Source organism: Streptomyces sp. NPDC005799 (assembly GCF_040630525.1).
GTDB lineage: Bacteria > Actinomycetota > Actinomycetes > Streptomycetales > Streptomycetaceae > Streptomyces > Streptomyces griseorubiginosus_B.
The window spans coordinates 52,627-109,224 of the sequence record NZ_JBEXXQ010000018.1; the positions used below are offsets into that span (position 1 = coordinate 52,627).

At 73.2% G+C, this 56,598-nt stretch carries 49 protein-coding genes and 2 pseudogenes (1 of these 51 only partly in view); 19 read left to right on the forward strand and 32 right to left on the reverse strand.

The window, feature by feature from the left end; genetic code table 11:
- Window positions 1-113: 113 nt before the first annotated feature.
- The gene (locus tag ABZ453_RS19265; RefSeq protein WP_359016139.1) at window positions 114-1,103 is read right to left on the reverse strand and encodes a DUF4349 domain-containing protein; all 990 of its coding nucleotides are present in this window, start codon (window positions 1,101-1,103) and stop codon (window positions 114-116) included.
- Window positions 1,104-1,264: 161 nt separating this feature from the next.
- On the opposite strand from ABZ453_RS19265, the gene hemG reads away from it, so the two are divergent.
- Together hemG and hemQ are read left to right on the forward strand one after the other, a co-directional pair.
- Window positions 1,265-2,719, forward strand: a complete 1,455-nt coding sequence (hemG, locus tag ABZ453_RS19270) for a protoporphyrinogen oxidase (RefSeq protein WP_359016140.1) — start codon at window positions 1,265-1,267, stop codon at window positions 2,717-2,719.
- Window positions 2,720-2,724: 5 nt separating this feature from the next.
- A complete protein-coding gene (gene hemQ, locus ABZ453_RS19275; RefSeq protein WP_356761918.1) occupies window positions 2,725-3,456 on the forward strand; it encodes a hydrogen peroxide-dependent heme synthase in 732 nt (243 codons plus the stop codon).
- Here the strand turns inward: hemQ and ABZ453_RS19280 are convergent, their stop codons facing one another.
- From ABZ453_RS19280 to zapE, 18 genes and pseudogenes are all read right to left on the reverse strand, one after another.
- Window positions 3,457-5,076: an alpha/beta hydrolase gene (locus ABZ453_RS19280; RefSeq protein WP_359016141.1), complete on the reverse strand. Its 1,620-nt coding sequence runs from the start codon at window positions 5,074-5,076 to the stop codon at window positions 3,457-3,459. It lies immediately after the preceding gene.
- Between the two features lie 148 nt (window positions 5,077-5,224).
- Complete coding sequence (locus tag ABZ453_RS19285) at window positions 5,225-5,986, reverse strand: TIGR04222 domain-containing membrane protein (RefSeq protein ID WP_359016142.1); 762 nt, start codon at window positions 5,984-5,986, stop codon at window positions 5,225-5,227.
- Between the two features lie 100 nt (window positions 5,987-6,086).
- On the reverse strand, window positions 6,087-6,860 hold the full coding sequence (locus tag ABZ453_RS19290; protein WP_359016143.1) for a DUF4142 domain-containing protein: 774 nt from the start codon (window positions 6,858-6,860) through the stop codon (window positions 6,087-6,089).
- A 112-nt stretch (window positions 6,861-6,972) separates the two neighbouring features.
- On the reverse strand, window positions 6,973-8,376 hold the full coding sequence (locus ABZ453_RS19295; protein ID WP_359016144.1) for a DUF692 domain-containing protein: 1,404 nt from the start codon (window positions 8,374-8,376) through the stop codon (window positions 6,973-6,975).
- Between the two features lie 123 nt (window positions 8,377-8,499).
- Complete coding sequence (locus ABZ453_RS19300) at window positions 8,500-9,285, reverse strand: DUF4142 domain-containing protein (protein WP_359016145.1); 786 nt, start codon at window positions 9,283-9,285, stop codon at window positions 8,500-8,502.
- 149 nt (window positions 9,286-9,434) lie between these two features.
- A complete protein-coding gene (locus ABZ453_RS19305; protein WP_359016146.1) occupies window positions 9,435-10,043 on the reverse strand; it encodes a TIGR03086 family metal-binding protein in 609 nt (202 codons plus the stop codon).
- A 32-nt stretch (window positions 10,044-10,075) separates the two neighbouring features.
- Entirely contained in the window at window positions 10,076-10,726 is a 651-nt protein-coding gene (locus ABZ453_RS19310; protein WP_359016147.1) for a TetR/AcrR family transcriptional regulator, read from the reverse strand.
- Window positions 10,723-11,439, reverse strand: coding sequence for an aminoacyl-tRNA hydrolase (locus ABZ453_RS19315; RefSeq protein ID WP_359016148.1), 717 nt, complete (start codon window positions 11,437-11,439; stop codon window positions 10,723-10,725). Before ABZ453_RS19315 ends, ABZ453_RS19310 begins: the two co-directional genes overlap by 4 nt.
- 23 nt (window positions 11,440-11,462) lie before the next feature.
- Window positions 11,463-11,678 (reverse strand): annotated as a pseudogene (locus ABZ453_RS19320) (hypothetical protein).
- Window positions 11,679-11,709: 31 nt separating this feature from the next.
- Complete coding sequence (locus ABZ453_RS19325) at window positions 11,710-12,552, reverse strand: polysaccharide deacetylase family protein (protein WP_359016149.1); 843 nt, start codon at window positions 12,550-12,552, stop codon at window positions 11,710-11,712.
- Window positions 12,553-12,636: 84 nt separating this feature from the next.
- A complete protein-coding gene (locus ABZ453_RS19330; RefSeq protein WP_359016150.1) occupies window positions 12,637-14,157 on the reverse strand; it encodes an FAD-dependent oxidoreductase in 1,521 nt (506 codons plus the stop codon).
- Window positions 14,158-14,185: 28 nt separating this feature from the next.
- Window positions 14,186-15,043 carry a PPK2 family polyphosphate kinase gene (locus ABZ453_RS19335; RefSeq protein WP_359016151.1) on the reverse strand — a complete coding sequence of 286 codons (858 nt, stop codon included), beginning with the start codon at window positions 15,041-15,043 and terminating at the stop codon, window positions 14,186-14,188.
- 17 nt (window positions 15,044-15,060) lie between these two features.
- Complete coding sequence (locus ABZ453_RS19340) at window positions 15,061-15,615, reverse strand: YbhB/YbcL family Raf kinase inhibitor-like protein (protein ID WP_359016152.1); 555 nt, start codon at window positions 15,613-15,615, stop codon at window positions 15,061-15,063.
- 45 nt (window positions 15,616-15,660) lie between these two features.
- Complete coding sequence (locus ABZ453_RS19345) at window positions 15,661-16,449, reverse strand: slipin family protein (RefSeq protein WP_359016153.1); 789 nt, start codon at window positions 16,447-16,449, stop codon at window positions 15,661-15,663.
- A 100-nt stretch (window positions 16,450-16,549) separates the two neighbouring features.
- Entirely contained in the window at window positions 16,550-18,019 is a 1,470-nt protein-coding gene (locus ABZ453_RS19350) for a SulP family inorganic anion transporter (protein ID WP_359016154.1), read from the reverse strand.
- An 8-nt stretch (window positions 18,020-18,027) separates the two neighbouring features.
- Complete coding sequence (locus ABZ453_RS19355) at window positions 18,028-18,606, reverse strand: carbonic anhydrase (protein ID WP_133041546.1); 579 nt, start codon at window positions 18,604-18,606, stop codon at window positions 18,028-18,030.
- A gap of 89 nt (window positions 18,607-18,695) precedes the next feature.
- Window positions 18,696-19,088 (reverse strand): hypothetical protein, encoded by a 393-nt coding sequence (locus ABZ453_RS19360; protein ID WP_359016155.1) that lies wholly within the window; start codon window positions 19,086-19,088, stop codon window positions 18,696-18,698.
- Between the two features lie 154 nt (window positions 19,089-19,242).
- Window positions 19,243-20,349, reverse strand: a complete 1,107-nt coding sequence (gene zapE / locus ABZ453_RS19365) for a cell division protein ZapE (protein ID WP_359016156.1) — start codon at window positions 20,347-20,349, stop codon at window positions 19,243-19,245.
- Between the two features lie 37 nt (window positions 20,350-20,386).
- Between zapE and ABZ453_RS19370 the strand changes: the two genes are divergently transcribed.
- The 4 genes from ABZ453_RS19370 to msrB all read left to right on the forward strand — a co-directional run bounded on the left by ABZ453_RS19370 (window position 20,387) and on the right by msrB (window position 23,975).
- Window positions 20,387-21,193: a pyrimidine reductase family protein gene (locus ABZ453_RS19370; RefSeq protein WP_359016157.1), complete on the forward strand. Its 807-nt coding sequence runs from the start codon at window positions 20,387-20,389 to the stop codon at window positions 21,191-21,193.
- Between the two features lie 133 nt (window positions 21,194-21,326).
- On the forward strand, window positions 21,327-21,800 hold the full coding sequence (locus ABZ453_RS19375) for an indole-3-glycerol phosphate synthase (protein ID WP_207929648.1): 474 nt from the start codon (window positions 21,327-21,329) through the stop codon (window positions 21,798-21,800).
- A gap of 362 nt (window positions 21,801-22,162) precedes the next feature.
- Window positions 22,163-23,554 (forward strand): UDP-N-acetylmuramate--L-alanine ligase, encoded by a 1,392-nt coding sequence (murC, locus tag ABZ453_RS19380; protein WP_359016158.1) that lies wholly within the window; start codon window positions 22,163-22,165, stop codon window positions 23,552-23,554.
- Between the two features lie 13 nt (window positions 23,555-23,567).
- Window positions 23,568-23,975: a peptide-methionine (R)-S-oxide reductase MsrB gene (msrB, locus tag ABZ453_RS19385; RefSeq protein WP_359016159.1), complete on the forward strand. Its 408-nt coding sequence runs from the start codon at window positions 23,568-23,570 to the stop codon at window positions 23,973-23,975.
- A 20-nt stretch (window positions 23,976-23,995) separates the two neighbouring features.
- Here msrB and ABZ453_RS19390 read toward each other — a convergent pair whose 3' ends face one another.
- The gene (locus ABZ453_RS19390) at window positions 23,996-24,289 is read right to left on the reverse strand and encodes a trypco2 family protein (RefSeq protein ID WP_208785691.1); all 294 of its coding nucleotides are present in this window, start codon (window positions 24,287-24,289) and stop codon (window positions 23,996-23,998) included.
- Between the two features lie 90 nt (window positions 24,290-24,379).
- Between ABZ453_RS19390 and ABZ453_RS19395 the strand changes: the two genes are divergently transcribed.
- From ABZ453_RS19395 to ABZ453_RS19420, 6 genes are read left to right on the forward strand one after another with little or no spacing between them, the layout of a single operon-like run.
- A complete protein-coding gene (locus ABZ453_RS19395) occupies window positions 24,380-25,702 on the forward strand; it encodes a serine protease (RefSeq protein ID WP_359016160.1) in 1,323 nt (440 codons plus the stop codon).
- Between the two features lie 43 nt (window positions 25,703-25,745).
- Window positions 25,746-28,034 (forward strand): tetratricopeptide repeat protein, encoded by a 2,289-nt coding sequence (locus ABZ453_RS19400; protein ID WP_359016161.1) that lies wholly within the window; start codon window positions 25,746-25,748, stop codon window positions 28,032-28,034.
- A gap of 55 nt (window positions 28,035-28,089) precedes the next feature.
- On the forward strand, window positions 28,090-29,490 hold the full coding sequence (locus ABZ453_RS19405; protein ID WP_359016162.1) for a hypothetical protein: 1,401 nt from the start codon (window positions 28,090-28,092) through the stop codon (window positions 29,488-29,490).
- Entirely contained in the window at window positions 29,487-30,548 is a 1,062-nt protein-coding gene (locus tag ABZ453_RS19410) for a hypothetical protein (protein ID WP_359016163.1), read from the forward strand. The genes ABZ453_RS19405 and ABZ453_RS19410 overlap by 4 nt, the downstream gene beginning before the upstream one ends.
- A complete protein-coding gene (locus tag ABZ453_RS19415) occupies window positions 30,545-31,792 on the forward strand; it encodes an ABC transporter substrate-binding protein (protein ID WP_359016164.1) in 1,248 nt (415 codons plus the stop codon). Before ABZ453_RS19410 ends, ABZ453_RS19415 begins: the two co-directional genes overlap by 4 nt.
- A 34-nt stretch (window positions 31,793-31,826) precedes the next feature.
- A complete protein-coding gene (locus tag ABZ453_RS19420) occupies window positions 31,827-32,576 on the forward strand; it encodes a DUF2071 domain-containing protein (protein ID WP_359016165.1) in 750 nt (249 codons plus the stop codon).
- A gap of 36 nt (window positions 32,577-32,612) precedes the next feature.
- On the opposite strand, the gene ABZ453_RS19425 is transcribed toward ABZ453_RS19420, so the two are convergent.
- Complete coding sequence (locus ABZ453_RS19425; protein ID WP_359016166.1) at window positions 32,613-33,776, reverse strand: lysylphosphatidylglycerol synthase domain-containing protein; 1,164 nt, start codon at window positions 33,774-33,776, stop codon at window positions 32,613-32,615.
- A gap of 364 nt (window positions 33,777-34,140) precedes the next feature.
- Between ABZ453_RS19425 and ABZ453_RS19430 the strand changes: the two genes are divergently transcribed.
- Window positions 34,141-35,634: a glycoside hydrolase family 3 N-terminal domain-containing protein gene (locus ABZ453_RS19430; RefSeq protein ID WP_359016167.1), complete on the forward strand. Its 1,494-nt coding sequence runs from the start codon at window positions 34,141-34,143 to the stop codon at window positions 35,632-35,634.
- 80 nt (window positions 35,635-35,714) lie between these two features.
- On the opposite strand, the gene ABZ453_RS19435 is transcribed toward ABZ453_RS19430, so the two are convergent.
- The gene (locus tag ABZ453_RS19435; protein ID WP_359016168.1) at window positions 35,715-37,022 is read right to left on the reverse strand and encodes a glycosyl hydrolase; all 1,308 of its coding nucleotides are present in this window, start codon (window positions 37,020-37,022) and stop codon (window positions 35,715-35,717) included.
- A 20-nt stretch (window positions 37,023-37,042) separates the two neighbouring features.
- On the opposite strand from ABZ453_RS19435, the gene ABZ453_RS19440 reads away from it, so the two are divergent.
- Both ABZ453_RS19440 and ABZ453_RS19445 read left to right on the forward strand, forming a co-directional pair.
- Window positions 37,043-38,092 (forward strand): BadF/BadG/BcrA/BcrD ATPase family protein, encoded by a 1,050-nt coding sequence (locus ABZ453_RS19440; protein ID WP_359016169.1) that lies wholly within the window; start codon window positions 37,043-37,045, stop codon window positions 38,090-38,092.
- Between the two features lie 34 nt (window positions 38,093-38,126).
- The gene (locus ABZ453_RS19445; protein ID WP_359016170.1) at window positions 38,127-40,391 is read left to right on the forward strand and encodes a glycoside hydrolase family 3 N-terminal domain-containing protein; all 2,265 of its coding nucleotides are present in this window, start codon (window positions 38,127-38,129) and stop codon (window positions 40,389-40,391) included.
- Here ABZ453_RS19445 and ABZ453_RS19450 read toward each other — a convergent pair.
- The 6 genes from ABZ453_RS19450 to ABZ453_RS19475 form a co-directional block, all read right to left on the reverse strand.
- On the reverse strand, window positions 40,355-41,233 hold the full coding sequence (locus ABZ453_RS19450; protein ID WP_133041562.1) for a carbohydrate ABC transporter permease: 879 nt from the start codon (window positions 41,231-41,233) through the stop codon (window positions 40,355-40,357). The two genes, ABZ453_RS19445 and ABZ453_RS19450, sit on opposite strands and share 37 nt — an antisense overlap.
- A complete protein-coding gene (locus tag ABZ453_RS19455) occupies window positions 41,230-42,249 on the reverse strand; it encodes a sugar ABC transporter permease (protein ID WP_359016225.1) in 1,020 nt (339 codons plus the stop codon). Before ABZ453_RS19455 ends, ABZ453_RS19450 begins: the two co-directional genes overlap by 4 nt.
- Window positions 42,250-42,251: 2 nt before the next feature.
- Complete coding sequence (locus ABZ453_RS19460) at window positions 42,252-43,625, reverse strand: extracellular solute-binding protein (RefSeq protein WP_359016171.1); 1,374 nt, start codon at window positions 43,623-43,625, stop codon at window positions 42,252-42,254.
- 130 nt (window positions 43,626-43,755) lie between these two features.
- Window positions 43,756-44,418: a peptidyl-prolyl cis-trans isomerase gene (locus ABZ453_RS19465; protein WP_359016172.1), complete on the reverse strand. Its 663-nt coding sequence runs from the start codon at window positions 44,416-44,418 to the stop codon at window positions 43,756-43,758.
- Window positions 44,415-48,635 carry an NEW3 domain-containing protein gene (locus ABZ453_RS19470; protein ID WP_359016173.1) on the reverse strand — a complete coding sequence of 1,407 codons (4,221 nt, stop codon included), beginning with the start codon at window positions 48,633-48,635 and terminating at the stop codon, window positions 44,415-44,417. The genes ABZ453_RS19465 and ABZ453_RS19470 overlap by 4 nt, the downstream gene beginning before the upstream one ends.
- Window positions 48,636-48,769: 134 nt before the next feature.
- On the reverse strand, window positions 48,770-49,654 hold the full coding sequence (locus tag ABZ453_RS19475) for a MurR/RpiR family transcriptional regulator (protein WP_359016174.1): 885 nt from the start codon (window positions 49,652-49,654) through the stop codon (window positions 48,770-48,772).
- Between the two features lie 171 nt (window positions 49,655-49,825).
- Between ABZ453_RS19475 and ABZ453_RS19480 the strand changes: the two genes are divergently transcribed.
- Window positions 49,826-50,590, forward strand: a complete 765-nt coding sequence (locus tag ABZ453_RS19480; protein WP_359016175.1) for an SIS domain-containing protein — start codon at window positions 49,826-49,828, stop codon at window positions 50,588-50,590.
- A 118-nt stretch (window positions 50,591-50,708) separates the two neighbouring features.
- Here the strand turns inward: ABZ453_RS19480 and ABZ453_RS19485 are convergent, their stop codons facing one another.
- On the reverse strand, window positions 50,709-52,025 hold the full coding sequence (locus ABZ453_RS19485) for a hypothetical protein (protein WP_359016176.1): 1,317 nt from the start codon (window positions 52,023-52,025) through the stop codon (window positions 50,709-50,711).
- Between the two features lie 114 nt (window positions 52,026-52,139).
- Here ABZ453_RS19485 and ABZ453_RS19490 point away from each other — a divergent pair, with 114 nt between their 5' ends.
- Both ABZ453_RS19490 and ABZ453_RS19495 read left to right on the forward strand, forming a co-directional pair.
- Window positions 52,140-53,360: a molybdopterin-dependent oxidoreductase gene (locus tag ABZ453_RS19490; protein WP_359016177.1), complete on the forward strand. Its 1,221-nt coding sequence runs from the start codon at window positions 52,140-52,142 to the stop codon at window positions 53,358-53,360.
- Window positions 53,360-53,764, forward strand: a pseudogene (locus ABZ453_RS19495) (hypothetical protein); the annotation flags it as partial. The gene ABZ453_RS19490 and the pseudogene ABZ453_RS19495, both read left to right, overlap by 1 nt.
- Here the strand turns inward: ABZ453_RS19495 and ABZ453_RS19500 are convergent.
- From ABZ453_RS19500 to ABZ453_RS19510, 3 genes are read right to left on the reverse strand one after another with little or no spacing between them, the layout of a single operon-like run.
- A complete protein-coding gene (locus tag ABZ453_RS19500; protein ID WP_359016178.1) occupies window positions 53,695-54,450 on the reverse strand; it encodes a class I SAM-dependent methyltransferase in 756 nt (251 codons plus the stop codon). The pseudogene ABZ453_RS19495 and the gene ABZ453_RS19500 sit on opposite strands and share 70 nt — an antisense overlap.
- Window positions 54,447-55,124, reverse strand: a complete 678-nt coding sequence (locus ABZ453_RS19505; RefSeq protein WP_359016179.1) for a DUF2064 domain-containing protein — start codon at window positions 55,122-55,124, stop codon at window positions 54,447-54,449. The genes ABZ453_RS19500 and ABZ453_RS19505 overlap by 4 nt, the downstream gene beginning before the upstream one ends.
- The gene (locus ABZ453_RS19510) at window positions 55,121-55,831 is read right to left on the reverse strand and encodes a glycosyltransferase family 2 protein (RefSeq protein ID WP_359016180.1); all 711 of its coding nucleotides are present in this window, start codon (window positions 55,829-55,831) and stop codon (window positions 55,121-55,123) included. The genes ABZ453_RS19505 and ABZ453_RS19510 overlap by 4 nt, the downstream gene beginning before the upstream one ends.
- Before the next feature lie 103 nt (window positions 55,832-55,934).
- Between ABZ453_RS19510 and ABZ453_RS19515 the strand changes: the two genes are divergently transcribed.
- On the forward strand, window positions 55,935-56,598 hold the 5' portion of the coding sequence (locus tag ABZ453_RS19515) for a response regulator transcription factor (protein WP_359016181.1). 50 nt of this gene lie beyond the right edge of the window; only the first 664 of its 714 coding nucleotides appear in the window; its start codon is at window positions 55,935-55,937; its stop codon lies beyond the right edge, outside the window.

Sequence of the window (56,598 nt, forward strand, 5' to 3'; positions counted from 1 at the left end):
GCGGTGCGGGAGCCGGGGCCGCACCAGCCGCAGCCAGGCCAGGGCGAGCAGGACGGCCACCGCGGCGAACGGCAGCACCGCGCCGAAGGCCACCGCTACGGGCGCAGGGAATTTCAGTCCTGTCGGCCCTCCTCGCGCGGACTTGTGGCCTCCGGGGCCGGACGGGTCGTCGGAAGTGGGCCGAGGGCGCTCGTCGTGGGTGCGGTGGCCGGGCGGTGCGGGAGCCGGGGCCGCACCAGCCGCAGCCAGGCCAGGGCGAGCAGGACGGCCACCGCGGCGAACGGCAGCACCGCGCCGAAGGCCACCGCCAGCCACCGCAGCATCGTCACGAAGGCGTGCCAGCCGCCCGCCAGCGCGTCCAGGAAGCCGGGGTCGTCGTCCTTCGCGGCCGCCTTCACCGGCGTCTCGGACAGGGACAGCGTGATGGTGGCCATGCTCGTGCGGTCCTTCAGCGACGCCTGCTGGGCCAGCAGCGCCTCCAGATCGGCCTCCCGGCTGCTCAACTCGCCTTCCAGGGCGACGACATCGCTCAGCCTGGTGGCCCGGTCCATCAGCTCGCGGACCCGGGCGACGCTGACCCGCTGCGACTTCACGCGGCTGTCGACGTCGACGACCTGGTCGGTGACGTCCTCGGCCTTCGCCGTCCGGTCGATCAGCTTGCCCGTGCCCTGGAGGTCGGCGAGCACCTGGTCGTAGCGGTCCACGGGCACCCGCAGCACCACACGTGTGTGCTCGCGGCCCTCCGGGTCCCGGCTGGTGGTCTCGTCGCCGACGTAGCCGCCCGCGCTCTCGGTGGTGGTCCGCGCCCTGTCGAGGGCCTTCGGTACGTCCTTGACCTGGACGGTCAGGGAGGCGGTGCGGATGATGCTGCTCGCGGTGAGCTTCGGCGCCCGGGGCCTGGTGCCGCTCGTCGCCTCCGCCCCGCCCGCGTCCTTCGCGCCGCCCGGAGCGGCCGCCTTCGCGTCGCCCCGGGCGGCGGCACCCTTGTCGGAGGCGGAGCTGCCCGAGTCGCTCGCGGAACTGCATCCGGTCAGGGCGAGTGCCGCGGCCAGCAGGAGTCCGGCCAGGGCCTGGACAGGTCGTACGGAACGTCGTGCGCGCATGTGGGTGTACCCCCCCGAGGGTCGTGACGACTGACGCTCCTTCGACGCCGGAAGGGCGCGGGACGTTGGGCTCCGGTGGTCCCGATGCGGTCACGGTCGGGACTCGGTGGGGCCACATGGGCCCTGGCACGACTGTCAGTTGCGTCTGAGACAGTGGAGCCATGAACGGATCACGTGCCGGCACCCGGGTGGTCGTCGTCGGAGCCGGTGTCGCCGGACTGGCCGCGGCCCACCGGCTGCTGCGGCGGGGCGCCGGTGTGACGGTGCTGGAGGCGTCGGACCGCGTCGGCGGCAAGCTGCTGCCCGGGGAGATCGCCGGTGTGCGCGTCGACCTCGGCGCCGAGTCGATGCTGGCCCGCAGACCGGAGGCGGTCGGGCTGGCCGGCGAGGTGGGGCTCACGGACCGCCTCCAGCCACCGGTCACCGCGTCGGCCTCGCTGTGGACCCGCGGCGCCCTGCGCCCCATGCCCAAGGGCCATGTGATGGGCGTACCGGGCACCGCGGACTCGCTCGCGGGCGTCCTCTCCGACGAGGGCCTGGCCCGCATCGGGCGCGACGCCGACCTGCCGCGCACAGAGGTCGGCGACGACGTGGCCGTCGGGGAGTTCGTGGCGGCGCGGCTCGGCCGCGAGGTCGTCGACCGTCTCGTGGAGCCGCTGCTGGGCGGTGTGTACGCGGGCGACGCGTACCGCATCTCGATGCGCTCGGCGGTGCCGCAGCTCTTCCAGGTCGCGCGGACGCACACCTCGCTGACCGAGGGCGTCCGCGAGATCCAGGCGAAGGCGGCGGCCGGTCAGCAGGCCGGGCCCGTGTTCATGGGCATCGAGGGCGGTATCGGATCCCTCCCGCTCGCCGTCGCCGAGTCGGTGCGCGCGCGGGGCGGCGAGATCGTCACCGGTGCCCCGGTGACGGAGCTGCGCCGTGACGCGTCCGGCGGCTGGCGGGTGGTCGCGGGCGACCGCGTCCTGCACGCCGACGCCGTGATCGTCGCCGTCCCCGCCCCGGCCGCGGCCGGCCTGCTGCGCGGCGAGGCCCCCGAGGCCGCCGCCGAGCTGGCCGCCGTCGAGTACGCCTCCATGGCCCTGGTCACCCTGGCCTACCGCCGCTCAGACACCGCCCTCCCGGCAGGCAGCAGCGGCTTCCTCGTGCCGCCGGTCGACGGCCGCACCATCAAGGCGTCCACCTTCGCCTCCCAGAAGTGGGGCTGGATCGCCGAGGAGGACCCGGACGTCCTGGTCCTGCGCACCTCCGTCGGCCGGTACGGGGAGACGGAGATCCTTCAGCGCGACGACGCCGGTCTGGTGGACGTCTCCCGCCACGACCTCAGGGCCGCCACCGGCCTGGACGCCACCCCGCTCGAAACCCGCGTCACCCGCTGGACCGACGGCCTGCCCCAGTACCCCGTCGGCCACCACGCGCGCGTGGCCCGCATCCGCGAGCACATCGCCAAGCTCCCCGGCCTCGCCGTCTGCGGCGCGCAGTACGACGGCGTCGGCATCCCGGCCTGCGTCGCCAGTGCGTACGCGGCCGTGGATCAGCTGGAAGGCGACCTCACCGGTGTGCAGCAGCTCACCGCCAACCCGGTGCAGTCGCTGCACGGCGGAGCAGGAGAATGAGGGACATGAGTGACGACGCCCCCACCACCGAGGCCGCCAGGATCCCCAACAAGGGCAAGCTGGCCAAGGACCTCAACGAGGTCATCCGCTACACCCTGTGGTCCGTCTTCAAGTTGAAGGACGTGCTGCCCGAGGACCGCGCGGGCTACGCCGACGAGGTCCAGGAGCTGTTCGACCAGCTCGCCGCCAAGGACGTGACCGTCCGCGGCACCTACGACGTCTCGGGGCTGCGCGCCGACGCCGACCTCATGATCTGGTGGCACGCGGAGACCAGCGACCAGCTGCAGGAGGCGTACAACCTCTTCCGCCGCACCAGGCTGGGCCGCGCCCTGGAGCCGGTCTGGTCGAACATGGCGCTGCACCGCCCCGCCGAGTTCAACCGCTCGCACATCCCCGCGTTCCTCGCCGACGAGACGCCCCGCAACTACGTCAGCGTCTACCCCTTCGTGCGCTCCTACGACTGGTACCTGCTGCCGGACGAGGACCGCCGCCGTATGCTCGCCGACCACGGCAAGATGGCCCGCGGCTTCCCCGACGTCCGCGCCAACACGGTCGCGTCGTTCTCCCTCGGCGACTACGAGTGGATCCTCGCCTTCGAGGCCGACGAGCTGCACCGCATCGTCGACCTCATGCGCCACCTGCGCGGCTCCGAGGCCCGCCGGCACGTCCGCGAGGAGATCCCGTTCTACACGGGCCGCCGCAAGGACGTCGCCGAGCTGATCGCCGGCCTCGCCTGATCAGCGTCCCACCGCGGGCCGGGCCGTCGCGGAGCGGCTGTCCGGCCTCGTCGGCTCGGGGGCGGCGTGCGGGGCGCAGGCCGCGTGCCGTCGCGGCAGCCGCCCCTGAAGCAGGTAGGCGTCCAGATAGGCGTTGACGCACCGGTTCGGTCCGCCCGCGATGCCGTGCGTCCCCGCGTCCCGCTCCGTCACCAGCACCGCCCCCGACAGCCTCCGCTGCAACTCCAGCGCCCCCTGGTAGGGCGCCGCCGCGTCCCGCTCCGCGGCCAGGATCAGCGTCGCCGGCACCTCACCGGGACCCGTCCGCACATCGACCGGCCGCTGCCGCGGCGCGGGCCAGTACGCGCAGGGCAGGTTGGTCCACACGTTGTCCCACGTCTCGAACGGCGCCACCCGCGCGAGCCGTGTATTGTCCCGGTCCCAGACCCGGAAGTCCGTCGGCCAGGGCGCGTCGTTGCACTCCACGGCCGTGTAGACCGCGTTGGTGTTCTCCACCTCGGCCGCCGCCTCCACCACCGGGGACGCCTGCTCGATCAGCGGTTTCGGGTCGCCCTTCAGGTACCGCGACAGCGCCTCGGCCCGCTGCGGCCAGAAGTCGTCGTAGTAGCCCGCCGTCAGGAACGCGCCCTGCAGCTGCCCCGGCCCCACCTTGCCGCCCGCCGGTTCGGCCGCCAGCCGCGCGCTCGCCCGGTCGTAGCTGAGCCGCACCGCCTCGGCCGTGCCGCCGAGCCCGTACACGTCGTCGTGCTCGGCGATCCACTCCCGGAAGTCCGCCCAGCGCTCCTCGAACGCGGCCGACTGGTCGAGGTTGTTGCGGTACCAGACCTGCTCCGGATCGGGGTTCACCGCCGCGTCGAACACCATCCGGCGCACATGGGAGGGGAACAGCGTGGCGTACAGCGCGCCCAGGTAGGTGCCGTACGACGACCCCATGAACGTCAGCCGTTCCTCGCCCAGCGCCGCCCGCAGCACGTCCAGGTCGCGGGCGTTGTCGAGCGAGGTGTAGTGGCCGAGCGCCGTACCGGCCCGCCGCGCGCACCCGCGCGCGTACGCCTTGGCCCGCGCGACGCGTTCCCTCTTGTACGACTGCGAGGGGTGCGTCGGCGCCAGGGACGGCCCCTTGAAGAAGCGCTTGGGGTCCCCGCAGGACAGGGGCGCCGAACGGCCCACGCCGCGCGGGGAGTAGCCGACGAGGTCGTAGGCGCCGGCGATGCCCTTCCACGGCGGCAGCAGGCCGACGAGCGGGAAGTACAGTCCGTCGCCGCCGGGCCCGCCGGGGTTGTAGACCAGGGCGCCCTGCCCGGGCACCCGGCGCTTGCTGTTGTGCGGGTCGCGGTGTGTGGCCCGCACCCGGCTGACGGTCAGCTTGATCTGCCGCCCGCCCGGGTCCGCGTAATCCAGCGGGACGGAGACCGTGCCGCACTCCAGGCTGCCCGGCATGTCCTGCGCGTTCGAGCACGCGCCGAAGTCGACACCGGCGGCCCGGGCCCGCGCGGCGGCCACCGCCGTGCCGCGCAGCTCGGCCGTGCCCGGGGTACCGGGGGCGCCGTCGGCCGGGGCCGTGGCGAGGGCGGTCAGGAGCAAGGATCCGGCGGCCGAGTAGAGGGCGGCTGCTCTCATCGAGTATCCCTTCGGTGCACGGCGGCGACAAAAGGGAAGTCTCGTTCGCCCCCCGCCGAAGGCAAGCACCGTCCGGCGGTGTCGCCCCAATGCCCCCCGTGCGCCCCCGGCACACGGCTCACACCCGAAAGACCGTCCTGGGGCAGCCCTAGACCCGGTCGCGATGTGCGAAGGCGGCGCGCAGGTCCGGTTCGCCGACCGCGTGGACTCCGCGGACGGCGACACAGGTGAGGTACGTTCGGTCGTCGCCGTCCGAGGGGCGCCGGGCCAGGGTGCCCAGCAGGCGCTGACCGGCCGGGGAGGCCCAGCGGGAGTAGGGATGCGCCTCGACGCGGGCTATGGCCAGACAGCTCAGGCTCAGGGCGAGCGGCAGCGCGAACCACAGGGCGACCAGACCCCGCGACATGGCCGGCTGGGCCGGGGCCAGCAGCGCGGTCGCGCCCAGGGCCAGGACCGCCGGCACGGCGAGCCGCACCTGGCGCACCGCGGCCGCGACGGTGGTCCGGGCGCCGGCCGGCACGGCCAGTCCCGCGCGGACGAGACGGTCGCCCAGGCTGCCCACCGCGTCCGCGGCGGCCGCCGCGGCACGGACCGGGGCGATGCGGTTCTGCCCCTCGGGCCCGATGGCTCCGATGACCGATTGCTCGATCTCGTCCCGTCCCCGCGGGTCGACCACCGTCGCCCAGCCGGTGTGGGCGAGCAGCAGCCGGCGCTGCCGGGCCATGGAGACCATGGTCAGATCGGCGACCCGGCGCGGACCGCCGGAGAGGAACGCGGCCTCGTAGAGCGTCAGCTCACGCTGGACCGGGTCCGTGTCGACGGCCGCCGCGCGTACGGCGGCCAGGCACAGCCGCGTACACGCCGTGCCGGCGACGGCCCAGGCCAGCAGCAGGAGGAGGACCCAGAACATGCCGCGTTTCTATGCCAAAGGCCCTCTCGGGCGCCATGCCTTGTTCACAATCCGGACGGAGCGTTGTCTGCCTGTGACGTTCCGCTTGTCCTGAACGGGACTACTGCGGAGGCGGGCTGGAGGCGGCCGGCGGCAGCGAGTAGGTCGCGGACGGCGTGGGGGCGACCGGGACGGCCGGGCTCGGGTCCGTCGTGGGGCCGGGCGGGGCGGGGGAGTTGACCAGCGGGGGAGTGCTCGCGGCGGCCATGTTCCGTGCCAGGGCGTCCCAGTCGACGTCGCCCGTCGCCTCCAGGACCCTGATGTGGTCCAGCACGGTCGTGTTGGCGTCGTCCGCGAGGGCGCGCACCAGCGAGTTACGGGTGGTCGCGCGGACCTGGGCGACCAGCGAGAACACCTTGCCGTGCGCCAGCCGCGCGATGTTCACGAAGTCGTGGTCGTACTCCACGCCCTGCGCCCCGTTCAGGGTGGTGAGCCACTGCCGCTGCTGGCCGGTGGGCTCGTTGGGCAGCTCGATGCCGAGCTTGGCGGCGACGTCCCGGACCCGCTGGTCGAGGAAGGTGTGGCCCTGGACGAGGTGCTGCCCCGCCGTCCGTACGGCCTGGGTGGTGCCCTTCTGCTCGGCCTCCTGGCCGGCGGGCAGTTCCCACAGGCCGGCCTGGCGGACCCTGGTGAGGAAGTCGCGGTCGAGGCCCGACAGGGGGCCGTAGTTGGTGGCGACGGTCTGGGCGTTCAGCACGCTCACACCGGTTCCCGACCGGTCGGCGTAGGACCAGATCGGGAAGATCAGTGCGAGCAGGGTCGCGAGCAGACCGGTGACGATGACGCCGGTTCCACTGACGATGCCCCGGCCCTTGATGGGGGGTCTCGGTCGCATGGTGCCTCCTGCCTGCGGCACCGCACGCTGGTCGGTTGTGAGTGCGGGACTGGCATGTTACTGCGTGGTGCGGGCACCGATGCCGCGAGGAGGCGTATCCCACACTCGCCGCTCAGCGGTGCGACAGCACCCGCCGCGCCACCCGGGCCACCCGCCCCCGCCCGGACCGGGGCGGCACCGGCCCCGACCGCTCCAGCCACCAGCCGCGCAGCTCCCGCTGCACCCGCCCCTCCGCGAGCCGCCCCGACAGCAGCAGATGCTCGGCGAAGTCCAACGCGTCCCGGCGGTAGCCGCCGGTCATGGGGTGGCCGTGCGCGTACGCGAGAAATGCCGCCCGGTACGCCTCGCCGAGAATCCCCGGCAACTCGGGCGCGACCTTCCCCACCACATCGGCCCGCTTCCCGGCAAGCGCCCGCGCCTGCACCCCGAGCCGCCCCCGGTCGAACCCCTCGGGCACGGGCGTCCCGGCGACGAGCGCGGACAGCAGCGCGGCCTGAGCGAGCGCGAGCCGCTGCCGGGCGCCGTCGGCGCCACCCGAGGGGGCGGCGGGAGGCGGAGTCGGAGCGGCGGCAACGGGGGAGGGGGCGGCGGTCGGGGGTTCCTCGGTGGTTGCCGCTGTCACTGTCCCGGTGCCCGCCGCGGTCGCCGCCACCTCCCTTCGCACCGCCCGCGCCGGCTCGCCGCCCGCCGCCCGTCCTTTCTCCACGGCCGCCCGGATCGCGGCCAGCTCCCCCTCCAGCACTCCCGGCTCGGGGAAGTTCTCGTCCCGCTCCAGCAGCACGCCCGCCGGGCGCACCCGGGACGCGAGGTCGGTCAGGACGTCCAGGACCGCCTCCGGCACCGGGTGGGCGTGGCTGTCGTGCCAGACCCCGTCGCGTTCGAAGCCGCCCGCGACGTGGACGTACGCGATGGCCTCCACGGGGAGCTCGGCGAGGGCCTTGGCCGGGTCCTCGCCCCGGTTGACCTGGTTGGTGTGCAGGTTGGCCACGTCGATGAGGAGCCGCACCCCGGTCCGGTCGACGAGGTCGTAGAGGAACTGCCCCTCCGTCATCTCCTCGCCCGGCCAGCAGATCAGCGCGGCGATGTTCTCCACGGCGAGCGGCACGGGCAGCGCGTCCTGCGCGACGCGGACGTTCTCGCACAGCACGTCGAGGGCGTCCCGGGTGCGCGGGACGGGCAGCAGATGCCCGGCCTCCAGCGACGGGGACGCCGTGAGCGGTCCGCCAGCCCGGACGAAGGCGATGTGTTCCGTGACCAGCGGCGACCGAAGCGCCTCCGCCCGCTCGGCGAGCGCGGTCAGCCGGCCCGCGTCGGGACGGTCGGCCCCGCCCAGGCCGAGGGAGACACCGTGCGGGACCACCGTCACGCCACGCTCCCGCAGCCGCTGGAGCGCTTCCGGGAGGTGCCCCGGGCACATGTTCTCGGCCACGACCTCGACCCAGTCGATGCCCGGCATCCGCTCCACGGCGTCGGCGATCTCCGGCCGCCACCCGATGCCCGTGCCCAGTCGCTCCATGGTCGTCCCCTCCCTGCCGTCTCCCCGAAGAACGTGACGGGGGTATGGCCCCGGCATCCCGCCCCGAACCGCGCGCCCCACACCTTCAGAGCAACATTTGAGGTTCCTCGCGTCCCGCCCGGCTCACCCGAGGACGCCCGCCGTGTCCACCGGGTCCGGCCGCCCGGTGTTGACCGTGCCGGGCGCGCCCGGCGAGGGGCTGGACGTCGTCGGCAGGTTCGCGCCGCCCTCGGCGGCGGGCGCCGAGGGCGCGACCTGGCCGGGCACGGGGGCCGCGGGTCCCGTCGGGCTGGCGGTCGTCCCGGCCACCGCGTCGTTGGCGATGGCGTCGAAGTCGACCTTGCCGGTCTTCTCCAGGATCGTGATGTGGTCGAGCACGGTCTGGTTGGCGTCCGAGGCCAGCTGCCGTACGAGGGTGTTGCGGGTGGTGTTCCGGACCGTGCCGATCGCCGGGAAGATCTTGCCGTGAGCGGACCGCAGCAGGTTCACGAACTTGTACTCGTACTCCGCGCCGCTCGCCGCCGACATCTCCTGCAGCCAGCCCTGCTGCTGTTCGTTCGGCTGGTTCGGCAGGGCGACGCCCAGCTGGGCCGCGACGATCCGGACCCGCTTGTCGAGGTCGGTGTGGCCGACGATGAGATGGTCGCCGGCCTCCTTGATGGCCTGGCTCGGCGCGCGCTCCAGGGCCTGCTGCCCGGCCGGCAGCTCCCACAGACCGGCCAGCCGCACCCGCACGATCAGATCGCGGTCGGCGGCGGTGAGCGGGCCCCACTGGGTGTTCACGGTCCCCGCCGCCACGTTCGCCTGACCGGTGCCCGACCGGTCGGCGTACGACCACACGGGGAACGCGATCGCTCCGACGGTGGCGACGAGGGCCGCGACGAGGAAGGCCGTGCCATTGATCCGCATGCGCTGCAAAGGTCCCTCCCGGGTGAAACCAACTGGTCCACGGCGCGGGGAAGTTGACCGGGCGCCGGTGACAGGAGGTACGCGGGGGTGGCCCCGGTTGTTCAAGCGACGGCCAAATAACTAAACGACTGGTAAAGCGATACGGCCGCTCAGTCCCGTTTCGTCCACACCTCCGGCGTCCGCCCCAGCAACCGCAGCGTCTCCTCCAGCGGCCCCGCTCCCTCCGGCCCCCGGACCACCGGCGCGAACGCGAACCCCGGTCCTCGTCGCGCCGGATCGGTGGGCACGCGCCGGGCGACGGCGAGCGCGGCGCCGAGCACCTCGTCGGGCAGTTCCACGGCCGCGCCGAGCGCGGCCGCGACATCCCAGGCGTGCACCACGTAGTCGACGAAGTGGAAGCCGACCGCGATCCGTCCGGGGAAGCTTCCGCCGAGCTCGGGAAGCACGAACTCCCGCTGCTCCACGCCCGGTTCGCCGAACGCGCCGAGCACGTCCGCCGCGGCCGCCCGGTGCGCTCCCGCCGGATCGTCCATGTCCGCCGGCTCCCGCCGGCGCTCGGCCTCCTGCCCCGCACCCCGCGCGGCGGCCGCGAACCCGTGGTGCTGCGCGGCCATGTGCGCCACGAGCCGCCGCAGGGTCCAGCCCGCGCACGGGGTGTCCCGCCCCCAGTCCGCGTCCCCCGCCAGATCCACCACCCGGACCGCCTCGCGCACGGCGATCCGGTCCAGCTCGACGATGTCCGCTCCGGTGACAGTCATGAGCCGAGCCTAAAACCAAGCGAACGGTCGTGCTACTTGTTTTCACCGTCGGCTTCCGGAATCTTCCCCGGCGCGACGGCCGCCGCCCTCAGCCGCGCCGCGATCCCCACCCGGGCCCGGCGATAGGCGGTCTCCTCGGCCCGCAGTACCGCGATCCCGTTCGCGGTCTCCATCAACGCCACCAGCTCGAAGGCGAGTTGCGGCACATCGGTGTCCTCGCGCAGCTCGCCGGCGTCCCGGGCGCCGGCGACCGTGCGCTCCACGTACGCCGTCCAGTCCCGCTGCGCCCGCGCCACCGCCTCGTGCACGGGCCCCGAGCGGGCGTCGAACTCGGCGATCACCTCGTAGAAGAAGCACCCGCCCGGAAAGACGCGGCCACGCGAGTACTCCAGCCATGCCTCGCACAGCCGCCACACCCGTCCGACCCCCGCGGGCTGCTCCTCGGCCACCCGGACCACCCGCTCGGCGAAGATCCGTCCCGCCTCCCGGACCGTGGCGAGCTGCAGCTCCTCCTTCGACCCGAAGAGCGCGAACACCCCGCTCTTGCTGAGCCCCAGCTCCGTCGCCAACCGCCCGACGGACAGCGCCTCCAGCCCCTCCACGGAAGCGATCTCCACGGTCCGCGCCAGCACCGACCGCCGCGTCCGGTTCCCCCGCTCGACCCGCCCGTCCAGCCGTGTCATCGCAAGGCCGGATGATCGGCGACGACGGTGCACGAGCCGGGCGCGATCTCGGTGAACCCGGCGTCCCGCACCAACGGCAGCCCGCCGCCGGTCAGTTCGGCCCAGCGCCCCCGCTCGGCGGTCCGTACCGCCAGGGGGAACCCGGCGTCCCGCCACGCCGCGCGTTCCTCGTCCGACAGTTCCCACCAGGCGAGTTGGGCGCCGTGGCCCACCTGGGCCATCGCCTTGCCCGCGGACATGTCCAGCTCCGGGTTCAGCCACAGCACGGGCTGCGCGGTGTCGGCCTCCGCCGGTGCCTCCGGATCGTCGAGGTCGGTGCCGGACACCTGCAGCCGGGCCAGGTCCTTCGGCCACCCGTCGAGCGGTACCGGCGGGAAGACCCGCACCTCGGCGGACTTCCCGGTGACGGTGATCCCGTCCAGCCCCTCCGCCCGCCGCCACTCGGCCCCACGGGCCCGCCGTACGACCTTCCGGATCCGCGCGTCCTGCCACTCCCGCATCGCCTGGGCCCACGCACCGTCCCCCAGGGACCGCTCATCGCTGAGCATGACGAGCACGGCCCGGGCAGCGGTCTCCAGGGCGTCGGTACGGGCGGGCGGCGCCGCCTTCTCGATCCGCACGACGAGTGGCAGCACGAACTGCGGGGCCTCGTCGCGGGCGTTGCGCTCGGACCGGAAGGGACTGTCACCGGTTGCTGTCGAATCAGGGCTCACACCAGGCAACTCTAAAGGGCCGCTCACCCTGAGCAGGCGCCGCGCTGGGCCTCCTGCCACGCGCAGACGGGGCACATGGTGATGCCCTTGTACGACTCCGGGTACTCCGTCGGCTCCCGGCACAGCACGCTCCCCCACTCTCAACTTCGTTCGAGCGGGGGGACCCCCATCGCGTACGGCGGCCCGTCGGCCTTCGGCGGCTTGGCGGCGTCGGCGATCGTGCAGTACTCGTCGCTCATGACTCCAGCGTAAGTCGCTCGCGGACGTCGCTCACCGACGTGCCTTCGCGTCCCCGACCAGCTCCGAGACCTTCACGAACCGGTACCCCCGCGCACGCAGCTCCGGCACGATCGTCCGGACCGCGCGCTCGGTCACCGGGGCCGCGCTGCGGGTGCAGTGCATGACCACCACCGAGCCGGGGCGCACGCCGTCCAGGACCTGCCGGGCCACCGCGTCCGCGTCCGTCGCGAACGCGTCGCCGCTCACCACGTCCCACTGCACGGCGGTGACGCCTACGGGGGCCAGCGCCTTGAGGGCCCGCTGGTCGTAACAGCCGCCGGGGAAGCGGAAGTACGGCATCGCGTCCCTCACCCCGGCCCGGCGGAACGCCGTGTACGCCCGCTCCACGTCCGTCCGCATCCGGTCCGCGGTGACGGTCGGCAGGCCGTAGCAGTCGCCGGTGAAGGCGTAGTGGCTGTAGGAGTGGTTGGCGATCTCGAAGAGCGGGTCGCGGTCGATGGACCGCGCCTGCACCGGGTACTCGTCGGCCCATCGCCCGGTCATGAAGACGGTCGCCGGCACCTTCAGCGCCCGGAGCGTCGCGACGAGCTGCGGATTGTCGAACCGCTCGCCCGCCGCGGCCCGCTTGCCCTCGTCGGCGGTCATGTCGGCGTCGAAGGTGAGCGCGACGATCTTCCCGTCGGTGCGGGGGCCGTTCTTGAAGACCGGCGTCAGGCCGCCCGGGCCGGGGGCCAGGGTCGGCGGCCGGGAGGGCGCGGCGGAGCCGGCGGACGGGGCCGGGTGGGCGGCGTGCGGGGCCTTGACGGTGCCGCAGGCGGTCAGGGCGGTGCCGAGGGCGCAGAGGGCGGCGGCACGTCGTACGGGAGCGATCACCGTACGAACGTAGAGCTGATTGTCTTATGTGTGCGGTTATGGCAGTGGTGTTCGGGGCCGGCGTCACTCGGTCAGGTCACCCGGTCAGATGTCCCGGCGCTCCAGCGGCCTGGTCGCCGGACCCTGGATCACCTTGCCGTCCTTGTCGAAGCGGGAGCCGTGGCAGGGGCACTCCCAGGCGCGTTCGGCGGAGTTGAAGGAGACCAGGCACCCGAGGTGGGTGCAGCGCGGGGAGACGGCGTGCAGGCTGCCGTCGTCGTCCCGGTACACCGCGACCCGGTCGTGTCCGGCGCGGACCACGGCGCCCTCGCCCGGCGGCAGCGACTCCAGCGGCGGTACCGGACGCAGCCGGTCGCCGACGAAGTGCCGGGCCACCTCGGCCTGCGTCTTGAGGAACGTCGGCGCCTCGCGCACCGCCGTGCGCAGCCGCCGCGGGTCGTACAGCTCGCTCCACGCGCACGGCTCGCCCAGGATCTGCGCGCTCAGCAGCCGGCCCGCCATGATGCCGCCGCTCAGGCCCCAGCCGCCGAAGCCGGTGGCGACATAGGCGTGCCGGGCGCCCGGGTGCAGCAGGCCGACCATGGGCACCGTGTCCGTGGGGTCGTTGTCCTGGGTGGCCCAGCGGTGGGTGAGGTCGGCGTCCGGGAAGTGGTCGCGGGCCCAGGCCGTCAGGCGCTCGAAGCGGGTCCGGGTGTCTCCGGTGCCGGGCGTGAAGTGCTCGCCGGTGACGACCAGGAACCGCCGGCCGTCCTCGCCGTGCGGTGCCGTCCGCACGGACCGGGTGCCCTCGTCCGGCGTGATGTACATGCCCTCCGGGTCCCGGTCGACGGGGAGCGGCCCGGCGACGACCAGCTCGCGGCGCGGGGAGAGACGGGTGAAGAGCAGGGCGCGGTCGAAGATCGGGTAGTGCGTGGCGACCACGACGTCCCGGGCGGTCACCGTCGCACCGGACGCGGTCGCCACGCGGCACGGCTCGCCCTCGTCGAGGCCCGTGACCGTGGTGTGCTCGTGGATGCGCCCGCCCCGGCGGACCAGGTCCTCGGCGAGCGCCAGCAGGTACTTGCGCGGGTGGAACTGCGCCTGTCCGGTCACCTTCACCGCGCCCGCCACCGGGAACGGCAGCCCCGTGTCCGTCGTGAACGAGGCCGGCAGCCCCGCCTCGCTCGCGGCGGCCGCCTCGGCCCGCAGCTCCTCCACCCGGCCCGCGTCGCAGACATAGGTGTAGGCGTCGCGGCGCTCCCACTCGCAGTCCACGCCGAGTTCCCCGGCGACCTCGGCGGCGTGCTCGACGGCCTCGCTCTGCGAGCGGGCGTACAGCCGGGCGCCCTCGGGGCCGCGGGTGCGGCGCAGCTTGTCGTAGATCAGCGTGTGCAGCGCGGTGAGCTTGGCGGTGGTGTGGCCGGTGACACCGGCCGCGACCCGGTCGGCCTCCAGCAGCGCCACCGACCTGCCGGCCCGCGCCAGCTCCCACGCGGTGCTCAGTCCGGCGATCCCGGCGCCGATCACGGCCACGTCGACCGTGAGGTCCTCGGTGAGCGGCGGATGGTCGGGGCCTGGGGCGGTCTCGAGCCAGTACGAGCCGTTGACGTGCTGGTCGTCGTTCATGGCGGCCGGGTACCCAGCCCGGCAGGGATCAGTGTTCCAGGAGCCGTTTGCGGCACTCGGCCGGGTCGAACCCCGGTTTCGGGTACTGCGGATCCAGCGCCTGGAGATGCTCCAGGAGCAGCCGTGCCACGGTCCAGTCGCGGTACCACCTGCGGTCGGCCGGGATCACGTACCAGGGGGCGTGCGGGGCGGAGCAGCGGTGCAGGGCGATCTCGTACGCCTCCTGATAGGCGGGCCACAGGGCGCGGTCGTCGATGTCGCTGGGGCTGAACTTCCAGCGCTTGTCGGGGCGGTCCAGGCGCCTGAGGAGACGGCGGCGCTGCTCCTCGAAGGAGATGTGCAGGAAGCACTTGACGAGGGTGACCCGGTCGTCGGCCAGGCGCTGTTCGAAGCGGTTGATCTCGTCGTAGCGGCGCTCGATCTCGTCGCGCGGGGTGAGGGCGCGGACGCGGGGGACCAGGACGTCCTCGTAGTGTGAGCGGTCGAAGGCGCCGATCTCGCCGGGGCGGGGGAGTTCCCTCTCGATGCGCCAGAGGAAGTCGTGCTCGCGTTCCTCGGCGGTGGGTGCCTTGAAGCCCACGACATGGCAGCCGGCCGGGTTGAACATCCCGACGACGTGCTTGATCGTGCCGCCCTTGCCGCTGGTGTCCATGCCCTGCAGCACCAGCGGCACCCGGCGCCGGTCGCCCGCGGTGCCGGCCGCCCAGAGCCGCTCCTGGAGCTTGGCCAGCCGCTTTCCGGTGCGGGCGGTCTCCGCGCGCCCCGCGGCCTTGTCCTTCGGGCCCGCCGGCCCGTGCCGGGTGTCGTACTCGGCCAGGTCGAGATGTTCACCGCCGGGCACGCGCAGCAGCGTGCGCAGATCCTGGTTCCTTCCGTCCTTGGCCACGGGAGTGCCCCTTCCAGTCAGCGGCCGTAACGGCCGGTCAGGGTGCCCGAGGCCAGTGTGTGGCCGGCGAGTGCGCGCCCCAGGTCGTCGGGCGAGGCGTCGGAGGGCAGATGGAGGGTGCGGTCGACGGCGTAGACCGTGAAGACGTAGTGGTGCGGCTCGTCTCCCCTGGGCGGGCAGGGGCCGCCGTAGCCGGTCCGCTGGAAGCCGTTGCGGCCCTGGACCGTTCCTCGCGGGACCTGGCCGGCGGGCCAGCTGGTCCGGTCCGGGGGCGCGTTCCACAGCAGCCAGTGGGTGAAGGTGCCGTGCGGGGCGTCGGGGTCCTCGACCAGGAGGGCCAGGGTGACGGTGGCCGGGGGCAGGCCGGAGAAGGCGAGCGGCGGGGAGACGTCCTCGCCGTCACAGGTGTGGCGCCGCGGGATCGTGCCGCCCTCGGCGAAGGCGGGGCTGGAGACGGTGAGGTGCCGGCCCGTGGCGGGCGAGGGCGCGGAGGAACCCGCGGCGCCGTCCCCGCAGCCCTGGACGAGCCCCACCGCCACCGCCACACCGACGATCACCACCGTGCGCCGCATGCACGGAACGCTAGCCCCGCGATCCGCGGCCCGCCAGCGGCGTGGTCACTTCTCCAGGTGGTGGTCCTGTGGGTGTTCCTGGGCCCTTTCCAGGAAGCGGAGCAGCTCCACCGGGAAGGGGAGCACCAGGGTCGAGTTCTTCTCGGCGGCGACCGCGACGATCGTCTGCAGCAGCCGCAGCTGGAGCGCGGCCGGGGTGTCCTCCATCTGCTGGGCGGCCTCGGCCAGCTTCTTGGAGGCCTGCAGTTCGGCGTCGGCGTTGATGATGCGGGCGCGGCGCTCACGGTCTGCCTCGGCCTGGCGGGCCATGGAACGCTTCATCGACTCCGGCAGCGAGACGTCCTTGATCTCCACCCGGTCGATCTGCACGCCCCACCCGATGGCCGGGCTGTCGATCATCAGCTCCAGCCCCTGGTTGAGCTTCTCGCGGTTGGAGAGCAGGTCGTCGAGGTCGCTCTTGCCGATGATCGAACGCAGGGAGGTCTGCGCCATCTGGGAGACGGCGAACTTGTAGTCCTCGACGTTGACCAGCGCGGCCGACGCGTCGACCACCTTGAAGTAGACGACGGCGTCCACCCGCACCGTCACGTTGTCCCGCGTGATGCCCTCCTGGGCCGGGATCGGCAGCGTGACGATCTGCATGTTGACCTTCGCCAGCCGGTCCACGAACGGGACGATCATCGTGAACCCGGGACTGCGCACCTCACCGCCGAGCCGCCCGAGCCGGAAGAGCACCCCGCGCTCGTACTGCTTCACGACACGCGCCGCGGCGGCGGCATAGACGGTCGCGGCCGCTCCGGCCGCGACCACGGCTGTCACCAGCTCAGGGACCATCACGACCTCCTCTGGGAGAGGTCTTTCTGTCTGCTTCTGTAACGATATGCCCGGTGGCCGGTCCCGGGCCACGAGGATCCGGGACCGGCCACCGGGGTGCTTATGCGGCCGTCGTCACCCGCACCGGTTCGGAGCCGGCCGCGCTGTGCCGCTCGGCCCAGTTCTCCAGTGCCGTACGGCAGGCGTGGTCCAGGTGGTGCAGTCCGGACAGGTCCAGCTCCACCGGGCGGTCCTGGGGCAGCGCCTCCAGGCTGTCGAGGATCTTCGGGAGCCTGAGGAAGGTCGCGTTGCCCGTCAGATGGACCTGGATGGGACCGGCGCCCTTGTCGACGATCTCGGTCCTGAGGTGCGAGGCCTCCCAGGCGGTCTTGACCACGGACAGGCCCAGACCGATGAGCACGCCCTCGAACATGTTGACCGCGACGATCGAGACGGCCGTGACCACGAGGATCAGCGCCTCGCCCCGGTGGCTGCGCCACAGCGCCGAGATCTGCCGGAACGGGATCAGCTTCCAGCCCGCGTGCACCAGGATGCCGGCCAGGGCGGGGATCGGGACCAGTGCCAGGGCGGACGGCAGCGCGGCGGCGAACAGCAGCAGCCAGGCGCCGTGCAGCACCCGCGAGGCCTTGGTCCGCGCGCCCGCGCTGACGTTGGCGGAGCTGCGCACGATCACCGCGGTCATCGGCAGCGCGCCGAGCAGACCGCACACCGTGTTGCCCACGCCCTGGGCGACCATCTCCTTGTCGTACTCGGTGCGCGGACCGTCGTGCAGCCGGTCCACGGCCGCCGCGCTGAACAGGCTCTCCGCCGAGGCGATCAGCGTGAACGCCACGATCGTGCCCCAGATGGCCGGGGTGGCCAGCTCACCGAAGGCGTCGCCCCCCGGCATCTGGACGACACCGAACAGGCCCTCCACCGTGACGGTGGCGACCGGCAGGCCGAAGGCCTGGGTGGCGACCGTGGCCAGGACCACCGCGGCGAGGGCGCCCGGCACCGACCGCAGCGCCTTCGGTATCCTCTTCCACAGCACGATGACGGCGATGGTGCCCGCGCCGATCGCGAGCGAGGCCAGCGCCTCGGTGCTGCCGAGCGCGTCGGCGAAGGCCCCGGGCAGGCCCGCGATCTTGCCGAGGCCGGTCTCCGGCGCCTTCAGGCCCGCCGCCGCGTAGATCTGCCCGGCGATGATCACCAGGCCGATGCCGCAGAGCATGCCCTCGACGACGGAGACGGATATCGCCCGGAACCAGCGGCCTATCTTGAAAAAGCCCATCGCGAGCTGCAGCAGACCGGCCATCAGCACGATCACACCGAGCGTGCCCACGCCGAACTCGCTGACGGCCTCGAAGACCAGCACGGTCAGACCGGCGGCCGGCCCCGAGACCTGCAGGCTGCTGCCGGGCAGGAACCCGGTGACGAGGCCGCCCACGATGCCGGTGACCAGGCCCAGTTCCGCCGGGACGCCGGAGGCGACGGCCACGCCGACGCACAGCGGCACCGCGACCAGGAAGACGACTATGGAGGCGAGGAAGTCCTGCCGCAGATGGGGGAACTTCGAGGTCAGGGTCGTCATCGCCGCGCTCACAGGGCCTTGAAGACGTCGGCGGCCGGGTCGTGCGCCTGCACGGCGCCGGTGTGGACCTCGTAGAACCAGGCGTGCAGGGTCAGTTGACCGTCCTTCAGCTTCTTGTCGATGTACGGGTACGAGCGCAGCCTGAGCAGCTGCGTCAGGACGTGGCTCTGCACGCCCTCGGCCACGGTCGGGTCCTCCACCGTCCCCGTCGGGCGCGGGGTGGCGTGCGCGAGCCAGTCGCGCACGGCCGGTACGGCGTCCAGGTCGTCGCCGCGCACCAGGGCGCCGACGGCGCCGCAGTGCGAGTGCCCGCAGACCACGATGTCGGAGACGCCGAGCACCTCCACGGCGTACTCGATGGTGCAGGCCTCGCTGGTGGGGTGCTCGGAGGCGTACGGCGGCACGATGTTGCCCGCGGTGCGCAGCTCGAAGAGCTCGCCCGGGCGGGCGCCGGTGATCAGGGCCGGCACGACCCTGGAGTCGGAGCAGGTGATGAACAGCACCTGCGGGGACTGGCCTTCGGCGAGTTTGGCGAACTCCTCAGGGCGCTGTCCGAACGTACGGGCGTTGTCGATGAGGGGCTGCATGATGTGGTGACTCCTCCTGACGCGCCGTGGGGGCACGTCGGTGTGGGCAGGAACAGGGTGGGGGAACTGCTCTGTTCTGCTCGGCTCTCTCAGCAGCGGAAGACCTGAAGTGCCGCCGGGGAGCGGGATGTCGAGGGTCTCGACGGATGCGGGGCGCGGGGCGCCGCCGGTTCGCGGGCGGACGCCGGGTCCTCGCCCAGCAGGGGGCGCTCGGGGTCCTCGGGTGTGCACCCGGTGTTCACATGACGGTCGCGGGTGCGCAGGGGGCCGGTCGGGTCCCCGGAGAGACCGCAGTCGCCGTGCGTCGCGGACTCGTCACGCAGCGCCTTGCCGGAGGGTTTCGTTCCGGGCAGGTCCTTGGCCACGGCGTGACGGGCCGTGTGCGCGGCTGCGAAGGATGCGTTCGGAGCGAAGAGCTGGAGGGCGAGCAGGGCGGTGGCGAGGAGGGCCAGGACGGCCCTGGCCGTCGTACCTCGGAACATGCGCCCCCCTCCGTGCTCTCCGTGTCTCTGGCCTCGACCAAAGAATGGTCAACGACTGGTCAAGAGTCACGGTAACCCGGTGATCCGGTTTGCAGGGTTAACTTTACGTTTCGAGTTGAAGAGGGCCTGAATGGCGCCGGTGGCTTGGCGTGATCTAGTCGGCGGCGACGAGCGACTTGCCGTCCCGGGCCAGCGCGGTGAGCCGGGATATCGCTCGGAAGTACTTCTTGCGGTAGCCGCCGTTCAGCATCTCCTCGCTGAACAGCCGGTCGAAGGGCAACCCCGAGGCCACGACCGGGACTTCACGGTCGTAGAGCCGGTCCGCGAGCACCACCAGACGCAGCGCCGTCGCCTGGTCCGGCACCGGCTGGACGTCGGTGAGGCAGACCGCCCGAACGCCGTCGGTGAGCGCGCCGTAGCGGCTGGGGTGCACCTTGGCGAGGTGGTCGAGGAGGGACGGGAAGCCGTCGAGCGAGGCGCCCTGCGTGGCGTGCGCCGCGCTGGTCACCTGCTCGTCCGAGAACGGCGCCGGCGCCTCGGGCAGACCCCGGTGGCGGTAGTCCTCGCCGTCGATGCGCAGCGGACGGAAGTGGGCGGACAGGCCCTGGATCTCGCGCAGGAAGTCCGCCGCCGCGAAGCGGCCCTCGCCCAGCTTGCCGGGCAGGGTGTTGGAGGTGGCGGCGAGCGCGACCCCCGCCTCGACCAGCCGGCCGAGCAGGGTCGACACCAGCACGGTGTCGCCGGGGTCGTCCAGCTCGAACTCGTCGATGCACAGCAGACGGTGGCCGGAGAGCGTCCTCACCGTCTGCTGGAAGCCCAGGGCGCCGACCAGGTTGGTCAGCTCCACGAAGGTGCCGAACGCCTTCAGCGCGGGCTCCGCCGGGGTGGCGTGCCACAGGGAGGCGAGCAGATGGGTCTTGCCGACGCCGTAACCGCCGTCGAGATAGACGCCGCGGGGACCGGCCGGGGTCTTCGGTGCCCTGGCCCTCCCGAAGCCGAGGAAGCCGCGCTTGCCGCCGCCCGCCTGGTGCGCCCCGCCGAGACCGGCCGCGAAGCCCTCCAGGACCCTTACCGCCTCGGTCTGGCTGGGCTGGTTCGGGTCCGGTATGTAGGTGCTGAAGCGGACCGAGTCGAAGCGCGGCGGGGGCACCATCTCGGCCACCAGCCGTTCCGCGGGGACGTGCGGCGCGCGGGCGCACAGGGACAGCGGGGCCGCGTCGGTCGAGGGACGCAGGCCGGGAGCGGAAGGCGAGGACGACACGGTTACCCATGCTAAGCGTCGTGGAACACTGCACGGCATGCGACGCCTGTTCCCTGTGACCGACCAGACAGTGCCGACCGCCTCCGGCGAGGGGCCCGGTGGGCCGGACGGCGGTGAGTGGAGCCCCGCCGAGCTCGCCGCCGCCTACGCCTACCCGGAGCCCCCCGCCGGGGGCCGGCCGGTGCCCTGGCTGCGCGCCAACATGGTCGCCACGCTGGACGGGGCCGCGCAGCACGACGGGAAGTCGCAGCCCATCTCCAACGCCACCGACATGCGGATCTTCGGCACCCTGCGGGCGCTGGCGGACGTGGTGGTCGTCGGTGCCGAAACGGTACGGCAGGAGGGGTACCGGCCCGCCCGGGTGCGCGCGGAGTTCGCGGCGGCGCGGGCGGCGGCCGGGCAGACGCCGGTGCCGGCGATCGCGGTCGTCACCGCCGGTCTCGAGCTGGACTTCTCGCTGCCCCTGTTCACCTCGCCCGAGGTGCCGACGCTGATCCTCACCGGTGCCGCGGCGGCCCCGGACCGGGTGCTGGCCGCGGAGAAGGCGGGCGCCCGGGTGGTGGTCGCCGGGGACGGCGTCGGTGTGGAGCCCGCCCGTGCCGTACAAGCCCTCGGTGAGCTCGGTCACACACGGCTGCTGACCGAGGGTGGCCCGCGGCTGCTGGGGCAGTTGGTGGCGGCGGGGGTGCTGGACGAGCTGTGTCTGACCGTCGCCCCGATGCTCACCGCCGGGGACGCCCAGCGGATCGCCGGGGGGCCGTCGGTCGCGGTTCCGAGGCGGTTCGCGCTGGCGTCCCTGCTGGAGGAGGAGGGGTTTCTGTTCAGCCGCTACCAGCGGACCTGACAATCGTTCAGCGGTACCGCCGGTCCCGAAATCGGCAGAATCTACCGTTCCGCTTGCCTTGCGGCGGGCACACTGAATCTCGCAGTCCCCGTGAGATCACGGGGCAGGATGGTTTCCGCAGAAGGGGCGCCCGGTGTTCACAAGCGTACTGATGATCGAGAAGGCCCTGACGTCCGCAGACGTGGAGTTCGTCACCGGCCTGCACGGGGAGGAGGAGGTCTCCTTCCACGTACTGCTCCAGCCCCGCGGCGACCAGGCCGACCGACTGCTGCGGGCCATCGACGACGTCGCCCTCGGCGAACTCGACGAGGCCACGCGCGAGGGGCTGACCCCGGAGGGGGAGGAGGCGAAGAGCTTCGGCGAGCGGGCGCTGGCGGTGTCCCTGCAGGCGCTGACGGCGGCCGGCAGCGCGGCGGAGGGCAGACTGATCGAGGACCATCCGCTGGACGCGCTGAAGTCCCTCGTGGAGGAGATCGGCGCGGACGAGGTGATCGTGCTGACCGACCCCCACTACGTGGAGGAGTTCTTCCACCGGGACTGGGCGTCCCGGGCCCGCCACAAGGTGGGCGTCCCGGTGTTGAAGCTGTTCTCCCACAGCAAGGCGTAGCCGCCGGGGCCGGGCCGTTGTCCCCGCGGCGGCGCGGTGCGTCGTCCGGACGCTGATTCGCCCCGGCCGCCCGCGCCCGCGCGGCGTAGCCGCCGCATGCCGCAGCAGCCCCTCGCCCCCTGCGGCGCCGCCCGGCCCGGCCCGCGGGGGCGCCGGGTGTCCGACGGCACGCAGCTCCGGGCTTTTGCCGTGACGGCCGTGCGTTCCTTCTGGTGCCGGGTGCCCGACGCTGTGCAGGCTCCGCCCCTTTGCGGTATCGGCCGTGCGCCCCTTGCGTGGTGCCGGGTGTCCGACGGCATAGTCTGGGGCGGGTTCCGTAGAAGGACGCCCGACCCTCGCACCGCATCTTGGGAGACACACGCATGGCACCCGGCACCCTTCCCCCCGCCATGGACCGACCGCACTTCATCGGCATCGGCGGTGCCGGGATGTCGGGCATCGCGAAGATCCTCGCCCAGCGCGGAGCCAAGGTGGCCGGCAGTGACGCGAAGGAATCCGCGACCGCCGAGGCGCTGCGGGCCCTGGGTGTCACGGTGCACATCGGACATGCCGCGGAGCACCTCGCCGACGACGCCAGCTGTGTCGTCGTCTCCTCGGCGATCCGGAAGGACAACCCCGAGCTGGCCCGCGCCGCGGAGCTGGGCGTCCCGGTCGTCCACCGCTCCGACGCCCTCGCCGCCCTGATGGACGGCCTGCGGCCGATCGCCGTGGCCGGTACCCACGGCAAGACGACCACCACCTCCATGCTGGCCGTCTCCCTGTCCGCGCTGGGCCTCGGCCCTTCGTACGCGATCGGCGGCGACCTGGACGCGCCCGGCTCCAACGCCCTGCACGGCGAGGGGGAGATCTTCGTCGCGGAGGCGGACGAATCGGACCGCAGCTTCCACACGTACGCCCCCGAGGTGGCGATCGTGCTGAACGTGGAGCTCGACCACCACGCCAACTACGCGTCCATGGACGAGATCTACGAGTCCTTCGAGACCTTCGCCGGAAAGATCGTGCCCGGCGGCACCCTGGTGATCTCCGCCGACCACGAGGGCGCCCGTGAGCTGACCCGCCGGCTGGCCGGTTCGGTCCGGACGGTGACGTACGGCGAGGCCGAGGACGCCGACGTGCGCGTCCTCTCCGTCGTGGCCCAGGGCCTGAAGAGCGAGGTCACCGTCGAACTGGACGGCGCGCCGCTCACCTTCGCCGTCTCCGTGCCCGGAAGGCACTACGCCCACAACGCCGTCGCCGCCCTCGCCGCCGGTGTCGCGCTGGGTGTCCCCGCCGCGGAGCTGGCGCCCGCCCTGGCCGCGTACACCGGGGTCAAGCGGCGGCTGCAGCTCAAGGGCGAGGCGGCCGGCGTGCAGGTGATCGACTCCTACGCCCATCACCCGACGGAGATGACGGCCGACCTGGAGGCGATGCGCGCCGCGGCGGGCGAGGCCCGGATCCTGGTCGTCTTCCAGCCGCACCTGTTCTCCCGGACGCAGGAGCTCGGCAAGGAGATGGGACAGTCGCTCGCGCTCGCGGACGCCTCCGTGGTCCTCGACATCTACCCGGCCCGCGAGGACCCGATCCCCGGTGTGACGAGCGAGCTGATCGTCGAGGCCGCGCGGGCCGCGGGCGCCGACGTGACGGCGGTGCACGACAAGGCAGAGGTGCCGGACGCGGTCGCGGGAATGGCGAGGGCCGGTGATCTCGTTCTCACCATGGGCGCTGGCGACGTCACCGACCTCGGCCCGCGCATCCTGGACCGTCTCGCGAACTAAGGGGCTGAGCTTCATGTCGTACGACGTCGACAAGCCGGACGAGCAGTGGCGTGCGGAGCTGACGCCGGCCGAGTACGCGGTCCTTCGGCAGGCCGCCACGGAGCCGGCCTTCACCGGTGAGTACACCGACACCAAGACCAAGGGCGTCTACTCCTGCCGCGCCTGCGGCGCCGAACTGTTCACCTCCACCACCAAGTTCGAGTCCCACTGCGGCTGGCCGTCCTTCTACGACCCGAGGGACACCGACGCGGTGGAGCTGATCGAGGACCGCTCGCACGGGATGGTGCGCACCGAGGTCCGGTGCGCCCGCTGCGGGTCGCACCTCGGGCACGTGTTCGAGGGTGAGGGGTATCCGACCCCGACCGACCAGCGGTACTGCATCAACAGCATCTCGCTGCGGCTCACGCCCGACGAGACCTGAGCCGGGACCCCGCCGACGGCCTAGCGGCCCACCTCGTGGTGTCGGCCGTCGGCGCGGGGCAGGGGCTTGAGGTCGACCTGGATGCGGTGCGTGGAGTCATGGCTCACCGAGCCGCCGAGCCGTGCCTCCACCACGCCGAGGCGCAGTCCCGCGCCACCCTCGCCGACCCGGTGGAACTGCACCGCGAACTCGAGGCTCACCTGCTCCACACTGAACCGCCAGTCGCTGGCGGCGCCCTCGGCCTGCGCCCGGGCCAGCTCCGCACGGACCGTGCCGATGGCCTCCGCGAGACCGACCGGTTCCGTCTCCCCCATGCCAACTCACCGCCGACTTCCGTTGATTGGCCGATCCCACCTCGTCACAAGTCTAGGGACGCACCAGCCCCGCGCGTAGGGTGAACCGGTATGGGGGAGCTACGTGCGGACTGGAGGCTCAGGCTGCGCCGCGGGGACGCTCGCGGTCCCGTCCGCGGTGCCGGGGTGCTCGTCGATCAGTACACGGCGCTGACCTGCGCCCACGTGGTGGGCGACCCGGACGCGGTCGTGTGGGTGGAGTTCGCCGAGAACCGCGAGCTCGAGGGTGTGGGCGCGCGGGTGATGCCGGGCGGCTGGCTGCCGGAGGGCGAGGGCGGCGAGGACGTCGCCGTGCTGCGCCTGGACAGCCCGCGCCCGCAGGCGCGGCCCGCACCGCTGGACGGCGTGCCGGGCGGCGGCACGGAGGTCTTCGCGACCGGCTACGCGGAGGGCTTCGACGACGGCATGACCCTGTGGGGCCGGATCAGCGGGGTCCACGGTGAGCGGGTGCAACTCGACGCCGTCACCAGGGCGGAGGTGGTGCGCCGCGGCTTCAGCGGCGCCGCCGTGTGCACCCGGCCGTACGAAGGGCACCCCACGCGCGTGGTGGGCCTCGTCGTCAGCTGGCGCGGCGACATGGACGAACTGCTGCCCGAGAACAACCGGCTCGCCTTCTCGTACCTGATCCCCGTCGAGCGGATCGCCGAACTCTCCCCGCTCGTCAAGGAGCTGAGCAGTCCGCACGCCTGGGACCACGGCTTCGAGGAGCGGTTGGCGCGCTGGTTCGAGGATCCCGACGAGGACCCCGTGAAGATCACCGTGGTGCCGCCGGACAGCGGCAAGGACCGCTCCTTACGGCACCTGCTGCACCGCGCCCACCTCGTCCACCACGGCGGTGTCTCCAGCCGGCCCGACCTCGCCGACCACGCCCTGGAGCACATCGGCTTCCCGGCCGGCGCGTACCTCGCGTACTGGGACTGGCTGCTGGGCACCAGACGCCGCCCCACACCGCCGCCCCTGCTCACCCGGCCCGCCACGGTCCTCGTCGACGGACTCGACGACGAAGTCGAGCCGGGGCCCCTGATCGAACTGCTCGCCCGGCTGCGGGAGTGCGGCTTCCGGCTGCTGCTCGTCTTCCGGCACGAGGGCGGCACCGGCTGGACCGCCGCCCGCGACAGCCTCCTGCGGCCCGCGCTGCTCGACCACGCCGACGCGCTGCTCGCCCGGCTGCGGCGCGTGGAGTTCGGCCGCTCGGTCCAGTTCGGTGTCGTCGACCGGGAGTCGCTCGCCACCGCCACCGAGACCGCCGACCGGCGCCGGACGGAACGCCTGCGGATCGACACGCTGACCGACCCGTCCCGGCAGCTCGCCCGGCTGCGCGAGCTGATCGCCGTCCTCCGCGAGGACCTGCGCCACCACGGAGGCCGGGCATGAGGGGTCCCGTCCGGCGCGGGGAGGGAAGGGGGGCGCCACGAGGATGACGACCTGCCCGCACCGGCGCTTCACCGGAGCCCCCTGCGGCGGCTCCGTCCTGCCCACCGGCTACTGCGCCGAGTGCGGCCGCCACGGGAACGCCCCCGGGCTGCCCCCGCTGCCGAAGGACCCCGCCGACCTCGGGCCCCGCGAACTCCTCGCCCTCCCGCGACGCGAGCCGCGTCCCGCCGAGGAGCGCCTGATCCACCCCGAGGCACCGCTGCGCATCCGCATGGGCTGCTCCTCCTGCGGCATCACCTTCGCCCCGCCCTACACCGAGGGCCCGGTGCCCCTGGAGGGCCACTGCCCGAACTGCGGCGAGCGCTACTCCTACCGGCCCGAACTCGCCCAGGACGAGAAGCTGCGCGAGCAGTACCGGATCCTCGGGCCCATCGCCCACGGCGGCCAGGGCTGGGTCTACCTCGCCGAGGACACCCACCTCGGCGACGTCGTCGCCGTCAAGGGACTGCTCAACCGCTACGAACGGGACGGCGCCCGGCTCGCCGACGTCGAACGCCGCAACCTCGTCGCCATCCGCCACCCCCGGATCGTGCAGATCCGTGACTTCGTCGCCCGGCGCGAGGACGGCGACCGGGTCACCGGCGGCTACGTCGTCATGGACGACGTCGGCGACGGCACCCTGGAGAAGGTCGTCGAGGAGACCCGGCGCGGACAGTTCGTCCTCGACATCGAGCACGTCGCCGCCTACGGCTGCCAGATCCTGGAGGCCCTCGGCCATCTGCACACCGGCGGCGAACGGGTCTTCCTGTACGGCGACATGAAGCCCTCCAACGTCGTGCACCACCGCGACGGCGTCAAGGTCATCGACCTCGGCGGCATGCGCGAACAGGGCCAGACCGAACCGCCCGCCCATGTCACACCCGGCTACATGGCACCCGAGACCGAGGCCTCGGGCCTGCCTACCGTCGCCCACGACCTGCACACCGTCGGCGCCACCCTGCGCGATCTCGCCCGCTGGGCCGTGGACCGGGTGCCCGGCCTCGGCGCCGCCTCCTTCTGGTGGGTCCTGGAGCGCGCCACCAGAACCGACCCGGACCTGCGCTTCGCCGACGCCCAGGACATGGCGGGCCAACTCCGCGGCGCCCTGCGGGAGATCCGCGCCCTGCGCGGCAAGAGCGACCCGCCCGAGCCCTCCCGCCACTTCCGTCCCTCCGCACGGCTGCTCGGCGCCCGGCTCGGCACGGTGCCGGACATCGGGCACTGGCTGCGGCGCCCGCGCCGCGACCGCTACGAACCGCCCCGCGCGCCCGCCCTCGCCCTCGGCGCGCCCACCCCCACGGAGATCGCCCGCTGTCTGCCGGTGCCCCGCCGCTACCCGGACGACCCGCAGACCGCCCGGTTCGAGGTCAGCAGCGGCTACGACCCCGGCCATCTCCTCGGCCAGGACGGCGAGAAGCCCACCTCGGTGGAGATCTGCCTGCACAACGTGCGCGTCCTGCTGGGCCGCGACACCCCCGAGGACCTGGAGAGCGCCCAGGAGGAACTCGACACCGCCGACTCCATCCCCGGCCCGCGTGCCGTACGCCAGTGGCGGCTCCAGTGGCACCGCGCCCTGGTCGCGCTGCGCCGCGCCGACGTCGACGGCGACCCCCGCCAAGTGGCCGAGGCCAAGGCCCACTTCACCCGGGTCCGGCTCGACCTGCCCGGGGAGTACGCGCCCAAGCTCGCCCTCGCCTACTGCGGTGAGTGGCTCGGCGACGACACCGCCGGGCCCACCGCCAAGGAGCTGTACGAGGCCGTGTTCGCCCGCAACCCCTCGCACGGCGGCGCCGCCCTGGGCCTGGCCCGGCTCGCGCTGCGCGACGGCGACCGCGGTGCCGCCCTCGACGTCCTCGGCCGGGTCCGGGCGGGCTCGCTGGACCACACCGTCGCCCGGATCGCCGCCCTGCGCATCCGCGCGGCCCGGCTGCCCGACGTCGACGACCCGCTGCCCACGCCCGCCGAGGTCGACGCGGCGCTCGAGGAACTGCGCGGCCTCGGGCGGCGCACCCCGGGCGCGGGCGAGCCCGGCCTCTCCGAGGACGAGGTGCTGCGGCTCGGCACCGAACTGCACGAATGGAAGCTGGACGCGCTGCACAGCCGCGGCGACGGACCCCGCCACCCGGGCCGCGGCGCCCGCCGCCTGAGGCGACCGTCCCCCGAGGAACGCGAGGTCCGCGCCCGGCTGGAGCGGCACTACCGGCAACTGGCCGCGCACCACCGGGAGTCGGCCGCCGCCCATGAACACCTGGTGGACCTCTCCCACGCCGTACGACCACAGACGGTGATCTGACCCCATGGACACGGCGGCGCACACCCGGCGCTGAGGACACGAAGGCGAGGGACCGGTGACGTACGAGACGAGCAGCCCCATCCGGCCGCCGCACCTGGACGTCCGGCTGCACGTCGACCTGGACGGCGAGGTGCGTCCGCACCGCAGCGCCAAGATCGAGGCCCATCTGCGGGTCGACGTGGCCGCCACCGGCGCCGCCGCCGAACTCCCGGCCGTCGAACTCGCCGTGATCATCGCCGTGGACGTCGCCGAGACCCACCGGACCGCGGTACGGCACGCCCTGCCCGCCGCGCTGCGCGCGCTGCCCGACGACATCTCCTTCGCGGTCCTCGGCGGCGGCCCCGAGCCCGCCCCCTGCTATCCCCTGCGCGGGGGCGAGTGGGCCGTCGCCGACCACGACCACCGACGGCGGGCCGCCTTCGCCGCGAGCGCGCTGCCGCTGCACCGGGACGGCCCGCGGCCCGCCGGATACGCCGCCTGGGTGGCGCGGGCCCGCGCGCTGCTCGCCGCCCGCCCGCTGTCCGTACGCCATCTGCTGCTCATCACCGACGGCAGCAGCGCCCCCGGTGAGAGCCGGCTGCGGCAGGAACTGGAGGCCTGCGCCGGGCAGTTCACCTGCGACGTGTTCGCCGTGGGCACCGACTGGCCGCCCGAACCGCTGCTGACCCTCGCCGAACGGCTGCACGGCACGGCCGAGTTCGTCGAGGAGGGCCTCGGCTCGGCGATCACCGCTGCTGTCCGGCGGCTGCGCCGGGTGCACACCCCGCAGCTGCCCATCGCGGTGACCGTGCGGCCCGCCGTACGCCAGGTCTCCCTCAACGAGAAGGCACCCCGGCCGCACCGGCTCGGCGGACTGCGCGAGCCCGGCCGGCCGTACATCTGGCTCTTTCCCACCTACCAGTGGGAGCCCGGCTCGCGCGACTATCTGCTCACCCTCGTCGCCGACGCCGACCACGACCCCCAGGAGACCGAGCTGCAGTTCGCCATGGTCTCCGTCGGCGACGTCCATGCGCCCGTCACCGCACGCTGGCACCGGCCCGACCCGGCGGCACCGCACGGCCAGGGCGGCGACAGCGTGCTCTCCCTGAACGCCGGCACCGCCATGCGCACCGCCCTGCGCAAGGGCCTCCTCGCCCTGAGGGAGGACCGCCGGGAGGAGGCGGAACGCCAGTTGGGGCGGGCCGCGCGCCTCGCGGCCGGCCTCGGCACGGACTGGGTGCTGGAGGAGATCCGCGCCGTCGCGGTGGTCGAGGACGCGGCCGGGGGAGAGGTACGACTGCGCACGGCCGTCGACGCCGACACGCTGGCCCCGATGATCCTGCGCGTCGGTTCCGGGCCGGTCGAACCCCCGGCCGAGGCGGCCGGACCGCCGCCCGGCCCGCGCTGCGCCGGCTGCGGCACCCCGGCCGGCGGCGAGGCCCGCTACTGCATCAGGTGCGGGGAGGAGCTGCTGTGACGACGGGACGCACCTGGCACACGTACACCCCCGCCGCGTTCTGGCGCCGGCGCCTTCGCCCCTACCGGACCCGGCGGCTGCTGGAGGCGCACGCGCTCATCCTCACCCTCTGCGCGGCCGTCGCGGTCAGCGCCCTGCTGGTCTCCTACCGCCAGACCCAGCAGGCCACCCAGGCCCTCGCCGCCCGGCAGGCGCCGTCCGTGCAGGGCCTGGCCGCCACCCGGCTCGCGCTGATGCGCGCCGACTGGGGCGCCAACGACCTGGTGAAAAGGGGACTGGCCGACATCGTGGGCCCCGGAGAGACCTACCGCGTCCAGCTCGCCGCGGCCGACCAGGGACTGTCCCGGATCGCGGACCGCACCGACCAGGACCTCGGCACCGTCAACGGCCTGCTCGCCTCCTACAGCACCTCCATCTCTCCCGGCGCCTTCCAGTACGGGCACCAGCCGCTCATGCGGCAGCAGAAGCTCGTGGAGGCGGCCTCGCTGCTCAGCCGTCCGCAGACCGGGATCGCCCCGAGGCTGGACAAGCTGCAGGGCAACCAGATGGGGCGTGCCGCGGCAACCGTCGGCATGGGATGGGTGCAGCGCGGGGGCTGGTGGCTCGCCGAACTCTCCCTGGCGGTCCTGGGAGTGACCCTGCTGTCCGCCCTGTTCGTACTCCGCGACCGCTGCGGCCGGGACTTCGACGTGTGCCTGCTGCCCGCGCTGGCCCTCACCGTGCTGCTCGCCGTCTTCCCGCTGCTGACGGCGTCATCGGCGCAGCACGACCTCGACCGGGTCGGCGGCGGTCTGAGCGGCATCACCGAGATCTCGCGTCACACCGCCCGGTGCGAGCCCGCTCTGGCGCCGGCCGCCTGGAAGAAGTGCGGTGACCACCTGACCGACGTGCAGACGGCCGTCACGAACAGGTCCGAGGAGGTACGGCGGGAGCTGACCGGCACCACCTGGACCGACGGGGTGTACCGGGCCACCCTCATCATCGGGCTGCTGGTCTTCGTGCTGCCCGCGACGGGGCTGGGCTACCGGCTCGACCGGGACTACTGGAGGCAACGATGACCCGGCCGTTCCGGCTGCTGGTGTTCCTGGTGGCGCTGCTGCTGGTCGCCGCGGGCGGACTGGTGGCGGCCTGGACGCAGCGCGACGAGGCGCCGGTGACCATCCTCGGGACCTGGACCGGCACCCAGGAGAAGCACTTCGAGAAGGTGCTGCGCGGCTTCGGCATCCCGTTCACCTATCAGGGCACCGCGGCCCAGCGCGAAGTCCTGCTCTCCAAGGTGCAGTCGGGGGAGTCCCCGGACATCGTGATCATGCCCGGCGTCGGCGAACTCGGCGAGTACGCCGACCAGAATCGCCTGAAACCCCTGGGCGACCTCTACGACCAGGCGGACTACGGCGCCCCCTGGGGATCGGCGGGCAAGCGCGAGGGAAAGGTGTACTGGGTGCCGGTGAAGGCCGACCTGAAGAGCGTGGTCTGGTACCGCTCGGGCCACCGACCCGCACCCTCCCCGGCCCCGTTGAAGAGCTGGTGCATCGGCATGGGCGACGACGGCGCCTCCGGCTGGCCCGGCAGCGACTGGATCGAGGACCTGGTGCTGCAGCGGGCCGGGCCGGGCGTGTACGCGCGCTGGGCGCTGGGTGACCGCACTGTCAAGTGGACCGACCCGCGGGTGCGCGGCGCCTGGGAGGCGTGGGGCCGACTGCTGCGGCAGAGCCCCTCGGCGGCCCGGCACGCCCTGCTCACCGACCACCGTGGCAAGCAGGGCGGCGACGGGCTGCTGTTCGCCGGCTGGAACGGGTGTGCCCTGGAGCACCAGGGCTCCTTCGCCCGCTCCTTCTACAGCCGCAGGCCCGCCGAACTGACCGACTCCGCCCCGCTGTTGCCCGGCGGCCCCTATCCTGTCCGGGCCCACGAGGTGACCGGCGACTTCGCCGCCCTCTTCCGCGACCGCCCCCAGGCGAAGAAGCTGATCGAGAAGCTCGCCTCCCGGGAGGGCCAGCGCGCCTGGGCAGGAACCAAGGACGTCTTCTCGGCGAACCGCTGGGTGCCGTCGAAATCCGACAGGGTCGGCCACGAGATCTCCGAACAGCTCACCGGCGGGGGCACCCGGTGCCTGGACGCCTCCGACGTGATGGCCCCGGCCGTGCGGGACGCCTTCTACGAGGCCGCCCTGATGACCCTCTCCCGGGCCGCGACGGGCGCGGACCTCGACATACGAGGTCTGCTGAGGGACCTGCAGCGGGTGCAGGACGCGCAGTCCCCCAGCCCGGCGGGACCGGAGACGGTGTGCAGCACGCCCTGACCGCGGCGCGGCCGGCCGCGGTACGGTGACCCGCGTGCCACCGGAGCCCATCAGCGTCGACGCGCCGGGCGCCATCGCGCGTCCGCTGCTCACCCAGTCCTGGCTCGATCTCGCCTTTCTGCACTGGGCCGCGGACCCCGCCGACGTGGCCCCGCTGCTGCCCGCCGGGACCGTCCCGGACACCCTGGACGGCGTGACGTACGTCGGGCTGGTCGCGTTCCGGATGCACCGGGTCGGCTGGTTCCGGCTCCCCGGCGTTCCCTATCTGGGGACCTTCCCCGAGACCAACGTCCGGCTGTACTCGGTGGACGGGCACGGGCGGCGGGGCGTGGTCTTCCGGTCCCTGGACGCCTCCCGGCTGCTGCCGGTGGCCGTGGCGCGGATCGGGTTCCGGATGCCGTACGTGTGGTCCCGGATGAGCGTCCGCTCCGACGGCGACACCGTGTCCTACGCCAGCTCCCGGCGCTGGCCCGGCCCACGGGGCGCGCACAGCCGCATCACCGTGCGGGTGGGGGAACGGATCAAGGAGCCCACGGAGTTGGAGCACTTCCTCACCGCGCGCTGGGGCATGCACGGCACGTTCTTCGGCCGGTCGATGTACCTGCCCAACGCCCACCCGCGCTGGTCCCTGCACCGGGCCGAGCTGCTGGAGTGCGCGGAGGACCTGGTGGCCGCGGCGGGGCTGCCGACGCCGGTGGGCGAGCCGGTGAGCGTGCTGTACTCGCCGGGCGTCCCGGCCCGCTTCGGCCGGCCCGCCCGCCCGGCGGGCATCCCGACGCCGTGACCGGGCCGGTGTCCGGGTGACGGGAACCCGCCCCGCTCACAGCACCTTTCGCTGCACCAGGGCCGACAGCACCAGCGCGCCCGGCAGCAGCGGCAGCCACACCGTCAGCACGCGATAGCCGATCAGGGTCGCCGCGGCCAGGTCCATGGGGGCGCCGAGCGCCGACAGCGTGAACACCATCGCCGCGTCCACCGGGCCGATGCCGCCCGGCGCGGGCACCGCGCCGACCGCGCTGCTGGCAGCGAGGAAGGCGAAGGCGACCTGGGCCCAGGACAGCGTCAGGCCCAGCGAGGCGCCGACCGCGTGGATCACGCTCGCCTGGAGCAGCGGCGCGGCGGCCGCCCCGCCCCACAGGGCGAGCACCCGGGACGGGCGGCTGCGCAGCAGCCGTACGTCGGTCAGGGCGGTGCGGACACCGTTCATGAGCGGACGGCGCAGCGGTCGTACGGTCGTCACGAGGACGCCGGTGACGGCCAGGCCGGCGGTGGCGCCGGCGACGATCAGCAGCAGTGTCCGCCCGTCGGGGGCGAGCCCGTCGAGGCCCAGCAGATCGGGGAAGGCGAGCAGGAAGACGAGCAGCACCGCGGTCTTCGCGATCGGCCTGACCAGGGAGTACAGGGCGAGGGAGGCGGTGGCACGGGCGAACGGGATGCCGCGGCGCAGCAGGAAGCGCAGGGTGACGGCGTGCGCGCCGAGACTGGCCGGCAGCACGTGGTTGGCGGCGCCGGCCGCGAACTGCGAGGCGATCAGCAGCCCGGTCGGCAGCCGCTCGGGCAGGGCGCCCTGCCGTACGCAGGCCGAGGAGAGCCAGCACAGGCAGGTGAAGAAGAACGCCACCAGCAGCCATCCCGGATCGGCGGACCCGAGCCGCGCGGTCCCGTCCCGCAGCGTCCGCCAGTCGATGACCGCCCAGACGCCGATCAGCAGCAGGGGCAGGAGGACGAGGGCCCGCCGGGTGAGCGTGGCGAGAGAGCGGCAGGGAGCGGGGGCGTCCGTGGACTCGTCCGCGGAGGGCGGCCGGAGGAAGGCCGACACGGCCGCGGCGAGGGCGGGGCGGCGCATGGTGGGGGCCGCGCAGACCGGAGGGGAACCGGCCGGGGTGGCCGGGGTGAGCGTCGCGGGCGTGGCCGCGGGGGACGGTACGGCGGGGCACAGGGCCGGTGCCGTCTCGGTGGTGGCGTCGAGCGGGAGCAGGGACACGGCGCACGTCGTCCTTTCACGGCACGTCCGGGCGGCCGGGTGCGGAGCGCGGGCGTGACGGGTGCGGGGCGAGGCAGGAGGGGACGCCGGAACCGTTCCCGTCCGGTGTGACGCCGTGGTGTCCGGGAGCGGAAGGGGCGGGGGCGGGTGGACGACGGGGCAGACGTGGCCCGTTTTGGCCATGGGGGCGTCCGTCGACCTCCCAGGCTCTATCTCTGCCACCGGCCCGTGGTGCCGAAACCCGTTGCGAACGTTGTCCTCCGCGCCGACCTGCGGTGATGCCCGCGACCACATACGGCGTAGATGAATCAATCATCCAATTAAGGGTTGACTTCCGGCTGAGCGAGTCAGAAGAATCCTAGAGGTGACCTCCCCGCACGTCCGCGAGACCCAGCCCCCGTCTCCCGTCTCCTCCGACCTGGACGAGGCCGTCCACCGCTGTCTCGTCGCCGGATTCGAGGGCACCACCACCTTCCCCGGCACCCTCAAACGCCTGGTCGACCGGGGTCTCGGCGGTGTCATCCTGTTCACCCGCAACGTGCGCGACGCCGGGCAGGTCCGCGAGCTGACCGACGCGCTGCGCGCGATCCGTCCCGACCTGCTGGTGGCCATCGACAACGAGGGCGGCGGCATCGGCCACCTGGTCGCCGCCGGCGCCCCCGAGGTCCCCGGCAGCTACGCCCTCGGCGTCGTCGACGACCCCAACCTCACCGCCCGCTGCGCCGACGCCCTCGCCGGGCACCTCGCCACCCTCGGCATCACCGCCTCGTACGCCCCGGTCGCCGACCTCCAGCACCAGCCGCTGAACCCGATCGTGCGCACCCGGTCCTTCGGGGCCGACCCCGAGCTGGCCGCCCGCCATCTGCGGGCCTGGATCGGCGCGACCGAGGCCCGTGGCATCGCCTCCTGCGCCAAGCACTTCCCCGGCCACGGCGGCACCGAGACCGACAGCCACCACGACATGGCCGTCGACCCGAGGACGGGGGAGGAACTGCGCGCCGATCTCGAACCGTTCCGCGCGGCCGTCGCCGCCGGTGTGCCGATGCTGATGAGCGCGCACGTCGTCTATCCCGCGCTGGACGCCAACCGTCCCGCCACCCTCAGCCGCCGCATCCTGGGTGACGTCCTCCGCCTGGACCTCGGTTTCGACGGTGTCCTGGTCAGTGACGCCCTGGAGATGAAGGCGATCGCGGGGCGCTACGGCGAGGCCGCCGGGGCCCGTATCGCCCTCGCCGCGGGCGCCGACCAGGTCATCGTCGCCGTACCGGACCTGGAGGTCACGCTCGCCTGCCGGGACGAGGTCCTGGAGGCCCTGCACTCCCGGCGGCTGCCCGAGGAGCGCGTCTGGGAGGCGGCCGGGCGGGTGCGGCGGCTCGCCGAGCGGTACGCGGCCCCCGGCGCCGGACCGGTCACCGGCTGGGACTCCGGGGCGGGGCTGGAGGCGGCCCGCCGCGCGGTGCACGCCCGGCCCGTGCCGGCGCCCGCGCGCGGCGCCCATGTGGTCGACCTCTTCCCGCCCCCGCACCCCGCCCTCAACTGGGGCGGCGAGGACCTGCTCACCGAGGTGCGCGCCCTCGATCCCACCGCCTCCGGTACGGCCGTCAGCGGCGAGCCCAGCGACTCCGCCGCCCTCGCCGACGGCATCCTGCGCGTGTCGCGGGGCGCTCCGCTGGTCGTGGCCACCTGCGACGCCGGACTGCACCCCTGGCAGGCCCGGCTCCGCGACCTCCTGCTGGCCCGGCGCCCGGACGCGGTACGCGTGGACACCGGGCTGCCGGAGGGCGGGGACTTCCTCTCCTACGGACGGGGCCGGGTCAATCTGCGGGCGGTCGCGGAGGTGCTGGCCGCTCCGCTGTGAGTACCGGGTTGGGTCGTTGGTTGTCCGCGGCGCCGTTGTGGCTGGTCGCGCAGTTCCCCGCGCCCCTGAAGGGTCGCGTCTCAGCCCCGCGGTTGTACGGTCTGGGCTATCCCCCGTGCTGCCACATACCCCTTGTCCCCTGCCCGTTCCGCCAGCAGTACCGCCGGGCGCTCTCCCTCCTTGCGCAGCCGCATCCACGCCTCGAAGTACGCGCCGCCCGGGCCCGAGACGGAGCGGGTCGAGGGCGTGCAGTCCAACACCAGGGCGGTGGTGCGTGGTTGCGGGGAGGGGGGCTTTGCGCGCAGTTCGGCGATCGTGTCGGCGAGGGCGGTGGCGATCGGCTTGGGGCGGCCCGTGGAGTCGAACAGGCCGAGGGTGTACTCCAGCTCCGGATAGTCGGCCAGTGAGCGGTCCACGTCGTGGGAGCACCACCACGTCACGCCCCAAAGCCCCTGGCAGTCGGCCGCGTTGAGCACGGTGGCGCGGGCGAAGCGCGGGGCGTCGGCGGCCGGGATGTGCGGCTCGGGGGCGCCCGTCTCCTGGACCCACACCGGACGGGACGGATTCTCGGCGTAGGCCTTGGCCAACTCCGTTCCGTACTCGGCGAGATGCAGCACCTCGAAGGAGCCGGAGCCGTAACGTCCGGCGCAGTTCGCGGAGAAGACCCAGGGGTGGACGGTCGTCAGGTCGCCCTTGCGGGCCGAGGCCTGCGGTGTGAAGGGGTGGTCGTCGCCGTACCAGGCGGCGTCGTAGGCGGAGTGGGTCGCGAGCAGGCCCGGACGCAGGTCCTCCCGGGCCGCCGTCAGCAGCGTGTCGAGGTAGCGGTCGACCTCCTCGGCCGTCACCGGGTTGTGCTCGACCAGGTTGTTCAGCTCGTTGCCGAGCTGGAGGCCGAGGAGGTTGGGCCGGTCGGCGAGGGCGCGGCCGAGGCTGCGCAGGAGCTCGGCCTGCGCCTCGACCGCCTCCGGGTCGGTGAAGACGTTGCGGTGGTGCCAGCTGCGGGTCCACTCCGGGTAGAAGTCGAAGCTCGACAGGTGGCCCTGCACGCCGTCGACCATGACGTCCAGACCGGCCTCGGCCGCGAGGTCCACGAGGTGGACCAGTTGGTCGACGGCGGCCGTGCGGATGAGCGCGCGGTTGGGCTGGAGCAGCGGCCACAGGTGGAAGACACGGACGTGGTCCAGGCCGAGGCCGGCTATCTGGGCCAGGTCCTCGCGGGCGTGGTCCGGGTCGAAGTCGTACCAGGAGTGGAACCAGCCGCGGCGGGGCGTGTAGTTGACGCCGAAGCGGAGTGCGGGGATGGGATCCTCCTCGGGTCGGGGCCGGTCCCCGGGGCGGGACTCGTCCGTGGGACGGGGCTTGTCCTCGCTGAATGTATCAACCACCATGGTCGGTAATGAATAGCGATTTGAACCAAGCTTTCGGTGAGGCGGAGCCGGGGTCGGCTCCGGGGCCCGTCGTGCCGGAGGCGGCGCTGGTCGTCGGGCTGGACGCGGGCGGTACGCGGACGCGGGCCGTGCTGGCCGCCGCGTACGACGGGCGGCTGCTCGGGGAGGGGGCCGGCGGGCCGGGAAACGCCCTCACCGTGCCGTCGGCGCGGCTGACCGCGCATCTCGCCGAGGCCGTCGCCCGGGCGGTGCCGGAAGCCGCGCGGGGTCGGGTCGTCGCCGTGGCGGGCGGGTTCGCGGGGGCGACCGGGGCCGACGAGGCCGACCCCGGGCGGGTCAACGCCGTGACCGCCCTCACCGCCGCGCTCCGCGAGGTCGGCATCGGCGCCGGCGCGCTCACCGTCATCAGTGACATCGAGGCCGCGTTCGCCTCGGCGCCCGGCGCCCCGGCCGACGGGCTCGCCCTGGTCGCCGGCACCGGCGCGGTCGCCATGCGCATCACCGACCGCCACGTCACCACCACGGTCGACGGCGACGGCTGGCTCCTCGGCGACGAGGGCAGCGGCTTCTGGATCGGCCGGGAGGCGGTACGGGCCGCGTTGCGGATGGCGGACGGGAGGGGCGGGGCGACGGCACTGGCGCGGTCGGTGGGCCTGGCGCTGGGAGTGCCGGGGGAGGTGCTGCCGGGAGAGGCGCCGCTGGGGGTGAGGTCCGGTCCCGCGTGGCCCCGCCCTCACCGCGAGGCCTTCCGGAGGCATGTTCTGCCCGCCGTCATGGCCGAGCCCCCCATCCGGCTCGCCCGGCTCGCCCCGCTGGTCGTCGAGGCGGCGCGGGGCACGGACGCCGTGGCCGAGGCGATTCTCGAGGGGGCCGTCAATCAACTGGTGGTCACCGTAAGGGCGTTGGATCCAGGGCCGGGGGAGCGGGTCGTCGCCACCGGTGGTCTGCTCGGACCCGAGGGCCCCCTGACCGTCCCCCTCACCGCCCGCCTCCACGCCCTCGGCCTCACCCTCGACTGGGTCCCCGACGGCTGCCGCGGGGCGGTCGCCCTGGCCCGCCTCCTCATCTGAATCCTCCGACTCCGCCCACGAAAGGACCGGCCGCATGCCGACCCCGGACCCCGCGGCCACCCGCGCGGAACCCGTACGCCGAGCCGCCGCCCACCCCCTCTACCGCGACCCCTCCGCCCCCCTCGACGCCCGGGTCCAGGACCTTCTGGCCCGTATGACCCTCCGGGAGAAGGTCGGGCAGGTCAATCAGCGGATGTACGGGTGGGACGCGTACCGCCTGTCCCCCGACGGCGGTTATGAGCTCACCGACGCCCTGTACGCCGAGACCGACCGCTTCGAGGGGCTCGGGGCCCTCTACGGGCTGATGCGGGCCGACGCCTGGTCCGGGGTCGCCCACGGCAGCGGGCCCGGAGCCGAGGACAGCGCCCCGCTCGCCGAGCTCGTGCAGCGGCACGTCGTCGAGCGCAGCAGGCTCGGCATCCCCGCCCTGTTCGTCGAGGAGGTCCCGCACGGCCACATGGCCCTCGACGGCACAGTCCTCCCCGTCAACCTGGCCGTCGGCGCCACCTGGGACCCCGCCCTGTACGAGCGCGCCGCGGCCCACGCGGCCGCCGAACTGCGCGCCCGGGGCGGCCATGTGGCCCTGGTCTCCGCGCTGGACATCTCCCGCGACCCCCGCTGGGGGCGCACCGAGGAGTGCTTCGGCGAGGACCCCCACCTCGCCGCCCGCCTCACCGAGGCTCTGGTGCGTGGCATGCAGGGCGATCCCGCCGAGTACTTCGCAGCGGACAAGGCCCCCGTCGTCCTCAAGCACTTCGCCGGCCAGGGCGCCACCGTCGGCGGCCGCAACTCCGCCGAGTCCGAGCTGGGCCACCGGGAGCTGCACGAGATCCACCTCCCCGCCGCCCGCGCGGGCGTCCGCGCCGGGGCCGCCGCCGTCATGGCCGCCTACAACGAGGTCGACGGGATGCCGTGTTCGGGCAACCGGTGGCTGCTCACCGAACTGCTCAGGGCGGACTGGGGGTTCGAGGGCCTGGTCATGGCGGACGGGCTGGCCGTCGACCGGCTCGCCCGGATCACCGGCGACCACGTCTCCGCCGGGGCCCTGGCCCTCGACTCCGGTGTCGATCTCAGCCTTTGGGACCGGGGCTTCACGCTGCTGGAGGAGGCGGTCGAGCGCGGCCTGGTGCGCGAGGAGACCCTCGACCGGGCCGTCGCCCGCGTGCTGCGCCTGAAGTTCCGGCTGAGGCTCTTCGAAAGGCCGTACACCACGGCCCGGATGCCGGCCGGGGGCGAGGAGCTGAGCAGGGAGGTCGCCCGGGCCGCCGTCACCCTGCTGCGCAACGACGGGGTGCTGCCCGTCGCCGCGAGCGTCACCCGGATCGCCGTGCTCGGCCCCCAAGCCGCCACCACCGCACACCAGTCGGGCGACTACACGGCCCCGCAACGCCCCGGCACCGGCAGCAGCGTCCTCGACGCCCTGCGCCGGCTCGCCCCCGCCGGCCTCGACGTCCGCCACGCCCCCGGCTGCTCGCTCACCGGGGCGGACCTCTCGGGCATCCCGGCCGCGATCGCCGAGGCCGCCGCGTCCGACCTCGCCGTGCTGGTGCTGGGTGGCAGCAGCGCACGGGCGCCCGAGACGGAGTTCGACGCCAACGGGGCCGCGCTCACGGTCGCGTCCGAGATGACCTGCGGTGAGGGCGTCGACCTCGCCGGGCTCCGGCTGGGGGACGCGCAGTACGCGCTGCTGGACGCCGTCGTGGCGACGGGCACACCGACCGCGGTCGTGCTGGTCCAGGGTCGCCCCCACCTCGTGCCGGACACCGCCGCAGCCCTGCTCACCGCCTGGTACCCCGGCCCCTGGGGCGGCGACGCGATCGCCGAGGTGCTGCTCGGGCTGTCGGACCCGAGGGGGCGTCTGCCGCTCTCCGTACCCCGCTCGGTGGCCCAACTGCCCGTGTACTACAACCACAAGGACACCGAGTACCGCGGTTACGCCGACGAGAGCGCCGAGCCGCGCTACTCCTTCGGGCACGGGCTGTCGTACACGAGCTTCGACTACGGCACACCGCGCACGACCGGGCGCACCGTCGAGGTCGACGTCACCAACACCGGTCGGCGCTACGGACGTTCGACGGTCCAGGTGTATCTCCGCCGACTGGTCACCGCCACCTGGCCGCGCACCCTCGAACTCTGTGCGTTCGACGGTGTCGGCCTGGAGCCGGGCGAGTGCCGCACGCTCACCCTGACCCTCCCTGAGTTCACCGGCACGGCCGAGATCAGGGTCGCGGCATCGGCCCGGGAAGCGCTCGAAGCGCCGGGTCAGAGCTTGACCGCGCCCGCCGCCACTCCCCGGTAGAACCACCGCTGGGTGATCACGAACAGCACCAGCACCGGGACGACCGAGATCACCGAGCCGGCCATCACCACCCGCTGGTCGTAGCCGAAGGACGAGCTCTGCAGCCGGGACAGGCCCAGCGTCAGCGTCATGTGGTTCTCGGAGCGCAGCACGATCAGCGGCCACAGGAAGTCGTCCCAGGCGCTGATGAAGGTGTTGATGGTGACCACCATGATCGCGCCCCAGGCGGAGGGGAGGTAGAGGTGGCGGAAGCGCTGCCACTCGTTCGCCCCGTCGAGCATCGCCGAGTCCTCGATCTCGCGCGGGACCGCGAGGAACGCGCCGCGCATCAGCAGGACGTTGATGGCGCCGACGAAGCCGGGCAGCCAGACGCCCGCCAGGTTGTCGACCAGGCCCAGGTCCCGGATGCTCAGGAACAGCGACACCATGATCGACTCGAAGGGGAACATCATGGAGGCGACCAGCACCACCCAGACCGCCTTGCGGCCCTTCCAGCCGGGCTTGGAGAGCATGTAGCCGGCCGTGGTGGAGAACACCAGCTGGCTGGTGATCGACAAGGCCACCACGATGAGGCTGTTGCGGATGTACGTCGCCACCGGGACCTGGTCGAAGACCTCGCGGTAGGCACGCAGGGTGGGATGGTGGGGCAGCAGGGAGGCGTTCGCGCCGAACACGTCCTCGCCCACGCCCTTCAGCGAGGCCAGGAACTGCCAGAGCAGCGGGCCCACCGTGATGCCCAGCACGAACAGCAACAGCAGGTAACGGACGACGAGTTCACGGGGGCGGCCGTAGTCCCGCCAGCGCGGCACAAGGCGCCGGGGCTTGTCGACGGCGGTCGTCATGCCTCGTCCTCCTTCGTCAGGCGCTGCGCCAGCAGGGTCAGGCCGAGGGTCAGTACGAACAGGGCGACGCTGACCGCGGAGCCGTAGCCGGCGTTGCCGGTGATCGGGTCCAGGCCGACGTCGCGGATGTAGAACGGCAGGGTGCGGTCGGCGCCGCCGGGGCCGCCGGTGGAACTGCCCAGCATGAAGATCTCGGTGAAGACCCGCAGACAGCCGATGCCGGTGAGCGTGCCGACCAGCATCATGGCCTGCCGCACGCCCGGCACGGTGATGTGCCAGAAGCGGCGGACCGTGCCCGCGCCGTCCATCTGCGCCGCCTCGTGCAGCTCCTTGGGGACGTTCCCGAGGGCGGCCAGGTAGAAGATCATGTACCAGCCGAGGCCCTTCCACAGTGTCAGGCCCATCGCCGACAGCAGGATCAGCCAGGAGTCCGACAGGAACGGGATGGCCGACTTGATCAAGTGGGCCTTCTGCAGCCAGGTGTTGACCAGCCCGTCGTCCGCCAGCAGCCACTGCCAGCTCAGACCCACGACCACGCTGGAGGCGAGCACGGGCGTGTAGAAGGCGGAGCGGAAGAAGCCGATGCCGGGGAGGTTCTTCTCCACCAGGACGGCCAGCATCAGCGGCAGGAAGACCATCAGCGGGACGACGATCACGGCGTACAGGACGCTGTTGCGGGTCGCCAGCCAGAAGTCCGAATCGCCCAGCATCCGGCGGTAGTTGTCCAGCCCGACGAAGCCCGCCGCGCCGCCGAGCGGCTTGGCGTCGGTGAACGACAGGATGACGGTGTTGAGGAAGGGGAAGACGCCGAAGACGACCGCGCAGCCGATCGCCGGGGCGGTCCACAGCCAGGGCAGCCACCAACGCCGGTACAGGGCCGCTCCGTTGGCGCCCGCGGCCGGGCCGGGCAGCACGGCCCTGACGACGCGCCGGGCACGGGACGGGGCCGTGCCCGGCGCGGAGGCGATGCCCTCCGCGCCGGACACGGACACCGGCTTCGCGGTCTGGGCCGCCATCATCAACCCGCCTGCTTCAGCAGCTCGTTGGCCTTGGTCTGCGCGTCCTTGACGGCCTGCGCGGGGCTCTTCTTGCCCTGCATGGCCAACTGCACCTGCCCCACGATCGCGTTCTGCACGGCCGGGGAGAGGTTGGTCTGGTTGGTGTCGGCCGTCTTGAGCTGGTCGGCGACGAGCTTGCGCGCCTGGGAGAAGGGATCACTGCCGGTCACGTTCTGGAAGAACGGGTCGTCGAGCGAGTCGGTCGTCGTCGGGAAGATGACGACGTCCGGGTCCTTGCACCAGGCCGTCTGGTTCTCGGCGTCGGTGAGGTACTCCGCGAACGACAGCGCCACCGGCGCGTGCTTGCTGGTCGCCGCGACCGATATGTACTGCGGGGCACCGGCGGAGGCGCGGCCGAGCGCGTCGTAGGGCTGCTGGCCGACGGCCGTCTTCGCGTAGACCGAGGGGCTGTTCTGCTTCACGAACCGCACGAAGCTCGGGTTCGTCGAGCCGTACGCCACCTTGCCCTGGCTGTAGAGGGTGGACGGGTCGTTGCTGGAGGACAGCGAGTCCTTCGGCATCGCGCCCTCCTTGTACAGCTTCGCCATCCAGGCCACCCACTGGGTGGTCCTCGGGTCGTCGGCGAAGACCGCGGACTTGCCGTCGGCGGACAGCGTCCTGATGTTCATCTGGTCGAAGTCGGCCGGAATGCGCCAGATCGGGTTGGCCATCGTCGCGTAGTACTTGCCCTTGGCCGCCTTGGCGATCTTCTCGTAGTCGGCGAACAGTCCGAAGATCGTCGTCGGCGGCTTCGCCGGGTCGATGCCGGCCTGGTCGAGGAGGTCCTTGTTGTACGTCAGCAGGACACCGCCGGTGTACCAGGGGAGCGTGGTGTGGATCGCCCTGCCGGAGGCGTCGTCGAAGGTGGCCGACTTCCAGAACGAGGGGACGAACGGCTTGGCGACGTCCGGGTCCTTCACACCCAGGTCCAGCAGGTAGCCGGCCTTGGTGAGGGCGGTCGCCGTCGGGGCGTTGACGTTGATGACGTCCGGCAACGTACAGGCCTGCGCGTCGGCGACCGTGCGCTGGGTGAAGGTGTTGTCGCCCGGGTCGTCGATCCACTTGACCTTGGCTCCGGGGTGGGCCTTCTCGAAGGAAGCGATCACTCCGTTGAAGAACTTCCCGAAGTCTTTCTTCAGGTTGGTCGTCTGGAAGGTGATCCGGCCCTTGACGTCACCCGTCAGCTTTCCGGACCCGACGTTGCCCTTGTCGACCTTGCAGCCCCCGGCGGTGGAGTCACCCCCGGAGGAGCCGCCGGAGAGGCCGCAGCCGGCGGCCGTCAGCGTCAGGGCGATGATTCCCGCCACGGATGCGGTGAGTCTTCCAGCGCGCATGTCCACCCTCCTGGGACCAGCCGAGGCGGCTGGTTCAATCAACCAACTTCGACTCCAATTGATGAAAAGGTGGACCAGAATTCATCGGAGGTCAATGGGTTGCCGTGTTGCGTTTGGGTTCCGGCCGTGATCAGTGGCGGTGTTCGTGGTCCGCGTGCGCGGGATCGCCGGGGTGTTCGTGCCCGGCTGCGTACACCACATCCGCCCGAGCCTGGTCGAACCAGTCGAAGAAGGCCCTCCGTCCAGCCGCGCGCCGAAGGTCGCGTTCGACGCCGTCGCGGACCTGCTCGTACGCCAGGAAGTCGGTGGGTGCGGCGCGTCCGAAGGGATCGACGCCGCGCCGCAGGGCGTCCGGGGTGAGAAAGCGGTCCGGATTGCGCTCGTAGTAGTCCCGTACGGCCGTCTCGGGCACGGTCTGCTCGGCTTCCAGCTCCGTCAGGAGCAGACGGGCGGCGGGGGAGTGGGCGAGGGCGGCGGCGACGATGCTTCCCACGTCCTCGACGGTGAGCAGGTGGGCCGGGGACACCTCGTCCGGCACGGAGAGGTTCCGTTCCTCGCAGGCTCGGCGGGCGAGTTCGTCCACGACCACCACTTGCGTGGCCCAGCGCCGTCGTTGGCGTTCCGCGGAGCCGGAGAGAGCGGCGGCAGGTTGCCGGCCGGCCGGTCCGTCGTCGTGGCTGGTCGCGCGGTTCCCCGCGCCCCTGAGGGGTGGGGAGGTGACCGTGTGCAGAAAGGCGTCCACGCGGGCCTTCGCCACCGGACTGCCGTGCACCACCGCCGCGTGGTCCGTCATGGGGTCACCTCCAGCGGGATCGCCTCGGTGTAGGCCACCCGGCCGCGGCAGGCGATCTTCGCCAGCAGCCAGTAGGAGCCCGGGGGTGTCGCGGCGCCGTCGACGTCGACGAAGACCTCCCGCCGCCCGCCCGGGGGCACTGTGAAGCCCTGGCAGGCCGGGGTGACGCCGGCCCAGGTGCCCCACGAGGAGACCGCCCACACGGTGCCGTCGACCGGACCGCGGGTGGGGTTGTGCAGGGTCACCGGGACGCGGGCGCGTTCGTCCCGGGCGACGGTCAGGCGGTCGACTCCCAGCCCGGTGACCAGAGGTGGGCCCGGTGGCGCACCAGGGACGTCGAGGGAGGCCACGTCCTCGTACGTCTGGCCCTCGTACGTCAGGCGGGCGGTCAGCCAGTGGCGGCCGGGGGCGGCGTCGGGCGGGGGTGTCACCGTGACCTCGGTGAGGGTGAAACCGCCCGGGGCCAGGCCGTAGGGCAGTTCGGCGGGCTCGGCGGACCAGCCGGGCGGGACGCCGACCGACACGGTGCCGTAGACGGGCGCGTCGGTCAGCTCCGAGGCGACACGGACCGTCGCGGTGACCGGCCGGCCGCCGGGGGCGGTGAGTGAGCCGGGCGAGAGGTAGACGGTGACCGGCATGTTGCCGCGGGGCGCCGGGCCGGAGTTGTGCAGCCAGTAGCGGGTGGCGACCGGCTGGGCCGGTTCGTGGGCGGCGATTCCCGGGTCGTAGGGGGATCTCGCGGTCTCGGGCGGTGTGGCCAGCACCGTCGCCACCTCGAAGCCGGTCAGGCCCAGGCCCAGCGCCCCCTGCCCGTCCGGCGCGAGCGCCTCACCGGGGGTCTCCAGCACGTCCGCCCGGGCGCCGCGCACCCACTCCCTGGGCCCGTGCACCCGCGCCCGCACCGGACGCCCGTTCACCTCGTGCATCCGTACGACGACCCCGCGCCCGGGATCGACCGGTGCCACGCTTCCCCGGGCGAGCGGCGAGCCGGCCGGCTTGAGTGCGTCGAGCAGCACCTCGCCCGCCGGTTCCAGGGCCAGCAGGACCGACTCGCGCGGCAACGAGCCGCCGTCCGCCGTCCCCCGCACCCGGGCGGTCAGCGGATGGTTGAACTCATGGCCCAGGCACGGCAGTTGCTGCTGCCGCCAGTCGCCCTCGCCCGCGACGACCGCGTACTCGAAGGTGTGGGACCAGCGTTGGAGCTGGAAGCCCGAGCCGTCGGGGGCCGTGCGGCGCGGCGGATCGACCCAGACGCCCGACGGCCAGCCGGTGCAGGAGCGCATCAGCGACATGTGGAGATCGCCCGAGGAGGTGATCACACAGCCGGGCGTGCCCCGGTTGAGCACCGCGAAGCCGCGCCCGTCCCAGGCGTCGCCCGGCGGCAGTGCCTCGCCGCCGCCCGCCGCCGTCGCCGTCACGACCGCGTCGTCCAGGTCGGCGACCAGCGCGTCCACCGCCTTCGCGTCCCCGGCCGCGTCGGCGCCCGCGATCACCAGCAGCGGAAGCCGCTCCAGGTCCCGCAGATCGGCCCCGGGCACCCACTCCTCGCGCAGCCCGGCACGCGGCGCGACCCACACGACGGCCACCCCGCCCTCGGCCACCTGCCGCCGCAGTTCGCGCCCGGCCGCCGGATCCCAGGCCAGCGCCTCGGCCACCACGGAGTTGCGCTCCGGGTCGCCGACGGCGATCCGGATGTCCGGCAGGTTGGAGTCGACTTCCAGGTCGCCGTAACGGGGACCGCCGGCGATCGTCGAGGTCGCCGTGACCCCGGCGCGGACCAGCGCGGCGGCGAGCGGGGCGCCCAGCTCGCCGGCCTCCTCCCAGGAGGCGTACACCAGCTCGGCGACCCCGATCGACCGCCGGCCCGCCACCATCCCCGTCTCGTCCCGCAGCTCCACCCTGGCCGTGGAGCCGAGCCCGAACCAGGTGTTGGCCGGGTTGTCCAGCGTCCACGGGAACCGCTCGCTGTCCACGTCCACGAACCCGAAGCCCCGCCCGATCACCGCGTCCGCCACCTCGTGCACCGGCAGCCCGCCCTGCACGTCGGAGGGCCAGCGGACGCGGATCAGCCGGTCGGCGCCGTCGTAGCCGTCGATCATGGTGGTCACGTCGAGGCGCGGGACGCCGGTCCAGAGCGTCAGGCGCTGCGTGTACCGGAAGAGGCCGAGGTCGGCGCGGACGGTGATGCGCGAGCCGGCCGGGGAGTGTTCGACATCGATGTCCGCGCGCACGTCCCGGCTCCGGGCGGCCGTGGTGCCGGTCGGGGTGAGGTGCCAGGGGCCCTCGCCGAAGCGCGGGTGTCTCGGGTACTCCTCCTGGACGACCAGCTCGTTGCCGATGTCCCCGGCGCGCAGCAGCTCCCGGCCGCCCTCGGCGAGCGCGCGCAGACTGCTGACGCCGCCGCCGCGCGCGGGGTCGACCGTCACCTCGTAGAACGCGTTGCGGATGGTCGTGCCCCCGCCGAGCGTCCACTCGGGGACGGAATCGTCGGTGAGAGGGAGGGCTTTGTAGCCCATGCCCGGCAAGTCCTGTACCACGACATGCAGTTGGCCGTTCTCGCGGACCGCGGGCAGGCCGACGGGGGCGAGCCCCGGGTCGTCGATCGTCAGCACGTCCCCGCGGGTCCACGTCGAGGGGTTGAAGACGACCAGATCGCGTCCGTCGCCGGGCGTGACGTGGTCGGCGAGGGCCTGGGTCGCGTCGGCGTGGACCAGCCGGGCCAGGTCGTACAGTTCGCGCCAGCCGGTCATCAGGTCGATGTAGACCTGGTCCGACTCGGAGCCGGTGACGGCGTCGTGGTGGGCGCCGTAGATCAGTTGCCGCCAGGCCTTGTCGAGGGCGGCGTCCGGGTAGGGCCGGCCGGTGACGAGGGAGGCGAGGGTCGCCCAGGCCTCCGCGTCGGCCAGCAGCGTCTCGCCGTACCGCTGGGCCTGCTTGGTGTCGATGTAGGAGACGTCCTTGCCGGTGTAGACCGGGTTCATGTCGCGCGTCTGGGGCGAGGCCTTGCGGCCCTCGGCGTCGAGTTCGGCGCGGACGGCGGCGAAGAAGTCGCGCGGGGTGCCGCTGACGAACCGGGGCCAGAGGTAACGGGCGTTCCAGTCCCGGTGGATGTCCATCACCCAGCGGCACGGGGGCGCGTAGTCACCGCCGACCGGGAGCAGGACGTTGCGGGTGAGGGCGACCGACCTCAAGCCCCGGAACAGCTTGAGGGCGGCCGCCTCCGCCGCCGGCAGGGAAGGGGCGTTGTCGATCGCCCAGCCGGCGCCGTAGTGGTTGACCATGTAGGCGGTCAGAAGTCCCCGTCCGGACGGGGCGATCCAGCTGAACTCGGCCGGGAACTGCATCCGCCCGGGATCGCGCGGCTCCTCGCCGAACACCGACAGGGCCGGCCCCCACTGGTGGAACGGGCCGCGCGCCCAGGAGCTGGAGCCGATCCCCGCGTCCGCCATCAGCCCGGGGAACTGCGGATCGTGCCCGAACGCGTCCAACTGCCAGGCCGTTTCCGGGGATCCGCCCATGATCCCGCGCTGGAACCCGTCGCCGTACAGCGCGTTGCGCACGGTCGCCTCGGCGCCGGTGAGGTTGGTGTTCGGCTCGTTGTAGGTGCCGCCCATGATCTCCACGCGGCCGGTGCGCATCAGCTCGCGCAGGAAGGCGCGCTCCTCCGGGAAGGCGTCCCAGTACGGCTTGAGATAGTCGACCTCCGCCAGCACGAAGGTGTACGCCGGGTCGCGCCGGGCCAGGTCGCAGTGGGCGCGCACCAGGCTCATCCCGGACTGGCCGCGCGAGTCGAAGGTGCGGGCGGGCAGTCCGGTGACGGCGGGCTCGTCGGCGACGTCCCAGGTCTCGGTGTAGGCACCCTGGGTGTTCCACCACACCGGGTCGTAGTGGAAGTGGCTGACCATGAACATGGTCCAGCCGGGCTCGGCGGTCGTGAACGCGAAGGTGTGCCGGGCCACTTGGTCGCCGTCGACGGTGGTGAGCGTGACCTCGCGCCGGTCGCCGGGCACCGGTCCGTCGACGGTCACGGGTATCTCCGCGCGTACGGTTCCGTCGTCGCCGGCGTCGGCGACCGCGTCACCGGTGACGCCCGCGCCCTCGACGGTCAGCAGTACCGTCCGTCCGGGGGAGTGCTCGATCTCGACGGCCACCACCTGCTGCGGATGCTCGGCGGTGCCGACGAACAGCTCGGTCGACTCGGCAGCGGTGACGCGCATGGGTCTCCTACCAGGATGCTCGGCGGAGCCCCATCCTGGCACCGTGGGGATGATTCAAACAACCATCCGCACGTTTTCTCGGTGGTTCATCCATACAGATCCGCCCACCGCCGGCCGACGCGGCAGGGATCCGCTCATCTCGTCCGGCGGGACTTCACCGCGTGCTGCGGGGTGATGTGGTCGGTCAGGGCGAGCGAGGCGCTGGCGCGCTGGTAGGAGAGCTGGCCGACTCGGACGTAGAGACAGTCGACGATCATCAGGACGGAGTGGCGGCCGCCGATGCTGCCGGTGCGGAAGCTGGTCTCGGAGGTGGCCGAGATCAGCCGGATGTCGGCGGCCCGGGCCAGCGGCGAGCGCGGATCGGTGGTGATCGCGATCGTGGTGGCGCCCCGCTCCCTGGCCATCTCGAGCGGCTCGAGCGTCTCGCGCGTCGCGCCGGAGTGGGAGATCCCTATGGCCACGTCCGCCGGGGTGAGCAGGGCCGCGGAGGTGGCCGCGCCGTGCACCTCCGTCCAGCCGCGGACCTGGCAGCCGATGCGGAACAGCCGCGTCTCCGTCTCCTGCGCCACCGCGCCGCTGCCGCCGACGCCGTACACGTCGATACGGCGCGCCCTGGCCAGCGCCTGGGCCGCGCGCTCCAGCGCGTCGAGGTCGATGCGGTCGATGGTCTGCTGGATCGCGCGCAGATCCGCGCTGCCGACGACCTGGACCACCCGCTCCAGGCTGTCCTCGGGCGAGATGTCGGTGTCGATCTCCGTCGAGCCCCAGGCGGAGACCTCGCCGCGGCCGCGTTCCTGGGCCAGCTCGATCAGCAGATGCTGGTAGGAGTCGAGGCCGATGGCCCGGCAGAACCGGGTCACCGTCGCCTGGGAGGTGCCGGTGCGGCGGCCGAGTTCCGCGGCCGAGCAGTGGGTCACGGCCGCCGGATCCTCCAGGATCAGCTCGCCGACCTTCCGCAGGGAGCCGGCCAGGCGGGGCAGCTCGGTCCTGATCAGTGTGGTGACGTCCGTGGAGGGCATGCAGAGAAGGTACCAGCCACCCTTAGGGGCACGGATTGAATACCAGGACCACAAAGAAGAGCGGTGTTCATCCATTGCTCGAAGCCATTGCTCGCTGCATGAGCCATGTGATTTATTGATTCACCTGTGACGGTGTACGGGGTGGTTCAATCCACCAGTGGGGAGTGTCGCGTGTCCGACGAGTCCGTGAGCGCCGAGGGCTTCGCGCGGGAGAGCCTGACCGTCCTGCGGGACCTCACCGAGTCCGCGCGCGAGGAGGTCGTACGCGCCGCCGAGCTGATCGCCGACTGCGTGCGCTCCGACGGGGTGATCCAGGCCTTCGGCACCGGCCACTCCCAGGCGATCGTCCTCGAACTCGCGGGCCGCGCGGGCGGCTTGGTGCCGACCAACCGGCTGAGCATCGCCGACCTGGTGCTGTACGGCGGTGACGGTCCCGGCGTCCTCGACGATCCGCTGCTGGAGCGGCAGGAGGGTGTCGCCGAGCGCATCTACCGGCTCGCCGAGCCCCGCCTCCAGGACCTGTTCGTGATCATCTCCAACTCGGGCGTCAACAACGTGATCGTGGAGACGGCCCTGCTGGCCAAGGAGCGGGGGCACCGGCTGCTGGCCATCACCTCCCTCACCCATACCCGGGCGGTGCCCGCGGGGCATCCCAGCGGCAAGAAGCTCGCCGACCTGGCCGACGTCGTCCTCGACAACCGGGCTCCCCGGGGGGACGCGCTGCTGGAGCTTCCGGGCGGGGGCGCGGTGTGCGCGCTGTCCACGCTGACCGGCGTGATGCTGGTCCAGATGGCGGTGGCGGAGGCGTCGAAGCTGCTCCTGGACGCGGGGGAGCGGCCGCCGGTCTACGTCTCCGCCAATGTGCCCGGCGGCTTCGAGGGCAACCTGGAACTGGAGAAGCGGTACGCCGGGCGGATCCGGCGCACCGCCAGTTGACTGCGTCGGCAGTGCGGGCACGAAGCCGCGGGCCGGTGGGGGCTGGTCGCGCGGTCCTCGCGCCCCTGGGGGTGACGGACGGCACGGTGATCTGGACGGAACAGCCGCTGCCCGGGCCTCACCACCACGTCAGCAGCAGGTGATTGACGAGCAGCGCCAGGACCGCCTGCGCGGTCAGCCAGGCCCGCGGACGCGGCAGGAGCGCGCACGCCGGGAGCAGCCACACCGCGAACGGCAGCCAGATCCGTTCCGTCTCCGCCTTGCTCATGCCGGAGACGTCGGCGACGAGCAGGGCGAGGAGAGCGGCGGCCGTCAGAACGGCCGGCCGCAGGGCGGGAGTCGGGGCGCGCTCGACCAGGGTCGCCCCGGCGCGCCGCAGGGCGGCCGCCGTCGCCGGGCCCACGACGAACACCGTGCAGGCGAGGTTCGCCCACACCCAGTAGGTGTACGGCCGTACACCGCCCGCTCCTTGGTAGTAGCGGGTGACCAACAGGCGGTAGGCCTCCCACCAGTCGAAGCCGAGCGCGGTGAACACCGCCGGGACGACCGCCAGTCCGGCGATGAGGAAGGGGAGCGGGCGGGCACGGCGGGAGCCCAGGAGCAGGACGGCGGCGACGACGAGGGCGAGGAGCGTCAGGCCGTAGGAGAGGTAGGCGGTCAGTCCGAGCAGGAGGCCGGCGGCGAAGCCCGTCGTCCGTGGGCGGCGCCCCGTCACCGCGAGCGCCAGCAGCGCGACCGCCCAGGCGGAGACCCCCGTGAAGTAGCCGTCCGCCGAGGTCCCGACCCACACCGCGCCCGGCATCAGCACCAGGAACGGCGCGGCACGACGGGCCAGGTGCTCGTCGGCCAGCGCCCGTACGGCGACCAGGACCGCGGCCGCCGCTGTCGTACCGACGGTGATGACGAAGGCGCCCGCCCAGCCGCCCCCGCTCAGCCCGATCCGGTCGAGCAGGACGAAGGTGACGGTCGCGCCCGCCGGATGCCCGGCCACATGGGCGGGCCAGTTGTCGGGACTGCCGATCAGGATGTGCCGGGTGAAGTCCCGCAGGGTGTCGGGGATGTCGTGGAAGCGGCCGATGACCTGGAGGTACTCGTTCCTCGTGGTGAGCCGTCGGGCGACGCCCCGGTCCCAGCCGTCGACCAGCGCGAGGGACCACGTCCAGGCCATGGCCCCGCCCCAGGCCGTCAGCAGCAGCGGGCGCCAGGGCAGCCGTGCGGCGAGGGCGGGGCCGTACGCCACCACGGCGACCGCCACCGCGATCGCCGCCGGGGTGCCGGGGCCGAGGTGCGGGTCCCAGACCGCCAGCAGCGGAGGCCAGCCGACGCGCAGTGAGCCGTCACGGTGCTGGATGCCGGTGCCGACGACCGCGGCCACGACCACGAGCACGGCGGCGGCCGAGGCGGCGTACAGGTCTCGCTTCAGGTCGCGGTTCACGCTCGACACGCTAGGCCGGGGAGTGGCGCCCGGAGCTCTGACGTGCGCGGACGTCAGAATTTCGTCATGGTTCGCATCGCCGCTCCGGGGCCGGTACGGACCTACGGTCGGGGCATGGCACGGTCACCCTTCTCACCCGCCTTCTGGCGCAGCCCCTTGCGCGGCCCCTGGCTCACCTCGGTGCTGGGCCTCGTCCTGCTCGGCGGCATCACGGTGCTGTTCGTGACGGGACTGCTGTCGTACGCCGCCTACAACCCGGACCTGTCGCCGGTGAACGACAAGACACCCGGCAAGGGCCTCCTCGGCTTCTACCTCTTCGCCTGGCCGACCGACCCGCACTGGCTGTACCGCCTCACTCAGGGCGTCCACGTCACGCTCGGCATCACCCTGATCCCGGTGCTCCTGGCCAAGCTGTGGTCGGTCGTGCCGAAGCTCTTCACGCTGCCGCCGGCCCGTTCCGTGTCCCACGCGCTGGAGCGGATCTCGCTGCTCCTGCTCGTCGGGGGCGGCCTGTTCGAGTTCGTCACCGGCGTGCTCAACGTCCAGCTCGACTACCTCTTCCCCGGCTCCTTCTACCCCCTGCACTTCTACGGCGCCTGGATCTTCTTCGCCGCGTTCGCCGCACACGCCGTGCTCAAGACACCGGCTGCCCTGCGCAACCTGCGTCAACTGAAGCAGGAGCACAGCGAGTTGACGTCTGAGGCGCCCGACGCGCCGACCGTCACCCGCAGGGGCGCACTGGGGCTGGTCGGGGGCGGCTCGCTGCTGCTCCTCGCCACGACCGTCGGGCAGGATTTCGACGGACTGCGCTGGACGGCGCTCTTCGCCCCCCACGGCCGCCGCGACCCCGGCACCGGCCCCGGCGGCTTCCAGATCAACAAGACCGCCGCGTACGCCGGCATCCACCCGGCCGAGACCACCGAGGAGGCGTGGCGGCTGGTGGTGACGGGACGCACGGGCACCGTCCGCCTGAGCCGTGCCGAACTCCTCCGACTCCCCCTGCACAGTGCCGCGTTGCCCATCGCCTGCGTGGAGGGCTGGTCCACCTCCGACCAGTGGTGGCGGGGCGTACGGTTGCGGGACCTCGCGGCGCTCGTCGGGTACGACACCGATCCGCCCGACGTGTTCGTGGAGTCGCTGCAACGGCACGGCTCCTTCCGGCGGGCCGCCCTGCGGGCCAACCAGGTCGCCGACCCGCGTTCCCTGCTCGCCCTGTTCGTGAACGGCGAGGACCTGACCCCCGACCACGGCCACCCCGCGCGGATCATCGTGCCCGCGGCACCCGGTGTGCTCAACACCAAGTGGGTGGCCCGGCTGACCTTCGGAGACCTGTGATGCGCCCGCGGATCGTCATCGGCAGCCCGCTGCAACTCCTGCTGCTCGCCTGCACGTTCGCGCTCGCCGCCTACGCGGGGCTGCGCCTGCTCGACGGGGACTGGTTCGGGATCGCGCTGTGGATGGCGGGCGCGGCCCTCCTGCACGACCTGGTGCTGCTGCCGCTGTACGCGGCGGCGGACCGGGCGCTGATCGGGGTGGCGGGCCGGGAACGGGTCATGTACGTCCGGGTGCCGGCCGCGCTCTCCCTGCTCCTCCTGCTCGTGTGGTTCCCGCTGATCGCCGGACAGGTGGCGGCGCGCTACACCGCCGCCACCGGGCTGTCCGCCGACGGCTACCTCGCCCGCTGGCTGCTGGTGACCGCCGCGCTCTTCGGCGGCTCGGCGCTGCTGTTCGTGCTGCGCCGGGCGCGTCGGCCGCGCTGGGCGCGGGGGCTGCGCAGGGCGACGAAGGAGCGTCCGCCGGTCGTCCACTGAGCGCGGGCCCGCCAGCGGGGTGCGTGCCGCAGCAGGGCCGTCGTGCCGAGCCGGGCCCAGGGGAAGGGGGTGCCGGTGGCTCCTCGGGCATCGGTGACGTGCACGAGGACGCGTTCGTCGACGTGCGGGTCCGTGACCGTCTCGACGATCAACAGGCCGGCAGAGGTGAGGAGTTGGGTCATCCTGTCGAGCAGGGCGCGCGGGTCGCCGCCGATACCGATGTTGCCGTCGATCAGCAGGGCCGTGCCCCAGCGGCCCTCGGCGGGGAGCTCGTCGAAGACGCTGCGGTGCAGGGCCCGGCCACCGAGGGTTCTGGTGCGGCGGACGGCCTCGGCGCTCACGTCGATGCCGAGGGCGGGGTGGCCGCGGGTGGCCAGGGCCGCGACGAGGCGGCCGGGGCCGCAGCCGACGTCCAGGACCGTGCCCTCGCAGTGGCGCAGTACGTCCAGGTCGGCGGCGTCGGCTTCGGCACACCAGCGTTCCACGTCCAGGGGGAGGAGCCAGCCGTCGGGGCGGCGGAGGAAGAGGGGGCCCCGGCCGGTGTGGAGAGCGTGGGTGTAGGGGTCGGTGGACCAGGGATGGGTGTCGAGAGTTGTGGGTGCGGTTGTCGTCATGTGGCTGCGGGTTCGGTGTGGTTGATCGCGCCCCGCGGCAAAGCCGCACATTGATACAGCCCCGCGCCCCCTTGGGGCGCGTTCAGTTCCGCGAATTTATGTGCGAACCGGCTGTTCGGGGCCTGCTTGGCGACCAACCTCGCGTCCTGCGCCGTGTCCACGTCCCGCAGCGGCGGTAGGTCCCGGACACGCAGGCCCGCCAGTCTTGCCCTCTGGGCCGCGCCCGTGTGCGGAGTCGACATGGGAACGCCCCGGAGAAGCCGGGGATCCGGAACCGCCAGGCCCAGGGCCCAGAAGCCGCCGTCCTCCGCCGGGCCGAAGTACCCGTCGCAGTCGGTCCAGTCGAGGGTCAGAAGGGGCGGGGTCACCTGGGGGGTGTCCATGCCGATGAGGAGGGTCGGGCCGGTGCAGTGGGCGAAGGCGGCGGCCAGGCGTTCGTCGAGGGTGCCCGCGCACTGCCGTACGACCTCGAAGCCGGGCGGCAGCCAGGGGCCGGGTTCGCCCTCCAGGGCCAGGACGCGGCGGTGGGCCGGGGTGCGGGCGACCGTGTGCAGGGTGTCCGCCAGGGACGCCTCGGCCAGCGCGGCGGCCTGCCGCGGGGTGAACGGCGGTGTCAGGCGGGTCTTCACCCGGCCGGGGCGGGGTTCCTTGGCGATGACGAGGAGGGTGGTCACGCGCCGGCCTCCTTCTCGGCCAGGACGCGGCTCATGTCCCGGACCGCCTGCCAGGTGCCGCGCCAGGTGCCCGTGACCTTCGAGGCGCCCGTGCGGGGGCGGTACGGGACGTCGTACTCGGCGATCCGCCAGCCCGCGTCGGCGGCGCGGACGACCATCTGGAGCGGGTAGCCGCTGCGCCGGTCGGAGAGGCCCAGGGCGAGCAGCGGCTCGCGGCGGGCGGCGCGCAGCGGGCCGAGGTCGCGCAGGCGCAGGCCGGTGCGGCGGCGCAGGAGGCGGGCGAGGGCGAGGTTGCCGGCGCGGGCGTGCGGTGGCCACGCGCCCCGGGTCTGCGGGCGGCGGCGGCCGAGCACCAGGTCCGCCTCGCCGGTCAGGATGCGATGGGTGAAGGGCACCAGGTCGGCCGGGTCGAGGGAGGCGTCGCAGTCGCAGAAGCAGACGAGGTCGGCGGTGGCCGCCAGCAGGCCCGCGTGGCAGGCGGCGCCGAAACCGCGCCGCCGCTCGGACACGACGGTCGCGCCGAGGGACCGGGCGAGGTCGGCCGAGCCGTCGGTCGATCCGTTGTCCACGACCAGCGCGCGCCAGCCGGGCGGGATGCGGCGCAGCACCCATGGCAGGGCCTCGGATTCGTCGAGACAGGGGAGGACGACGTCCACGGACGCCGCGAGCTGTTCTCTTTCGTCGGAAGGGGTCGTCACCCGTCTCACCCTACGGACGCAAAACCGGCGAAACGGATGGCGGCTCCTTACGAAACTCGGACGTCGGAAGCCGAGGAGCCCGCTCGCGCGCGCGGGGTGCGAGGCTGGCTCCATGGAGCAGCAGCAGGGTGGACGGGCCGGGGCCAGGGTGCTCGTCGTGGACGACGATCCCACCGTGGCCGAGGTCGTCACCGGGTATCTCGACCGGGCCGGATACGTCGTCGACCGGGCCGGCGACGGCCCCGACGCGCTCGCGCGGGCCGCCGCGCACTGGCCGGACCTCGTGGTCCTCGACCTGATGCTGCCCGGCATGGACGGCCTTGAGGTGTGCCGGCGGATGCGCGGCCACGGGCCCGTGCCGGTCATCATGCTCACCGCGCGCGGCGACGAGGACGACCGCATCCTCGGCCTGGAGGTCGGCGCCGACGACTACGTCACCAAGCCCTTCAGCCCCCGCGAACTCGTCCTGCGCGTCGAGTCGGTCCTGCGCCGCACCCGGCCCGCCCAGCCGGCCGGCCTGCTGCGCGCGGGCGGGCTCTCGGTGGACCCCGGGGCCCGGCGCGCGCTCAAGGGCGGCGCCGAACTCGCCCTCACCATCCGCGAGTTCGACCTGCTCGCGTTCTTCCTGCGCCATCCCGGCCGGGTCTTCAGCCGGGAGGACCTGATGCGCGAGGTGTGGGGCTGGGACTTCGGCGACCTGTCGACCGTCACCGTCCATGTGCGGCGGCTGCGCGGCAAGGTCGAGGACGATCCGGCCCGGCCCCGGTTGATCCAGA

Excerpts from the sequence above, each read along its gene's own strand:
- ABZ453_RS19470 (WP_359016173.1), bottom strand. The coding sequence starts at position 48,635 with ATGCGCGTCACCGCTGCCGAGTCGACCGAGCTGTTCGTCGGCACCGCC.
- hemG (WP_359016140.1), top strand. The coding sequence starts at position 1,265 with ATGAACGGATCACGTGCCGGCACCCGGGTGGTCGTCGTCGGAGCCGGT.
- ABZ453_RS19355 (WP_133041546.1), bottom strand. The coding sequence starts at position 18,606 with ATGCAGCCCCTCATCGACAACGCCCGTACGTTCGGACAGCGCCCTGAG.
- ABZ453_RS19390 (WP_208785691.1), bottom strand. The coding sequence starts at position 24,289 with ATGGGGGAGACGGAACCGGTCGGTCTCGCGGAGGCCATCGGCACGGTC.
- ABZ453_RS19305 (WP_359016146.1), bottom strand. The coding sequence starts at position 10,043 with ATGACTGTCACCGGAGCGGACATCGTCGAGCTGGACCGGATCGCCGTG.
- ABZ453_RS19435 (WP_359016168.1), bottom strand. The coding sequence starts at position 37,022 with ATGGTGGTTGATACATTCAGCGAGGACAAGCCCCGTCCCACGGACGAG.
- ABZ453_RS19415 (WP_359016164.1), top strand. The coding sequence starts at position 30,545 with ATGACCCGGCCGTTCCGGCTGCTGGTGTTCCTGGTGGCGCTGCTGCTG.
- ABZ453_RS19330 (WP_359016150.1), bottom strand. The coding sequence starts at position 14,157 with ATGAACGACGACCAGCACGTCAACGGCTCGTACTGGCTCGAGACCGCC.
- ABZ453_RS19445 (WP_359016170.1), top strand. The coding sequence starts at position 38,127 with ATGCCGACCCCGGACCCCGCGGCCACCCGCGCGGAACCCGTACGCCGA.
- ABZ453_RS19475 (WP_359016174.1), bottom strand. The coding sequence starts at position 49,654 with ATGCCCTCCACGGACGTCACCACACTGATCAGGACCGAGCTGCCCCGC.
- ABZ453_RS19300 (WP_359016145.1), bottom strand. The coding sequence starts at position 9,285 with ATGCGGATCAATGGCACGGCCTTCCTCGTCGCGGCCCTCGTCGCCACC.
- ABZ453_RS19400 (WP_359016161.1), top strand. The coding sequence starts at position 25,746 with ATGACGACCTGCCCGCACCGGCGCTTCACCGGAGCCCCCTGCGGCGGC.
- ABZ453_RS19310 (WP_359016147.1), bottom strand. The coding sequence starts at position 10,726 with ATGACACGGCTGGACGGGCGGGTCGAGCGGGGGAACCGGACGCGGCGG.
- ABZ453_RS19490 (WP_359016177.1), top strand. The coding sequence starts at position 52,140 with ATGGCACGGTCACCCTTCTCACCCGCCTTCTGGCGCAGCCCCTTGCGC.
- ABZ453_RS19265 (WP_359016139.1), bottom strand. The coding sequence starts at position 1,103 with ATGCGCGCACGACGTTCCGTACGACCTGTCCAGGCCCTGGCCGGACTC.
- msrB (WP_359016159.1), top strand. The coding sequence starts at position 23,568 with ATGTCGTACGACGTCGACAAGCCGGACGAGCAGTGGCGTGCGGAGCTG.
- ABZ453_RS19295 (WP_359016144.1), bottom strand. The coding sequence starts at position 8,376 with ATGGAGCGACTGGGCACGGGCATCGGGTGGCGGCCGGAGATCGCCGAC.
- murC (WP_359016158.1), top strand. The coding sequence starts at position 22,163 with ATGGCACCCGGCACCCTTCCCCCCGCCATGGACCGACCGCACTTCATC.
- ABZ453_RS19290 (WP_359016143.1), bottom strand. The coding sequence starts at position 6,860 with ATGCGACCGAGACCCCCCATCAAGGGCCGGGGCATCGTCAGTGGAACC.
- ABZ453_RS19350 (WP_359016154.1), bottom strand. The coding sequence starts at position 18,019 with ATGACGACCCTGACCTCGAAGTTCCCCCATCTGCGGCAGGACTTCCTC.
- ABZ453_RS19395 (WP_359016160.1), top strand. The coding sequence starts at position 24,380 with ATGGGGGAGCTACGTGCGGACTGGAGGCTCAGGCTGCGCCGCGGGGAC.
- ABZ453_RS19500 (WP_359016178.1), bottom strand. The coding sequence starts at position 54,450 with ATGACGACAACCGCACCCACAACTCTCGACACCCATCCCTGGTCCACC.
- ABZ453_RS19285 (WP_359016142.1), bottom strand. The coding sequence starts at position 5,986 with ATGTTCTGGGTCCTCCTCCTGCTGCTGGCCTGGGCCGTCGCCGGCACG.
- ABZ453_RS19465 (WP_359016172.1), bottom strand. The coding sequence starts at position 44,418 with ATGACGGACCACGCGGCGGTGGTGCACGGCAGTCCGGTGGCGAAGGCC.
- ABZ453_RS19345 (WP_359016153.1), bottom strand. The coding sequence starts at position 16,449 with ATGGTCCCTGAGCTGGTGACAGCCGTGGTCGCGGCCGGAGCGGCCGCG.
- ABZ453_RS19360 (WP_359016155.1), bottom strand. The coding sequence starts at position 19,088 with ATGTTCCGAGGTACGACGGCCAGGGCCGTCCTGGCCCTCCTCGCCACC.
- ABZ453_RS19340 (WP_359016152.1), bottom strand. The coding sequence starts at position 15,615 with ATGCGGCGCACGGTGGTGATCGTCGGTGTGGCGGTGGCGGTGGGGCTC.
- ABZ453_RS19280 (WP_359016141.1), bottom strand. The coding sequence starts at position 5,076 with ATGAGAGCAGCCGCCCTCTACTCGGCCGCCGGATCCTTGCTCCTGACC.
- hemQ (WP_356761918.1), top strand. The coding sequence starts at position 2,725 with ATGAGTGACGACGCCCCCACCACCGAGGCCGCCAGGATCCCCAACAAG.
- ABZ453_RS19455 (WP_359016225.1), bottom strand. The coding sequence starts at position 42,249 with ATGGCGGCCCAGACCGCGAAGCCGGTGTCCGTGTCCGGCGCGGAGGGC.
- ABZ453_RS19370 (WP_359016157.1), top strand. The coding sequence starts at position 20,387 with ATGCGACGCCTGTTCCCTGTGACCGACCAGACAGTGCCGACCGCCTCC.
- ABZ453_RS19460 (WP_359016171.1), bottom strand. The coding sequence starts at position 43,625 with ATGCGCGCTGGAAGACTCACCGCATCCGTGGCGGGAATCATCGCCCTG.
- ABZ453_RS19450 (WP_133041562.1), bottom strand. The coding sequence starts at position 41,233 with ATGACGACCGCCGTCGACAAGCCCCGGCGCCTTGTGCCGCGCTGGCGG.